Source organism: Zunongwangia sp. L-65 (assembly GCF_056859415.1).
In genome coordinates this window covers 1-57,671 of the sequence record NZ_JBSXOK010000040.1, presented here as the reverse complement: position 1 = coordinate 57,671, position 57,671 = coordinate 1, and the positions used below count along the sequence as shown (strand labels likewise).

48 protein-coding genes and 2 riboswitches (1 of these 50 running past the window's edge) are annotated in these 57,671 nt (G+C 36.5%); of the genes, 26 read left to right on the top strand and 22 right to left on the bottom strand.

Features of this window, described 5'->3' with window-relative positions; genetic code table 11:
- A protein-coding gene (locus AC13DP_RS04150) for an electron transfer flavoprotein subunit alpha/FixB family protein (RefSeq protein ID WP_013073054.1) crosses the window boundary here: on the bottom strand, window positions 1-113 show its beginning. The gene continues 856 nt to the left of window position 1, outside the view; the window shows 113 of its 969 coding nt (coding positions 1-113); the start codon lies at window positions 111-113; its stop codon lies off the left edge, out of view.
- A gap of 60 nt (window positions 114-173) precedes the next feature.
- A complete protein-coding gene (locus AC13DP_RS04145; protein ID WP_013073053.1) occupies window positions 174-920 on the bottom strand; it encodes an electron transfer flavoprotein subunit beta/FixA family protein in 747 nt (248 codons plus the stop codon).
- Window positions 921-1,231: 311 nt separating this feature from the next.
- Here AC13DP_RS04145 and AC13DP_RS04140 point away from each other — a divergent pair, with 311 nt between their 5' ends.
- The 6 genes from AC13DP_RS04140 to AC13DP_RS04115 all read left to right on the top strand — a co-directional run bounded on the left by AC13DP_RS04140 (window position 1,232) and on the right by AC13DP_RS04115 (window position 9,809).
- Window positions 1,232-2,209 (top strand): pyruvate dehydrogenase complex E1 component subunit beta, encoded by a 978-nt coding sequence (locus tag AC13DP_RS04140; protein WP_013073052.1) that lies wholly within the window; start codon window positions 1,232-1,234, stop codon window positions 2,207-2,209.
- A 64-nt stretch (window positions 2,210-2,273) separates the two neighbouring features.
- Window positions 2,274-4,760: a DUF5686 and carboxypeptidase-like regulatory domain-containing protein gene (locus tag AC13DP_RS04135; RefSeq protein ID WP_013073051.1), complete on the top strand. Its 2,487-nt coding sequence runs from the start codon at window positions 2,274-2,276 to the stop codon at window positions 4,758-4,760.
- A 68-nt stretch (window positions 4,761-4,828) separates the two neighbouring features.
- The gene (locus AC13DP_RS04130) at window positions 4,829-5,341 is read left to right on the top strand and encodes an inorganic diphosphatase (RefSeq protein WP_013073050.1); all 513 of its coding nucleotides are present in this window, start codon (window positions 4,829-4,831) and stop codon (window positions 5,339-5,341) included.
- Between the two features lie 183 nt (window positions 5,342-5,524).
- On the top strand, window positions 5,525-6,301 hold the full coding sequence (gene ku / locus AC13DP_RS04125; protein WP_041579048.1) for a non-homologous end joining protein Ku: 777 nt from the start codon (window positions 5,525-5,527) through the stop codon (window positions 6,299-6,301).
- Window positions 6,302-6,303: 2 nt separating this feature from the next.
- Complete coding sequence (gene ligD, locus AC13DP_RS04120; protein WP_272956831.1) at window positions 6,304-8,739, top strand: DNA ligase D; 2,436 nt, start codon at window positions 6,304-6,306, stop codon at window positions 8,737-8,739.
- A gap of 32 nt (window positions 8,740-8,771) precedes the next feature.
- The gene (locus tag AC13DP_RS04115) at window positions 8,772-9,809 is read left to right on the top strand and encodes an App1 family protein (protein WP_013073047.1); all 1,038 of its coding nucleotides are present in this window, start codon (window positions 8,772-8,774) and stop codon (window positions 9,807-9,809) included.
- Window positions 9,810-9,871: 62 nt separating this feature from the next.
- Here the strand turns inward: AC13DP_RS04115 and AC13DP_RS04110 are convergent, their stop codons facing one another.
- The 3 genes from AC13DP_RS04110 to AC13DP_RS04100 all read right to left on the bottom strand — a co-directional run bounded on the left by AC13DP_RS04110 (window position 9,872) and on the right by AC13DP_RS04100 (window position 12,454).
- Window positions 9,872-10,564, bottom strand: coding sequence for a sterol desaturase family protein (locus AC13DP_RS04110; protein WP_228251575.1), 693 nt, complete (start codon window positions 10,562-10,564; stop codon window positions 9,872-9,874).
- Between the two features lie 10 nt (window positions 10,565-10,574).
- Window positions 10,575-11,189, bottom strand: a complete 615-nt coding sequence (locus AC13DP_RS04105; protein ID WP_041580086.1) for a deoxynucleoside kinase — start codon at window positions 11,187-11,189, stop codon at window positions 10,575-10,577.
- Window positions 11,190-11,530: 341 nt separating this feature from the next.
- Window positions 11,531-12,454, bottom strand: a complete 924-nt coding sequence (locus AC13DP_RS04100; protein WP_228251574.1) for an AraC family transcriptional regulator — start codon at window positions 12,452-12,454, stop codon at window positions 11,531-11,533.
- 113 nt (window positions 12,455-12,567) lie between these two features.
- On the opposite strand from AC13DP_RS04100, the gene AC13DP_RS04095 reads away from it, so the two are divergent.
- Window positions 12,568-14,067, top strand: a complete 1,500-nt coding sequence (locus tag AC13DP_RS04095; protein ID WP_013073043.1) for an aldehyde dehydrogenase family protein — start codon at window positions 12,568-12,570, stop codon at window positions 14,065-14,067.
- A gap of 3 nt (window positions 14,068-14,070) precedes the next feature.
- Complete coding sequence (locus AC13DP_RS04090) at window positions 14,071-14,433, top strand: DUF779 domain-containing protein (RefSeq protein ID WP_013073042.1); 363 nt, start codon at window positions 14,071-14,073, stop codon at window positions 14,431-14,433.
- 183 nt (window positions 14,434-14,616) lie between these two features.
- Here AC13DP_RS04090 and AC13DP_RS04085 read toward each other — a convergent pair whose 3' ends face one another.
- From AC13DP_RS04085 to AC13DP_RS04075, 3 genes are read right to left on the bottom strand one after another with little or no spacing between them, the layout of a single operon-like run.
- On the bottom strand, window positions 14,617-14,997 hold the full coding sequence (locus AC13DP_RS04085) for a DUF6122 family protein (RefSeq protein WP_083759790.1): 381 nt from the start codon (window positions 14,995-14,997) through the stop codon (window positions 14,617-14,619).
- Window positions 14,998-15,005: 8 nt separating this feature from the next.
- Window positions 15,006-15,329: a DUF202 domain-containing protein gene (locus AC13DP_RS04080; RefSeq protein ID WP_013073040.1), complete on the bottom strand. Its 324-nt coding sequence runs from the start codon at window positions 15,327-15,329 to the stop codon at window positions 15,006-15,008.
- Between the two features lie 18 nt (window positions 15,330-15,347).
- The gene (locus AC13DP_RS04075) at window positions 15,348-17,138 is read right to left on the bottom strand and encodes an SLC13 family permease (RefSeq protein ID WP_013073039.1); all 1,791 of its coding nucleotides are present in this window, start codon (window positions 17,136-17,138) and stop codon (window positions 15,348-15,350) included.
- A 308-nt stretch (window positions 17,139-17,446) separates the two neighbouring features.
- Between AC13DP_RS04075 and AC13DP_RS04070 the strand changes: the two genes are divergently transcribed.
- Entirely contained in the window at window positions 17,447-17,965 is a 519-nt protein-coding gene (locus tag AC13DP_RS04070; protein ID WP_013073038.1) for a DinB family protein, read from the top strand.
- 58 nt (window positions 17,966-18,023) lie between these two features.
- Here AC13DP_RS04070 and AC13DP_RS04065 read toward each other — a convergent pair whose 3' ends face one another.
- From AC13DP_RS04065 to metK, 8 genes are all read right to left on the bottom strand, one after another.
- A complete protein-coding gene (locus AC13DP_RS04065; RefSeq protein ID WP_013073037.1) occupies window positions 18,024-18,662 on the bottom strand; it encodes a hypothetical protein in 639 nt (212 codons plus the stop codon).
- A 103-nt stretch (window positions 18,663-18,765) separates the two neighbouring features.
- Window positions 18,766-19,710 carry a pyridoxal-phosphate dependent enzyme gene (locus AC13DP_RS04060; RefSeq protein WP_013073036.1) on the bottom strand — a complete coding sequence of 315 codons (945 nt, stop codon included), beginning with the start codon at window positions 19,708-19,710 and terminating at the stop codon, window positions 18,766-18,768.
- Window positions 19,711-19,782: 72 nt separating this feature from the next.
- Window positions 19,783-20,226, bottom strand: a complete 444-nt coding sequence (locus AC13DP_RS04055) for a universal stress protein (RefSeq protein ID WP_228251570.1) — start codon at window positions 20,224-20,226, stop codon at window positions 19,783-19,785.
- Window positions 20,227-20,237: 11 nt separating this feature from the next.
- Window positions 20,238-21,167, bottom strand: a complete 930-nt coding sequence (locus tag AC13DP_RS04050; RefSeq protein WP_013073034.1) for a 2-hydroxyacid dehydrogenase — start codon at window positions 21,165-21,167, stop codon at window positions 20,238-20,240.
- Window positions 21,168-21,217: 50 nt separating this feature from the next.
- Complete coding sequence (locus AC13DP_RS04045) at window positions 21,218-22,582, bottom strand: acyl-CoA dehydrogenase family protein (RefSeq protein WP_228251569.1); 1,365 nt, start codon at window positions 22,580-22,582, stop codon at window positions 21,218-21,220.
- Between the two features lie 179 nt (window positions 22,583-22,761).
- Window positions 22,762-25,344 (bottom strand): DUF3857 domain-containing protein, encoded by a 2,583-nt coding sequence (locus AC13DP_RS04040; protein WP_483067350.1) that lies wholly within the window; start codon window positions 25,342-25,344, stop codon window positions 22,762-22,764.
- Between the two features lie 343 nt (window positions 25,345-25,687).
- Window positions 25,688-26,041 (bottom strand): hypothetical protein, encoded by a 354-nt coding sequence (locus AC13DP_RS04035; protein ID WP_483067349.1) that lies wholly within the window; start codon window positions 26,039-26,041, stop codon window positions 25,688-25,690.
- A 161-nt stretch (window positions 26,042-26,202) separates the two neighbouring features.
- A complete protein-coding gene (gene metK / locus AC13DP_RS04030) occupies window positions 26,203-27,459 on the bottom strand; it encodes a methionine adenosyltransferase (protein ID WP_483067348.1) in 1,257 nt (418 codons plus the stop codon).
- Between the two features lie 697 nt (window positions 27,460-28,156).
- Between metK and AC13DP_RS04025 the strand changes: the two genes are divergently transcribed.
- The 15 genes from AC13DP_RS04025 to AC13DP_RS03955 all read left to right on the top strand — a co-directional run bounded on the left by AC13DP_RS04025 (window position 28,157) and on the right by AC13DP_RS03955 (window position 48,309).
- The gene (locus AC13DP_RS04025; RefSeq protein WP_483067347.1) at window positions 28,157-29,434 is read left to right on the top strand and encodes an O-acetylhomoserine aminocarboxypropyltransferase/cysteine synthase family protein; all 1,278 of its coding nucleotides are present in this window, start codon (window positions 28,157-28,159) and stop codon (window positions 29,432-29,434) included.
- Between the two features lie 76 nt (window positions 29,435-29,510).
- The gene (locus AC13DP_RS04020; RefSeq protein WP_483067346.1) at window positions 29,511-30,677 is read left to right on the top strand and encodes a trans-sulfuration enzyme family protein; all 1,167 of its coding nucleotides are present in this window, start codon (window positions 29,511-29,513) and stop codon (window positions 30,675-30,677) included.
- Window positions 30,678-30,794: 117 nt separating this feature from the next.
- The gene (locus AC13DP_RS04015; protein WP_483067345.1) at window positions 30,795-31,202 is read left to right on the top strand and encodes an RrF2 family transcriptional regulator; all 408 of its coding nucleotides are present in this window, start codon (window positions 30,795-30,797) and stop codon (window positions 31,200-31,202) included.
- A 163-nt stretch (window positions 31,203-31,365) separates the two neighbouring features.
- On the top strand, window positions 31,366-31,995 hold the full coding sequence (locus AC13DP_RS04010) for a phosphoadenosine phosphosulfate reductase domain-containing protein (RefSeq protein WP_483067344.1): 630 nt from the start codon (window positions 31,366-31,368) through the stop codon (window positions 31,993-31,995).
- Between the two features lie 214 nt (window positions 31,996-32,209).
- On the top strand, window positions 32,210-34,303 hold the full coding sequence (locus tag AC13DP_RS04005) for a HEPN domain-containing protein (RefSeq protein ID WP_483067343.1): 2,094 nt from the start codon (window positions 32,210-32,212) through the stop codon (window positions 34,301-34,303).
- Entirely contained in the window at window positions 34,296-35,093 is a 798-nt protein-coding gene (cobA, locus tag AC13DP_RS04000; RefSeq protein WP_483067342.1) for a uroporphyrinogen-III C-methyltransferase, read from the top strand. Before AC13DP_RS04005 ends, cobA begins: the two co-directional genes overlap by 8 nt.
- Before the next feature lie 391 nt (window positions 35,094-35,484).
- On the top strand, window positions 35,485-36,078 hold the full coding sequence (locus AC13DP_RS03995) for a precorrin-2 dehydrogenase/sirohydrochlorin ferrochelatase family protein (RefSeq protein ID WP_483067341.1): 594 nt from the start codon (window positions 35,485-35,487) through the stop codon (window positions 36,076-36,078).
- Entirely contained in the window at window positions 36,071-37,132 is a 1,062-nt protein-coding gene (locus AC13DP_RS03990; RefSeq protein ID WP_483067340.1) for an NAD(P)/FAD-dependent oxidoreductase, read from the top strand. Before AC13DP_RS03995 ends, AC13DP_RS03990 begins: the two co-directional genes overlap by 8 nt.
- A 236-nt stretch (window positions 37,133-37,368) precedes the next feature.
- Window positions 37,369-37,791, top strand: a complete 423-nt coding sequence (locus tag AC13DP_RS03985) for an OsmC family protein (protein WP_483067339.1) — start codon at window positions 37,369-37,371, stop codon at window positions 37,789-37,791.
- Window positions 37,792-38,243: 452 nt separating this feature from the next.
- Window positions 38,244-38,362, top strand: a riboswitch (SAM riboswitch).
- A 49-nt stretch (window positions 38,363-38,411) separates the two neighbouring features.
- The gene (locus AC13DP_RS03980) at window positions 38,412-39,431 is read left to right on the top strand and encodes a homocysteine S-methyltransferase family protein (protein ID WP_483067338.1); all 1,020 of its coding nucleotides are present in this window, start codon (window positions 38,412-38,414) and stop codon (window positions 39,429-39,431) included.
- A gap of 1 nt (window position 39,432) precedes the next feature.
- Entirely contained in the window at window positions 39,433-42,153 is a 2,721-nt protein-coding gene (metH, locus tag AC13DP_RS03975) for a methionine synthase (RefSeq protein ID WP_483067337.1), read from the top strand.
- Window positions 42,154-42,200: 47 nt separating this feature from the next.
- Window positions 42,201-43,157, top strand: coding sequence for a methylenetetrahydrofolate reductase [NAD(P)H] (gene metF, locus AC13DP_RS03970; RefSeq protein WP_013073018.1), 957 nt, complete (start codon window positions 42,201-42,203; stop codon window positions 43,155-43,157).
- 91 nt (window positions 43,158-43,248) lie between these two features.
- The gene (locus AC13DP_RS03965) at window positions 43,249-43,527 is read left to right on the top strand and encodes a hypothetical protein (RefSeq protein ID WP_228251562.1); all 279 of its coding nucleotides are present in this window, start codon (window positions 43,249-43,251) and stop codon (window positions 43,525-43,527) included.
- A 183-nt stretch (window positions 43,528-43,710) separates the two neighbouring features.
- Window positions 43,711-43,812, top strand: a riboswitch (SAM riboswitch).
- 123 nt (window positions 43,813-43,935) lie between these two features.
- Entirely contained in the window at window positions 43,936-47,322 is a 3,387-nt protein-coding gene (gene thrA, locus AC13DP_RS03960; RefSeq protein WP_483067336.1) for a bifunctional aspartate kinase/homoserine dehydrogenase I, read from the top strand.
- 111 nt (window positions 47,323-47,433) lie between these two features.
- Window positions 47,434-48,309 (top strand): retropepsin-like aspartic protease, encoded by an 876-nt coding sequence (locus AC13DP_RS03955; RefSeq protein ID WP_013073016.1) that lies wholly within the window; start codon window positions 47,434-47,436, stop codon window positions 48,307-48,309.
- Between the two features lie 2 nt (window positions 48,310-48,311).
- Here the strand turns inward: AC13DP_RS03955 and AC13DP_RS03950 are convergent, their stop codons facing one another.
- Both AC13DP_RS03950 and gldA read right to left on the bottom strand, forming a co-directional pair.
- The gene (locus tag AC13DP_RS03950; RefSeq protein ID WP_148211763.1) at window positions 48,312-48,767 is read right to left on the bottom strand and encodes a hypothetical protein; all 456 of its coding nucleotides are present in this window, start codon (window positions 48,765-48,767) and stop codon (window positions 48,312-48,314) included.
- Between the two features lie 10 nt (window positions 48,768-48,777).
- Window positions 48,778-49,680, bottom strand: a complete 903-nt coding sequence (gldA, locus tag AC13DP_RS03945) for a gliding motility-associated ABC transporter ATP-binding subunit GldA (RefSeq protein WP_013073014.1) — start codon at window positions 49,678-49,680, stop codon at window positions 48,778-48,780.
- A 437-nt stretch (window positions 49,681-50,117) separates the two neighbouring features.
- Here gldA and typA point away from each other — a divergent pair, with 437 nt between their 5' ends.
- Both typA and AC13DP_RS03935 read left to right on the top strand, forming a co-directional pair.
- Window positions 50,118-51,920, top strand: coding sequence for a translational GTPase TypA (gene typA, locus AC13DP_RS03940; RefSeq protein ID WP_013073013.1), 1,803 nt, complete (start codon window positions 50,118-50,120; stop codon window positions 51,918-51,920).
- Between the two features lie 330 nt (window positions 51,921-52,250).
- Complete coding sequence (locus AC13DP_RS03935; protein ID WP_228251559.1) at window positions 52,251-52,946, top strand: outer membrane beta-barrel protein; 696 nt, start codon at window positions 52,251-52,253, stop codon at window positions 52,944-52,946.
- Between the two features lie 815 nt (window positions 52,947-53,761).
- On the opposite strand, the gene rplT is transcribed toward AC13DP_RS03935, so the two are convergent.
- The 4 genes from rplT to thrS all read right to left on the bottom strand — a co-directional run bounded on the left by rplT (window position 53,762) and on the right by thrS (window position 56,982).
- Window positions 53,762-54,106 (bottom strand): 50S ribosomal protein L20, encoded by a 345-nt coding sequence (gene rplT / locus AC13DP_RS03930; protein ID WP_013073011.1) that lies wholly within the window; start codon window positions 54,104-54,106, stop codon window positions 53,762-53,764.
- A gap of 114 nt (window positions 54,107-54,220) precedes the next feature.
- Window positions 54,221-54,418 carry a 50S ribosomal protein L35 gene (gene rpmI, locus AC13DP_RS03925; RefSeq protein WP_041579045.1) on the bottom strand — a complete coding sequence of 66 codons (198 nt, stop codon included), beginning with the start codon at window positions 54,416-54,418 and terminating at the stop codon, window positions 54,221-54,223.
- Between the two features lie 37 nt (window positions 54,419-54,455).
- The gene (gene infC, locus AC13DP_RS03920) at window positions 54,456-55,013 is read right to left on the bottom strand and encodes a translation initiation factor IF-3 (RefSeq protein ID WP_083759789.1); all 558 of its coding nucleotides are present in this window, start codon (window positions 55,011-55,013) and stop codon (window positions 54,456-54,458) included.
- A gap of 22 nt (window positions 55,014-55,035) precedes the next feature.
- Window positions 55,036-56,982 carry a threonine--tRNA ligase gene (gene thrS / locus AC13DP_RS03915; protein ID WP_013073008.1) on the bottom strand — a complete coding sequence of 649 codons (1,947 nt, stop codon included), beginning with the start codon at window positions 56,980-56,982 and terminating at the stop codon, window positions 55,036-55,038.
- Window positions 56,983-57,671 lie beyond the last annotated feature (689 nt).

Sequence of the window (57,671 nt, the reverse complement as noted above, 5' to 3'; positions counted from 1 at the left end):
GCGGTAAGACTGGTGCCCATCGCATCTGCAATAGCCTTGGCGTAGGATGCTGCTTCCAGAGCACCTTTTTTAAATTTTCCGTCTTCTGACTCTGTATATACTAAAACTGACATTTTTTTAAATTTTTTAGATTAAAAACCTTGATTGAAAATCGATATTAACCGACTTAAAGTTTAGATCACCTTAGCTTCGTTATGTAGTAAATCAATTAATTGATCCAGGTTTTCAGGGTCTACTAATTTTACTTCACCTTTTGGTGCCGGTTTTTCAAATTTTACTGCTTTAGTAGCAACTTCAGCCCCGCTGGGTTCTACAACATTTAGTGGTTTTTTACGAGCCTGCATGATCCCTCTCATATTTGGGATCTTAAGATCGCTCTCTTCCACTAATCCTTTTTGTCCACCTATTACCAAAGGTAAACTGGCGGTTAAGGTTTCTTTACCGCCATCGATTTCCCGGATGGCAGTAGCTTTATCGCCTTCAATTTCTAGTCCAATACAGGTATTTATAAAATTAGCTTTAAGCATACCGGCCAATATTCCGGGAACCATTCCTCCATTATAGTCTATAGATTCTCTACCGCATATAATAAGATCATAGTTTCCTTCGCTGGCAACTTTGGCTAATTCCTTAGCTACCTGAAAACCGTCCGTAGGTGCCGTATTAATACGTATTGCAGTATCTGCGCCAATAGCGAGTGCTTTACGTAACGTAGGTTCGGTTTCTGCTCCCCCTACATTGATAATATCTACACTGGCGCCCTGCTTTTCTTTAAACCACATAGCACGCGTTAAACCAAACTCATCATTAGGATTTATAACAAATTGAACCCCGTTGGTGTCAAATTTACGATCGCCATCGGTAAAGTTAATTTTTGAGGTTGTATCAGGTACATGACTAATACACACTAATATTTTCATATTTAAAGTTCTTTTTCTATTAAACGATATAGCTACGAAGTTACATAAATAAATTATAAAATACTATGCATGCATAGTAAAAAAATCATAAAAAATGACTTGAGATTTAATTTAACCTCAAAATATTCTGGTTTTGTCACAGTTTTAATAATAAAATACTTGATTTTTTAATGATATGACCGTTGTGTTAAGGTGCGAAATCAGCAAGTTGTGCATCGTCGTAAATTTTTAATGGTTTATGTGGTAAAAACTTTATCGAATTACTATTTTTGTTGTCCTATAAGTTATAAAAATTAATATCAAGAACTATAATGAAGACAATTCAATTTAGGGAAGCCGTTCAACAGGCTATGAGCGAAGAAATGCGCAAAGATGAGTCCATTTATTTGATGGGTGAAGAAGTAGCCGAATATAACGGTGCATATAAAGCTTCTAAAGGAATGTTGGACGAGTTTGGACCAGAAAGGGTAATAGATACTCCAATCTCTGAGCTTGGATTCTCAGGAATCGGTATTGGTAGTGCTATGAATGGAAACCGTCCTATTATAGAGTTCATGACCTTTAACTTTTCCCTTGTTGGAATCGATCAAATTATAAACAACGCAGCCAAAATTCGCCAAATGAGTGGTGGACAATTTAACTGTCCTATCGTATTTAGAGGACCAACAGCTTCTGCTGGTCAGCTTGGTGCCACGCACTCACAGGCATTTGAAAGCTGGTATGCAAACTGTCCAGGTTTAAAAGTAATCGTACCGTCGAATCCTTACGATGCAAAAGGGCTATTAAAAGCTGCAATTAGAGATGACGATCCAGTGATCTTTATGGAAAGTGAGCAAATGTATGGTGATAAGGGTGAAGTCCCAGAAGAGGAATATGTAATCGAAATCGGTAAAGCCGATATTAAGCGTGAAGGTACAGACGTAACTATTGTTTCTTTTGGTAAAATCATCAAAGAAGCCTATAAAGCTGCGGATGAATTGGAAAAAGAAGGGATTTCTGCGGAAGTTATCGATCTTCGTACCATCCGTCCTATGGATCACGCAACGATTATAGAATCTGTTAAGAAAACCAATCGTTTGGTTATTCTTGAAGAAGCCTGGCCATTCGGAAATATTTCTACAGAAATTACTTACCAGGTACAAGAGCAAGCATTTGATTTTCTTGATGCGCCAATTATCAAAATAAATACGGCAGATACACCTGCACCTTATTCTCCTGTTCTTCTTAAAGAGTGGTTGCCTAATAGTGAAGATGTTGTTAAAGCTGTAAAAAAGGTGATGTACAAGTAAAAGAGATAACCTATATTTGACCCCTCTTCCCGTTTAAGGTTGAGGGGTTTTTTTGTATGTCTTTATGAAAAATATTCTTTTATCTACCCTAATTATTTTTAGCTGCTTTCAGGTTTTTTCACAAACCCAGATTAGCGGTATCGTTGTAGATGAGAGTGGTGTAGGGATTCCTTTTGCCAATGTGATTTTTACCGATTCTAAGGAAGGAACTACAACAGATGGGGATGGTAACTTTTCACTGTCTTCATCCAGAGATTATACGTCGGTTACTTTTTCATTTTTAGGTTATCAAACAAAGGATGTAAGTCTTAAGAATAAGGATGTAAATAATTTAAAGGTTACGCTCTACGCTTCATCTGAGTCGCTTTCAGAAGTGAAAATATACAAGGGCAAGACCTCGAAAAAGAATAATCCCGCTATAGATATCCTAAGGAAGATTTGGGCCAACAGACGGGATAATGGGGTAAAGAAATTCGATCAATACGCTTACCGCAGGTATGAGAAACTGGAATTCGATCTTAATACCATTGATAGCGCGCTAATTAAGAGCCGGATATTTAACGGAATGGAGTTTATTTTTGAAGATTTGGATACTAACCGAATTACCGGTAAAACTTATTTACCTATTTTTTTAAACGAATCTGTTAGTAGAGTGTACGGGGATAATACCACCGGGCAGGAGCTTACCGAATTAAAAGGAAATAAAAATTCTGGTTTTAGTGATAACCAGGTATTAATTTCAACGGTACGTGATATTTATGATGAGATCGATGTGTATGATAATTATCTGCGATTTTTTGATAAAAACTTTGTTAGTCCTCTTTCTAAAACCGGTATTAATGTTTACAATTATGTGTTAGCTGATACCGCTTATGTAGATGGTAAATATTGTTATAATATTTTTTATTACCCCAGAAGGGAAAATGAACTTACGTTTAGCGGTGATTTTTGGGTTAATGATACCACCTGGGCCATAAAAGATATTAATTTAGAAATGTCTAAGGGAGCTAACCTTAACTGGGTGAAAGGAGTTTATATAGAGCAGGAATTCGATGTTTTAAACGATTCTGTTTTCTTATTAAAAAGAGATTTTTTTCAGGCAGATTTCGCTTTACGGGATAAGGAAGATTCACGTGGCGTCTACGGAAAAAGAACGGTGCTTTATGACCAATATGAGTTTGATAAAGAGCGTCCATCATCTTTTTATAATAAACAGGTAAACAGGTTTAGGGAAGAAGTTTATAATCGCGAAGATGATTTTTGGCAGGAAAACAGGCTTGAAGAATTAAATGGTGATGAACGCGGCGTATACGATATGCTGGATACGCTCAAAACCGTAAAACAATTTAAGCGCTTATATAATGTGTCTACTGCACTTGCCACCGGCTATCTGGATTTTGATGGCTGGGATTACGGACCTATATTTTCTTCCGTCGGATTTAATGATGTAGAAGGGATACGATTAAGAGGCGGTGGGCGCACCTATTTTTCGCAACATGATAAATGGCGTATTGAAGGTTATGGCGCCTACGGTTTTAAGGATAATAAGTTTAAATATGGAATTCAGGGTAAAATATTACTGGATCCAGAGAACCGTTTAATAATTTCAGCCGGGAATAGACGAGATGTAGAGCAATTAGGAACCAATCTAACCAATACCACCGATGTTTTAGGACGAAGTTTAGCCTCTTCAGCATTAATTAGTACAAGTGGCAATAATAGTCTAAGTTCGATTAATCTTTCTGTGTTAGCAGTGGAAATTGAACCGGTTAATAATTTAACTTTTAGGGTGAGTGGTTCTTATCGTGAAATTGAAGCAGCCTCTGAAGGTTTTAGTCTTGATTTTTATACTGATGAAACCAGAACCCAGGTGTCTTCTGAACTAAAACAAACCGAAATTTCTAATCTTCTTATGTATACCCCCGGTAGAAAAACAGCCGGCTATGGTGTAGAGCGGGAAGAGGTGGAAGACGATCATGCCACTATTTTTCTAAATTATACACTAGGTGTTAAGAATATTTTTCAAAGTGATTTTGATTATAAAAAGCTTCAGCTTTTTTATAATCAACCCTTAATGATCGGAGGTTTCGGAAGGGCCAATGTAAGTTTTGAAGCTGGTAAAACTTACGGGGAAGTACCATTGGCCTTATTAAGCGTTGTACCGGGGAACCAGACTTATTTCCAGCTTTATAACACCTTCTCACAATTGGATTATTATGAATTTGTGACCGATACTTATGTAGCCGCTCATTTTGAACATAATTTTAACGGTCGTTTATTCTCACGGCTTCCACTCTTAAGGGATTTAAATTTGCGTGAAATTGTTGGGATAAAAGGAGTTTGGGGAGAAATCTCAGATGATAATGTTCGCTTAAATGCTTCGGATATTCCATTGGTAGCGCCTAATGACGAACCTTACTGGGAGTATAGCTTAGGAATAGGGAATATTTTTAAGATATTAAGAATCGATGCTCATTTTCGGGGAAATTATTTAGAGAATCCCGATGCACGAAAATTTGGAGTGACTATAAATTTTGGTTTTCACTTCTAAATCAGCAGTGTTAAGAATAGAATTCACTATATTTGATAATCTATTAAAGTTCAACAAAAACAAATAAAATGTCAGAAACTTTTGATGTACTAATTGAAATTCCGAAGGGAAGTAGAAATAAATACGAATACGATTTTCAGTTAAAAAAAGTACGTTACGACAGGATGATTTTTTCTTCAATGATGTATCCTGCAGATTATGGTTTTATTCCAGAAACTTTAGCTTTAGACGATGATCCATTAGATGTTCTTGTGCTTGTAAGTGAGCCTACTTTTCCTGGTATCGTTATGGAAGTAAAACCTATTGGTGTATTCCATATGGCAGATGAAAAAGGACCAGATGAGAAAATTATTTGTGTACCCGTTTCAGATCCTATCTGGAATAGACTTAATGATCTTAAGGAATTAAATGGTCACTTGATTAAAGAGATCGAACATTTCTTTAAAGTATATAAAGATCTGGAAAAGAAAAAAGTTGATGTTGGTGATTGGGGTGATGCTGCAGAAGCAAAACAAATCATCAAAGAATGTATTAAGCGATATGAGAGCTACGAAGGGGATCAAAATCGTCTTAAATTATAATACATTTTAAAATAATTTAGTCCTAATGAGGCAGCGAAGCAATAACGGTAGTTATTGCTTTTTTATTTTTATATGTTTTTTAGCATATAAGGATTCGAAATTTCCCCAGTGCATTTATTTTAACGTCTTTACAACGTAGGTACGCTCATATTTCCTTTAATTTTAAAAGAAAGCAGAGAAAATATGAGATCTATTTGGAATGGTTCAATAAGTTTTGGGTTGGTGTCGATCCCTGTAAAATTATATTCGGGTTCTGAAGATCGAAAGCTCGATCTCGATATGTTAGACCGTCGTGATCATGGCAGGATTCGATATAAGCGTGTAAACGAAGATACCGGCAAAGAAGTAGAGTGGAAGGATATCGTAAAAGGATTTAAAAAAGATGAAGGGTATGTGGTCTTGGAAAAAGAAGATTTTGAAAAGGCCAATATGAAGAAAAGCAAAACCATCGATATCGAAGAATTTATCGAAGAAAAAGAAGTTGCAGATGTCTTATTTAAAAAACCTTACTTTTTAGAACCGGAAAAGGAAGGCGGTAAATCGTATAATTTGCTTCGTAATGCTTTAAAGAAAACCAAAAAGCTGGGAGTAGCTACTTTTGTGATGCGCCAAAAGGAACATCTTAGCCTGGTAGGAGTTTATAATGATGCATTGGTACTGCATGTTATTAGATTTGCGAATGAGATTAGAAATCCAAAAGAGCTAAAATTACCAAAAACCAAAGTACAAAAGAAAGAAGTAGATATGGCGATTTCGCTTATCGATCAATATACTACAAGCTTTAGTTTAGATAAATTTAAAGATGTTTATAACGAGCAATTACAAAAGATAATCGATTCTAAGGCTGCCGGCGAAACTCCAGAGACAGAGGATTATGATAGCAAACCAACACCGGCAAAAGATTTAATGGCGCAATTAAAAGCCAGTTTAGATAAAAAGAAAAAGAATAAAGCCAGCTGATTGTGAGTTTAGACGAGTATCAAAAGAAACGAAATTTTAGTCATACTCCTGAACCTACGGCTGAAGAAAATAGCGAAAACTTACATCGATTTGTAATTCAGCGACACCAGGCCAGGCGTTTACATTACGATTTGCGGCTTGAAATTGGTGGCACCCTTAAAAGTTGGGCGGTTCCTAAAGGTCCATCAATGAACCCTGCTGATAAACGACTTGCCGTACATACGGAAGATCACCCTATTACATATTTAAAATTTGAAGGAGAAATTCCCAAAGGTAATTATGGCGCTGGCCAGATGGATATTTGGGACGAAGGTCAATTTTCCAGTGCACTAAGCGATAAAAATCTGCTTCAGCAATATCAAAACGGAGATTTGAAACTTCAATTTTTAGGAAAAAAACTTAAAGGCGAATTTGCACTTGTAAATACCAAGCAGGGCAAAGACAACCATTGGTTGCTAATTAAAAAGAAGGATGAATTTGCAACAGATCTTATATATGATGCGGAAGCTTATGCTGTAAAAACTGCTGTAGCACATAAAAAGGGAAAAGCGCCCAAAGTACGAAAACTAAAACCTGAAGATACTGTAAAACCAATGTTAGCCTCAACAGCAAAAGAAATTTTTAATCATCCCGATTGGATTTATGAGTTAAAATGGGACGGTTATCGATTAATGGCACATGTAGATGATGGTAAAGTTCGTATTTATTCCCGAAACGGAATAAATTATAATTCCAAATTCCCAAAACTGGTAAAGGATTTAGAGCAGATTGATCACCAGGTGATTTTGGATGGCGAAGTGGTGATCGTGGATAAAAATGGTCTTCCGGATTTTCAGGCACTACAAAATTACCATAGCAAAACTCCCGGAACCTTAAGATTCTATGTTTTTGATATGCTTTTTTTAAATGGGCATAGTATGCTAGAGCTGCCCCTTAAAGACCGAAAAAGTCTTATCCCAGAAGTTTTGGAAGGTTTAGACCATACTTTTTATTGCGATCATATAGAAGGTATGGGGATGACTTTTTATAAAAAAGCTATTGATAGTGGCATGGAAGGAGTGATCGCCAAAAAAAATGATTCTACCTATGCACCGGGATATCGTACCGAAAGCTGGCTAAAAATTAAAGCGGTAGAAAGTGAAGAAGCTATAATTTGCGGATATACCGATTCTAAAGGAGCTGTTTTTGGATCACTAATTTTAGGGATGTATAAAGAGGGAGAACTTACCTATGTAGGCAACTGCGGAAGTGGTTTTTCTAACGATCAGCAAAAAGAACTGCTAGGAAAAATGGAAAGTCTTGCTATGGAATCGTCCCCTTTTGCCAAAAAAATAAACCTGAAAGGCAAAACTCCAAACTGGATACATCCTGAACTGATTTGTGAAGTGAAGTTTTCTGAATGGACCAAAGCTGGGGCGTTGCGACATCCGGTTTTTAAAGGTTTGCGTAACGATAAGACCGCTCTAGAAGTACAGTCAGAAGTCCAAATTAAAACTCCTGAACCTCCTGAAGTTTCGGGGCAAGCGACTTCAAATTCAGGGAATCTTGATATAGACGGGATTTCAGTACCCTTTACCAATCTGGGTAAAATGTACTGGCCAAAAGAAAAAATAAGAAAATATGATCTTATAGAGTATTACCTTCAGGTTTCAGACACAATGCTTCCATATCTACTAGATCGTCCGCAAAATTTACATCGTCATCCTAACGGAATTCAGCAAAAAGGTTTTTATCAGAAGGATAACGAAAGTTTACCAGATTGGATCCATACAACTACTATTTACTCAGAATCTACGAATAAGAAGATCGAGTATATGCTGTGCCAAAATGAAGCCAATTTATTATATATGGTAAATTTGGGGTGTATAGAAATTAATCCCTGGCACTCTAAAATTCAGGATTTGGATCGGCCAGACTATGGAGTGATTGATTTGGATCCTTCAACTCATAATACTTTTGAGGAGGTTATTGAAACTGCCCAGGTGGTTAAAGAGGTGCTGGATTTAGCAAAAATTGAAGGGTATTGTAAAACTTCAGGATCACGTGGTCTGCATATTTATATTCCGTTTGCTGGTACATATTCTTATAAAGAAGGCCGAGATTTTATAAAATTACTCTGCTATTTTGTACAGGATAGATTGCCTGAACTTACTAGTATGGAACGGGCGGTAAAAGCCCGAAAAGGAAAAATTTACCTCGATTATTTACAAAATCGCCGGGGACAAACCATTGCAGCACCATATGCTGTTAGACCTCGAAAAGGAGCAACAGTATCAACACCTTTAAAATGGGATGAGGTGAAAAGCGGTTTAAAAATTACTGATTTTAATATTTTTAATGTTCCTCATCGACTTTCAGAAGAAGGGGATCTTTTCAGTAGTCTGCTTTCCAAACCCATCGATATGGAAAAAGCAATCGGAAATCTAAATGCCGAATAAAATTAGTAAACTTATAGAACGAAATTACTTGAATGTTTAAACGAATAAAGAAAATATTGGGGCGCTATAAAAACCTGGATCAGGTGCTTATAACTCCTTATCGAAGTTATGGTACTTATTCCAGATTGTTTGTGAAAGGGCGGGTTTTGGATAATGCCCCACTTAAAATCCACCAGGATCAAAACAAATGGAAAACTTTTGTAAATACTTATAAGCAATTTGATAGTTTTGAGATTCCTGATGCTGAAGTGGAACTGGAAATTCCCGGTAAAATAAACCTTAAAACCACTACCAACGACGAAGGTTATTTTCTATTTAATCAAACTTTAGAGAATAATATTGGAGAAGTGGCAGATGATCAGGGGTGGGTGGATTATCATTTGTATTATAAGGAAGAATTAGAGCCAAAAACCGAGCTTCTAGGTAATCCTTTTAAGGGACGATTTTTAATTCCTTCTGTAGATGCAGAATATGGTGTGATTAGCGATATTGATGATACGATTTTACATACGGGGGTCACTTCATTTTTAAAATGGCGCCTGCTTAAAAATTCGTTACTTACCAATGCTTATAAAAGGATGCCTCTAAAAGGTGCGCCAAATTTATATAAGCTTTTGCATAAAGGTAAGGCAGAGGGTAACCGTAATCCTGTATTTTACTTAAGTAACAGTCCCTGGAATATGTATGAGTATTTAAAGCTGTTTTTGGATTATAATGGGTTCCCCAAGGGGCCTATATTGCTTCGGGATATGCGGCATCCCTTTGAAAACAGCATCAAGCCTGAAAAGCCTCATAAACAGCGAGAGATTTTTAATATTCTTAAAACCTATCCCGATTTAAAATTTATTCTGATTGGTGATAGCGGCGAGCATGATGCAACCATTTATACAGATATTGCAGCGCAACATTCCGATAGAATATTAGCCATTTATCTACGAAGCGTGAATCATAAAAAGCAGATGGAACGTGTACATAGTATTATCGATAATTTTGAAAGTACTCCCGTATTAATGGTTCATAATTCGACTGAAGCAATTGCTCATGCCCGGGAAAACGGATTTATTGTTTAAAACAAAAGCCAGATGATTTTATCATCTGGCTTTATTATTTTTAAGATCTAAATAAAAAAGATCTAATGTGCATGCGCTTTTCCCATATTCTCATCGTCTATACTTTTTCCTACCGCAGTTCTGTCGCTGGCGGGTGTTTGTCTTGGCATTGTTCTAAAAATATGATCCCAAAATGGTGAGGATACGCCAAAAGCCCGGTCTGGTTCACGATAATGATGAATACTATGATGATGCCACAAAATTTTTAAAAAGTTGTTAGGCACTTTAAAAGCATGTACCGAATAGTGTACGGCAAGATAACCTGCGTACCCCACTAAAAATCCCGCTAAAAATCCAAATACATAATCGCCCAAAATTGCTCTGTAAATTATAAATAGAACAGAAGCTACGATTAAACTTAGTACAGGTGGCATAGCCAGTCTCGATTTATCTTTTGGATAATCATGGTGAACACCATGCATGGTATACGATATTTTTTGCCTTCTTGGTGTAGTGGCCGGGATATGATATAAATAGCGATGTGCTAGATATTCAATTAAAGTGAAAAATAATAATCCGCCGGCAAACCATGCTAATATTTCAGGTGTTCTAAAGCCTTTTTCAAAAATACCGTAGTAGATAAGTGCTACCGATGTAACAAAGAAAATAATTAACGGTACAGAAATGTGCGTATGCGTTAATTTTTCTAACATAGGGTTTTCAAAAAGCTTTGGGGAGCCTTTATGTTTAGGTCGCTTAAGTTTAGTAGATTCCATAATCTAAAATTTAAAATAATCCGTTTATTTCTCCGTCAATTTTATTAATAATGTCGCCAAGATCTTCCGGGTTGTCTACAAAGTTAATATTATCTACATCAACGATTAACAAATTTCCCTTGTCATAATCGTGAACCCAGGCCTCATAGCGCTCATTAAGCCGACTTAAATAGTCGATAGAAATTGAGTTTTCATAATCTCTTCCTCTTTTTTGTATTTGGGCAACTAAATTAGGGATACTGCTCCTTAAATAAATAAGCAAATCCGGTCCCTTTACTACACTTTCCATAAGTTCGAACAAAGAGCGATAATTTTCAAAATCCCTATTGGTCATCAAACCCATAGCATGTAAGTTAGGAGCAAAAATATAAGCATCCTCATAAATAGTACGATCCTGAATGATCTTTTTACCACTTTCCCTAATCTGCAATATTTGTCTAAATCTACTGTTTAAAAAATAGATTTGCAGATTAAAAGACCAACGTTCCATCTTATTGTAGAAATCTTCAAGATAAGGATTTTCCAGAACGTCTTCGTAATGGGGTTCCCATTTGTAATGTTTGGCGAGTAATCTTGTTAGCGTGGTTTTACCGGCTCCAATATTCCCTGCAATCGCTACATGCATAATATTTATTCTTCGCTTAGTTTGTGTGGATAAAATTTTAGGGTGTAAAGATACAAGATTTACTTCATCATACTTTTTACAAAGTCCACTAATTCTTACAAAATACAATAATCCAACAATTTAAATTCCTTTTATCGAAATTTAAATTATTGATGTCTAAGGTATAGAAACTTAAGTATCTAATATAAAAATGCGATAATTTTAAGTTTTTTTTAAACTTTATCCGGTAAATCCAGGTTAAATGCTTTGCCCAATTCCCGTTTCCTTGCTATCGGGATATTGATAGCTCTAGAGAATAATAATTTTCTAATATAATACCTAGTGGGCCGTCCTGAGGTAGTTTAAGAGACATACTTGTTAGCTCTTACATTTTTTCGATATTGATTGGGGGTGATGCTTTCCAGCTTTTTGAACTGGCGGTTAAAATAGCTTACATTGTTAAATCCAGCCTGAAATGCAATATCGGCCAGCTTATCTGTAGTTTGCTGAATTAACTTCTTCGCGAATTTTATACGCTCGGTATTTAAATAATCAATTGGGCTTTCACCCAGTGTATTTCTAAAGGTCTTGTAGAAATTTGAGCTGCTCATACAGGCTTTTGCCGCGAGTTGATCTACCGAGATGTTTTTGGATAAATTTTCACGCATATATTTCACGATAAAAGCCATGCGATTATTATCAAAAAGCGAAGAATCATCCAGTAACATTAATTTCGCTTTGGTTTGAAGTAGCCTAATCACCAGTTCTTTTACCATAAGATCCAATAAAACATCTTTGGCTTTTTCATCACTTAAAAAGGTCTTAAAAATGCGATCCAAAACATATTGGACCTGTATGTTATTTTCAAGATGAGCAGAATTTCCCTGAAGATCATAGTTGTCATTTTCAAACTCTATTCTGGTGTTTTCATTAAAATAACGCACGGTTTCCTGAATTTTATCAGGATGAATTCCCAGGGCTAAACACCGGGTAGGAGCCGTTGTGGTTGCTAAAGGGAAATCGATAATCATTTTTTCGTTGGAAGGCAACACAACACTTTCGCCAGGAAAGAAATCGAATGGATTACGGTGCTTTAAGTGCATAATCTTTTTTCCAGAAAGCATACTGGCAATAATAGGATACGAAAATTGCAAGTCGACTTTCTTTGCGATTTGCTGCGTTTCAAAAACATTAAGTTCTGCATAATCAGCACTGTAGATCGTCCGGTTTTCAATGAAAGTTTGTAGCTTTCTTGAACTTTCGTATTTTAAAAGATTATAATTCAAACTTGTTATAATTGTTAAATTGATAGTAATGTAGTAATTAAAAATAGGAAAGTTCAATTTTTAAAGCAAATAATTATGGAGTTTTAAGTTTAAATATTAAAAGCATAGTTATTATGAGTTATTCTAAACCAAAATTCCAGGAAAAATATGGCAATTACATTAACGGAGCATTTATAGCACCTGTCGATGGAGAGTATTTTGATAATCATTCTCCAGTAGATAATTCGCTTATTGCAAAGTTCCCAAGGTCTAAAGATGCAGATGTTAAAAATGCGATTGCAGCTGCTAATGCTGCTAAAGAAGAATGGGGAAATACCTCAGTTGCGGAGCGCTCGGCGATTCTTCAGAAAATAGCCGATATTTTAGAAGAGCACCTTGAATATTTTGCCCAGATCGAAACTTCGGATAACGGGAAAGCGATTCGTGAAACCTTAAATGCCGATCTGCCTTTGGCTGTAGATCATTTTAGATATTTTGCTTCAGTAATTAGGGCTGAGGAAGGTAGTGCTTCAGAATTAAATAAAAATACACTCTCATTAATTATTCAGGAACCTTTAGGAGTAGTTGCTCAAATTATACCTTGGAACTTCCCATTATTAATGATGGCCTGGAAGGTGGCTCCTGCCTTAGCAGCAGGAAACTGTATCGTTTTAAAACCGGCAGAACAAACTCCAGTTTCAGCAACAATATTTGCCGAAAAAGTAGGGCACTTATTGCCTAAAGGGGTATTTAATGTGATTCATGGTTTTGGGCCGGAAGCCGGTAAACCTTTAGCTTCCAGTCCCAACGTAGATAAAGTAGCCTTTACGGGAGAAACCACTACCGGGCAGTTAATTATGCAATATGCTTCTAAAAACCTGCATCCGGTAACGATGGAACTTGGAGGGAAATCACCTAATGTTTTTTTTAATAGCATTATGGATCACGATGATGAGTTTTTAGATAAGTGTATTGAAGGTGCCGTATTATTTGCTCTAAATCAGGGAGAGGTATGTACCTGTCCTTCCAGATTATTAATTCAGGAGGATATTTATGAAGCCTTCATCGAAAAGGTTATTGCCAGAACTGAAGCTATAAAAATGGGTGATCCATTTAGTCCCGATACCATGATGGGAGCCCAGGCCTCGAATGATCAGTATGAGAAAATTTTATCCTATATAAATATAGGTAAAGAGGAAGGTGCCGAAGTTTTAACGGGAGGAGAAGCTGCAAAACTGGATGGCGATTTGGGGAACGGATTTTATATAAAACCCACAATTTTAAAGGGACATAATAAAATGCGGGTTTTCCAGGAAGAGATTTTTGGTCCGGTAGTTTCGGTTTGTACTTTTAAAGACGAAGCAGAAGCTTTAGAAATTGCCAACGATACCCTTTACGGATTAGGCGCCGGAGTCTGGACGCGGGATGCGCACCAATTATATCAAATCCCGCGGGCGATAAAAGCAGGTCGTGTTTGGGTGAATTGCTATCATGATTATCCTGCACACGCACCATTTGGCGGCTATAAAAAATCTGGTTTTGGTCGCGAAAATCATTTAATGATGCTTAATCATTATCGTCAGGCTAAGAATATGCTTATTTCTTACGATAAGAATAAACTGGGATTCTTTTAAAATATGAATTATAAACGAGTAGATATCACCAAACAGGCTGCAGTGTTGTTAGAAAAACTTAAAGCAGCGCACGGCAAGGTGATTTTTCATCAAAGCGGGGGGTGTTGTGATGGTTCATCACCAATGCTGCTACCCAAAGAAGATTTTTATCTGGATGATAATGATATTTATTTGGGGGAAGTAGGGGAGGTACCTTTTTACATGAGTCATGATCAATTCGCATATTGGAAACATACGCATCTTACTGTAGATGTAACACCAGGTAGAGGTGCGAGCTTTTCTCTAGAAATACCCAAAGGAAAAAGGTTTATCATAAAATCACGTATGCTGACCAAAGAAGAACAGGAATACTTCAATCCTTCCTAACAAGTAAAGGATAAAAATAATGCAGTCAAAGAGAACATTTTGACTAAAAATAGACTTTAAAATGGCCAAATTCGATAACCGGCATATAATTTTATAAAAAGGGAAATTAGATTTAAAGTTGCTTAGTTTTATCTTCTATTGAAGATGCAGAGGTCGTTTTTTCTTAAAAACGGCTTTTGTTTTTTACATGCTATTTGAAATGAGTTGTTTTAAAGCTGAATTTTCATAACAGTCTCCGCATTTGGAGAATGTCCATAAACAATCTATAAAATCGGTTAGCATGTGAAAGCATAAGCCTATAAAAATCAGTTTAAAAATTCCTTTTTTTAAAAAAACAGCTCCTAAAATATAACAGATAATTGCAATTTGGGAGTGGAGGGGATGAAAACCAATTCCGCAGCGATTAGGGTCAAAAAAAGGACTGGCAAAGATATGATCTATATCCACCAGCATGGTGACAGCCAATATAATCCAATTTTGTTTCCAGGTTTTTTTATCAAAAAAATAAGCGATGATTCCTATCGCTAAAAAATGCATGGAGTAATGAAAAATAGACTGTAGCAAAACAGATGTTAAGATTCGTTATTTTCAGATGTTGTTTCGGGACGTAAAAGTCGGGTTAGTTTTCTATTTAGGTGAATGTACCGTATGATCCCTACCGACAAAAATATAATACTTACTGAAAATGCACCGTATCCCAACCAATGTAATTCGGGATATTCTTTAATTTGGAGGAGCGCAAGCCCACCTATAAGTAAGTATAGTGAAGCTCTGATGTACGCGAGTAGCGTCCGTTCGTTTGCAAGTTTTGTCCTTTCTAAAGCAAGATGTTCCCTGATAAGTTTCTCATCAATGATTCTTGTTTTAAAAGGATTACTCAGTTTTACTCTTCTCATAATTAAAAGCTTCAAAAATTAAACTTCAAAAGGGAAGAACACCGGGATAATAAACGATGCTGCAATCCAAATAATAAAATTTAATGGTGTTCCAAACTTTAAAAAATCATTAAACTTATAGTTTCCAGCACCATAGACCATAGTGTTTGTTGGATAGCTAACCGGTGTCATAAAAGTTAATGAACAGGCAAACATCACTCCAATTAAAAATGGTTTTTCGCTTAACTGTAAAGCGCCGGCAAGGCTTATAACAATAGGAGCCATTAATGCGGCTGCGGCTTTACTGCTTAGTATGTTTGTAGATAGAAAGGTAATAAGAAAAACCAAACTTAATATAATGCTAGGGTTAAGATCGCCAATTTGCTCGAAGATAAACTGCGATATCAATTCAGATCCTCCGGTTTTTTCTAAAGCTTTTCCCATAGAGAGTACCCCGGCCATCATAAAAATAACTTTCCATTCTATAGCATCGTAAGCTTCTTTTGGTTTTAAAATAGAGGTCGTAACTAATAATAAACTACCAACCATTGCACTAATTAAGATAGAGGTTAGATTTAGTGCGGCAGATAAAACTACCCCAAGGGTGATCAATAAAGCCGGGATCGCTTTTTTATAATTTATTTTTTTAGCCTGGTAATTAGATAACACCACCATTAATTTTCTGGAGGTTAAGGCCTGAATATCTTTTTGTGCGGCATATAGCAATAGCATATCACCTTCTTTTAAAACCACGTTTGAAAAATCTTGTGTGATAATTTCTTTACGGTGCCTAAGGGCTAATACCGATGCGTAGTAAATATTTCTGAAATTTAGTTGTCGCAAAGAACGCTCGGCTAAGGGAGAACCATAAGGGATCATTACTTCATAGATCGTTTTTTCGTCCTTATTGTCTTTTTTATTTTCGGACTCCAGAAGATTTGTTTTATCACCTATTAAGGTATACCCACCCTTATCCATCAATTGTGAAAGGTGTTGCGGATCGATCAAAATTTTCATGGAATCTTCAGCGCGTAATATCGTATCTCCATTGATTTCATACATACGATGATGGTTTCTTTTAATCGACAGGATTTGAGCGCCATACTGGCTTACCAGTTTCGATTGTACGATAGCATGGTCTACATCTGTGCTGTCTTTGCCTAAAACAACTTCTGCTAAATAATTTTGAGCTTCTTTGGTAAGACCACTTTCATGAGCTCCCGCACGTTTAGGTAATAACCAGGGACCTACCATAATAAGGTAGGTTAAACCAATGGCAAGTAAACATAAAGCAGGTAGTGTAAACTCGAACATATTAAAGGGCTCCAATCCACTTTTTTTAGCAATTCCGCTTACCAAAATATTTGTTGAGGTGCCTATTAAAGTACAGGTGCCGCCAAATAATGCCGAAAAAGAAATAGGAATTAATAACCTAGAGGGGTTTATGCCGGTTTCTCTACAAACCAGTAAGGCCATTGGTATTAATATAGCTACTACAGCGGTATCGTTTATAAATGCTGAAAATAAGGCAGCAGAAAAACAAAAGATCATGAGGGCAAAAACGTAATTTATCTTTGCTATCCTGATGATCTTATCACTAAAGCTATCGATGATCCCGCTTTTAAAAATAGCAGCGCTCACCACAAACATGCAGCCCAGCGTAATAGTAGCAGGGTGGTTAAACCCGGAAAAACCTTCTTCAGGACTAAGAACTCCGCTTACAATAAAAAGCGCCATGATAAGAATAGAGGTGGTATCGATCGAGAAATAATCCTTTATAAAAAGAAAAATCCCAATAAAAATTATCGCCGCTGTAATGTAAAGTTCCATGGTTATAAGTAAGGCTGAGTTTAATCTATTAAATAACGTATATTTTTTAGCACATTAATTTTAAAGAAATCATAAACTATTTGATGTTGTAACATAGTTAACGTGATAATGCTCTGTTCTCATCAAGATAGCGGGATCGGGATGCCTGGAAAAAAATAATTAATAGTTGATGATTGTGGCCTGAGGTCGTTTATTTACAGTCTTCTGCTATTTTGGTCAAGTTTAAATTTTGTTGAAAATAGGTTTATTAATCAAAATAGATATAGTAAATTTTATGGAGAAATAAACTTATCCCATTTTTAAGAGTTATGATGAACAACAAGAAACCTGAAGTCTGGTTAAGAGGGGAGCTGCCGGGTATTTCGACATTACTACAACCGGCCGCACATGCGCTATTACAGTCTAAAGAGGAGGTGTTTAAATATACGGAGGGTTTTCCCGAGTTTTTACTTTGGAAGCGACCGGCTGGAAGAGCCAGTGTTGGATTTCATTTACAACATATCACCGGAGTTTTAGATCGAATGTTAACTTATGCGGAAGAACAGCAACTTTCTGAAAAACAGTTTGAATATCTTAGGAATGAAGGTGCAGAAATTCCAGAAATTAAAATTGATCATTTGACTCAGGCTTTTACTGAAAAAGTAGCGCAGGCCATAGACATATTTAAGAACACCGCTGAAGAAAAGCTTACACAAAAACGAACAGTTGGAAGAAAGCAATTACCCTCTAGTCTTATTGGGCTATACTTTCACGCCGCAGAACATAGCCAAAGACATATCGGACAAATGTTGGTCACGATAAGTGTGTTGAGAAATCAAAATAATTAAAAAGGGCTGTCTAAAAAGTCATTTTTAGACAGCCCGCACTTAGTATATTGTAAGATAACTATCTCATATCAGGGTTATCTCGAAGTTCTTTAGCTCGAGAAGATGGTATAAATACCTGAACACCAAAATTTAATCCTAAAGCATTTTGATAAGTTGTATTTCCCCCGCCTACTAAACCATTATATTTTAAATTGGTTTCTAAGGCTACATTATTTGTAATAAAATAAGAATATCCCGGGCCAACACCGAAGGCAAAACCATTAGTAGTAGCACCACCAGCCACATTTACTCCTGCTATACCTGCATTGGCTTCTATAAAAAATCGTCCATGTTTTAAAAGATTATCGACTCCTTTTTCACCCGGACTTAAATAATAACGGGATAGCGCCTGAAAACCGTAAACGGTGGTTTCAGTAGAGCCACTGCTTTCTGGAGATTTAGTAAAACCAATATTTGCTACTGCACCTAACATAAAGTTATCTCGCACAAAGTACCCTACTTTTGGACTCAATCCCAAATTATATCCGGCACCATCGTTTAACCCAAAGTTTAACCCAAGGATACTGTTATTTCCCGGGTTGATGAGTCCGCTACCAAAGTCACTTCCAATCATAAAGTTACCTTCTTGGATTTGTGCGTTTGAAACAGTAACGCAGCCTAATAAGACCATTACGCTTAAAATTAATATTTTTTTCATTTGAATTTTTATTTTAAGCTAAATTAGGTAAGAGTAAATGTTGAAAATTATTATTTGGTTCAAGTATAGTATTACTTTAAACAAGCTGTTAAATTATCCTCGCTTATAGCTGGATTTGATTAAAATCTACATTTCCGCCAGAAATGATTACACCAATTTGCTTGTTTTTAAATTTAGCGGGTTCTTTTAAAACGGCTGCTAAAGCTACAGCACTGGATGGTTCTACTATAATTTTCATGCGTTCCCATATTAATTTTAGCGCATTTTTGATCTCCTCTTCCGTCACTCTAATGATTTCTTCCACGTGTTTTTGAATGATCGGGAAGTTCTGGTCGCCAAGCTGCGTTTTTAATCCATCTGCGATGGTATTTGTACTCTGGTTAGTTTCAATTGTCCCTGAAATTAGCGAGCGATAGGCATCATCTACTTCAAAAGGTTCAGCGCCTATGGTTTTTGCACTTTTAGCAAATAAATTTACAGCCAGTGCAGTACCGCCTATAAGTCCGCCACCACCAATAGGGGTAATCACGAGATCAAGATGAGGTTGCTTTTGAAGCAATTCTAAAGCAGCTGTTCCCTGTCCTAAAATCACTTCGATATCATTAGAAGGATGTACAAATGTAGCCCCTTTTTCCTCAACGATTTTTTGAGCGGTTTCCTCACGGTTTTTTAAAGTCGGTGGGCATTCAATGATTATTCCGCCGTAAGTTTTAACAGCATCTTTTTTAACTTGTGGAGCGCTAGAGGGCATCACAATATAGGCTGTAATTCCTAAGCTTTTAGCGGCCAAAGATAATGCCTGAGCGAAATTTCCTGAAGAATGCGTAACTACTCCCTTTTTCTGATCTTCCTGGCTAAGCTGTAAAATAGCATTGGTGGCACCACGCATTTTAAAAGCACCCATTTTTTGAAAATTCTCGCATTTAAAATAGATGGAGCAATCAGCAATTTCATTAATTAAGCGTGAAGTTAAAATTGGGGTTTCGTGAATGTAGGGAGAGATACGCTCGTGTACTTGTAATAATCTTTCTTTGGTGAAAACTTCCATAAAAATAACTGCTGAAATTGGTTCGAAAAATAACCAATTTCAGCAGTAGTAAAAAATCTTTTAGATGAATTATCACTCTTCAATAGGAACCGTAAACACTGGGATTTTTGATTGCTTTAGAATTTCCATAGCGACACTTTCTGCAAAAAGATTATAAAAGAATCCGTGCTTGTGGGTGCCAACAATCAACATATCCGTGTTCAGTTTTTTGGCTTCTTCTAAAATAGTTTCAACGGTAGAGCCTTGAATTAGAAGTGCTTCAGAATCTATATTATTTTGGATAAATGAATCGCAAAGCTGTTGTAGCATTCGATGTTCCTGTCTAAACTCTTCAGCTTTGGTATCGCGAATATATTGTGGCCCAACTTCATAGCCCACAAAATCGGGATCTGCTTCAGCTACATGAACCAGCCATACTTTTGCTTCGAATTTTTCAGCAAAATGTTCAGCATAGGTGAGCATTTCGCCAACGGCTTCATTAAAATCTACAGCCACTAGGATATTTTTGATGAGCATAGTTTAAGTAATTAATAACCACGATCCTGTTCTACCAGGTTTTTAAGTTCTTCGCCATCCTGAAAACGTTCGTAATTTTCTACAATTTGAGGGATAACAGATTCAGCTTCGGTTAAACTTGCGGTATGTGGAGTAATGGTGATTCTTTCATGTTCCCAAAAAGCATGGTCTTCTGGTAAAGGCTCTTCTTTAAAAACATCTAAAGCAGCACCGGCAAGATGCCCACTATCGATCATTTCTATAAGATCGTTTTCTTCTAAATGTTCCCCACGACCAACATTGATCACATAAGCTCCTTTTGGAAGTTTTTCAAACAATTCTTTATTTAAAATTCCGCTGGTTGCATCGGTTAACGGTAAAAGGCATATCAAAATTTCAGAGGCTTGTAAAAAATCTTCCAGACTATTATCACCGTAATACGAGGTGATGTCTTCACAATCTTTTTCTGTACGGGACCAACCTGAGACTTTAAAGTTATTTTTGGCTAAAAGCTGAGCTGTGGCAGTACCAATAACGCCCATTCCCATTATTCCAACTTTCATATCACTATTGCGACAATATTTTAGCACATTCCAGTTACTATCTTTTTCCTGATGTTTATAGGCCGAAAGGTGTCGGGTATGATTTAGTACCAGGGCCAGAACAAACTCGCTTAAATCACTGGTTAATTGTTTATCTACCACTCTTGTGATTTTCACATCTTCCGGAAATTCAGGGTCTGAAGTGATATGATCCACACCGGCTCCCATGGAGGCTACAACTTTTAAATTCGGATAGTTTTTGAATAGTCCGCGTGGATGCTTCCATGTAATGGCGAATTCTACTTCTTCATTATCATGATCTTCAGGATAAACATAAACATTCATTCCCGGATGTTGACTTTTAAGGGTTTCTACCCAGTGGGATACATCTCTCCCGGGAGCTACAACTAATACTGACATTTAATTCTAATTTTTTACCCTATCTAGGGTTTTGATTTTTAATTTGATTGTTAGCTAACAAAAGCACTATAGCCTGTAATGGCTCTACCCACTATTAATGAGTTTATTTCCTTGGTTCCCTCGTAACTATAAATAGCCTCGGCGTCGGCTACAAAACGAGCAACATCGTGTTCTAGTAAAATTCCGTTACCACCCATGACCTCACGAGCCCGGCTTACCACATCACGCATCCTCATACTGCAATACACTTTGGCTAAAGAGGCATGTTCATCTGTTAGCATATCCTGGTCCTGCATTTCTGAAAGTCTAAAACATAAGGTTTGCATAGCGGTAAGGTTAGAAACCATTTCTACTAAATGATTTTGTATTAACTGGTAGGATGCAATTGGTCGCCCAAATTGTTCTCTTTTGCGGGTATACTTTAAAGCACTTTCATAGGCACCACGAGCACAGCCCACTGCCTGCCAGGCCACACCGGCACGCGTCATTCTCAATACATTTGCGGTATCTTTAAACGAGTTGGCATTTTGTAATCGATCACTCTCTGCAACTTTACAATCGGTAAGCGTGATAATGGCATTTTGTACGATACGAAGCGCCATTTTATCTTCCATTTTTTCAGCTCTAAAGCCTGGATTGTCTTTTTCTACCAAAAATCCTTTCACCTGGTTGCTGTCTTCATCACGTGCCCAAATAATAATCACATCGGCGAAAGTGGCATTACCAATCCATTTTTTTTGTCCGTTTAAAATCCAGTTTTCACCATCAAACTTACAGGTGGTTTCTAAGCCACCGGCCACACCAGAGCCTACGTTAGGTTCGGTTAATCCAAAAGCCCCAATTTTCTCTAGTTTTTGCATCTGCGGAAGCCATTTTTGCTTTTGTTCTTCGCTACCGCATAAATAAATAGAGCCCATAGCCAAGCCACTGTGAACACCAAAGAAAGTTGAGGTAGAAACATCTACCCTGGCAATTTCCTGAGCAATAATCCCTTCCATTAAAAATGGAAGATTAGGGCAACCATAGCCTTCGTAAGGAATACCGGCGATATTGAGTTTTTTGAATTTTTCGATGATCTCGAATGGGAATTTGGCACGATTCCAGTGATCATTGATTAAAGGCCTAATCTCATCTTCCATAAGATTACGTACTTTCATCTGCAATTCACGCTGTTCTTTGGTAAGTTTGTAATCCAGATTGTAAAAATCGCCATCTATAGGAGGGAGGTCACTTTGCGATTTGTGACGCTTTGTTTTTAACATTTTCATGAGTCCGGCAAGTTGGCGCTCATCTAATTTACCTAAAGTCTTCATGGCTTCAGATAAATCAATTTGTTGGTTGATTTTTGCCAGTTGATCCATATCAACCGACTTTAACAGGTTTACCGTGTTTCTAACTTTTTTGAAAAAGGACATGGGATTGCTTTTGTTATCATTCTAAATTTAAGGATTAAAAAGCCCCGCTGCTGTTAAAGGTTTCCGAAGAAAAGGATAAAATCGAAAAGGAGATGATAGGAATATTTTAAACTAAAAAATCCCCTGAAGCTATTTGGGGGATTTTGGTCGTTTTGGGTTTGTATTTTAAATAGTTAACCCTAATCTTTAATTAGATCCATGTTTTCAATTTCATTTGCTGCTGTGTTGTGCTTTTTATAAGTATTTACAAAAGTATCCTTAACTCGTTCAGAATATATAAAATAAGGAATCCATATCAAGCAGCTGATTAATGATTTTAGTACTTCACCGTAGATGTCTGTAGTCGCGGTTATAGACTGTATAGATGGAATAGTTGATGCCGCCAGAGCATCTATACTTAAGCCTATAAGATTAAAGGCATAAAAGGCAATTATCAGTCTTGGAGCGATTGATCTTCTTTTAAAGAAAATGATCAATATTAAAATATTAAAAGCAATCGAAGCAGCGTTGAAAATAACTTCAAAAAATACAAGTAATACTAAAGCTTCATTCCCGGTGGACCAAAGTGAAAAATAATTAGAGGTGAAATAATCATTGCTGATCATAGGAAAGAAGCTAAGTATTGGAGAAATACAAAGCCCTATTGCTATTAAAACTAACCAACCCCCAATGGGACGATGATCATCTGGATGTGCTTTTGACGGAATATCGTAGTTGGTATAAATTAAACGACATAGAAATCCCACACCGGTAAATACCACTAAAAATAAAATAACTGCAAACCAGGAAATATCAGAATCACCCGTAGCGGCTAAACTTTGAGCCATTCCTGTATTATAGGTAAGGTAATACGATATATTTTCCGAGGCTTTTTCGTGTGCTTTTAGAAATTCTGAATAATCTTCAGCAGGTACATGATCACTTAAAGCTTTGTATTTATGGATAAGGTCAATCCTGGCATTCGAATATTTGGTTGTGTAGGTATATTCAAAATAAGGATTGTCTGATTTATAATAGTCGGGTTTAATGCTCCATTTTTCAGGGGTTAAAATGACGATATTATAATCGATATTAGTGCTTTCGTTAATATAATAAGGAGATTTACGTTTTGCAGTTTTCTGCGGAAACATAAAATTATCGATTGCCAATGCGTAGTATTCTGAATAGATCTGCTCGGGATCCTCTGGCATTGCTGCCCAGTGATTAGGGATTACATATTCTTCGTAGACCGTAAAGGTATTCTTTTGGTTACGGTCATCTTTAAAATACATATCTTGAGCTACTTCGATATCATTATAAGCAAGACTATAAAAATCAAGATAGCTTTTTTGAATACTGCTTAAACCGTTCGCATTAAATTCGGCCCTGGTATTATCTGCTTTAGAACCCGTATAAACCGTTTCTACTTTAAGTCGTGTTGACCCTCCAATAGAATCGATAATAAAGGTTTCAGTGATATTGGCTTTTCCGTAATCAGTTTTTTCGAATTTAGTAAGTGCTGTAGTGTTATCATCTAAAATAAGTCCGTACCCATAATCTGGTGTGAAGATTTCTTCAGCATCAATGCCCTGATTGCTTATCGTGGGATCAATAAAATAATCCTTATTGAATCTTTTATACTGCACAATGCAATGATCAAAAGAATTTGGAGATGGTAAATCTTTGTTTATAGTACTTCCTAAAGAAGAATTTACCAGAATTGGGTGCGCATCGATTTGATAGGTCTTTAAAAGTTCACTCAGCAAAAAGGATTTGTCTTTACAATCACCATATCTGCGGTTAAATATATCTTTAGGATTACTGGATTTATGGGAGCTTAAGCCATTTTCGAAACCTAAATACCTTATTTTATCCTGAACAAACCTAACTAACGGAACAATGGGATCATCGAAAATGGTATCGGCTTCCACAATTTCTTTGGCCTTTGCGTGTAACCAGTTTCTATCTGCAGCTGATATTTGATAATACTGATTATAATTTTTAGCCACATCATTCCAGGATTGAAACTGGGAGATCTGGTAAGATTGCGATGCATCATACCAAACTGGTACGTTTGCATCGTAAAGAGTGGTTTCTGGATTTTCGTTTTTTACTACATATTCTATATGGTTTGCATGCGCTGTAATTTCGGGTTTAGTATTTCCGTTAAAAAATCTGATCTCTAGGGGTTCTGTCTTAGGAACAATATATCTTCCGTAGATATATACCACGGGAAGCGAATATTCCAAATACTCTTCTGTAGAAAACTTTCCATGATGAACAGGGTTAAATCCCTGGCGCGTATAGCTATATTCAATGATGTCGCCTACTCTTACGTCTGTTAGATTAAAAAGAGCAGAAAGGGAGCCATCATATAAATGCCGCTCTAAATTGGTTTCACGCTGTACGGTTTTAATTTGGTTTAAATCTAACTGGTCAATGACTTTTCCTTCACGGTAAATATTGATTTTGTGTATAAACAAGCTTTGAAAATCAGGATCAAATTCAATAGTGAAATCGCTCATTTCCTGCACACCTTCACTATTAAGAACTTTAAAAGCCATGTGACGATAGGCCTTTTGCTCAATTAAATTGTATTGTGAATCGACAAGCAGATAAAGAAAAGGAGCATTATCGAGTTCTTTTTTTTCTGAAGAGAGTTTAGCCTCTATGGGAGTAACCCAGTCTGGTGTTTTTGATTGAAAGACCTGATTACTTTGTGCTGAAACAGCACATAGCCAAATACACGTGATAAACGTGCAGATTGATTGTAAGCGCTTCATAAAAATGTTAATAATCTCTCAAATAAACGTTAATATTTTTAATAAAAAAAGTAGGTGTAATAAAAAATCCCCTTATGACGAGGGGATTTTGCTAGTTTATTACTGTTAATCTAATTTTATATGGGCTACGGCTTATTTTAGTAACTACTTATTTAGGATACTCTAAATTTATGAGAAAACTTGCACCTTTTCTTTCAAATAGATTATTATCGCTAGGTTGTGTATAATTGGCAATTTGTTCCCCCAATCTTTCGTAGAAAGCGAAGGAAAGCGGGTGACTGGAATTTACATAAATCCTTTTGTATTCTAATTCCGAATAATATGGAATTATTATTTCTTTTAATCAGTTTTTGCCATATCCCTTACCTTTTTCGGTAATGTGAAAGTATTTGATTTGAAGAGCCGTTTTTTCCTCAATAATCCTATATCGTCCTTCGTTATCTGCGATATTACCACGCACAATAAATGCGCAACCTATCAAATGATCGTTTTTAAATAGTAAATGTGAATCGATGCTAAGCTTATCGTTTTTCTTTAAATTTTCGAAAAGGCGGCACGCATGAAAAAACTCGTTATAATCATCCCAGTCTTCGTCTAGTTTATACTTTACATAGGCTAAAATTGGAGAAAAATAAAATGCTTTAATATCATTTGATAGGTAATATTTTAAATTTTTATTGATTCCAAGTAATTTCATAAGCTATTCAAATCTATAAATTAGCAGTATGTCCATGAGGAGTGGACCAGAAAATCTTTTACAATTTCAGAGCTTCCCGGTGACTAATTATCGGTATCGTGGTATCCTCTGGTATCCTCTATTGGAGGTGCCAATAAGCTTTTGGATTTTAGGTATAATACCTATAATCCAAAAGCATCTTTTACCTTATCTACATAGTCTAATTTTTCCCATGTAAATAGTTCAACTTCTTTCTTAATTTCTCCGTTATAAGGACTTTTAAAGATCTTGGTTACCTTTTTAGGTTCTTTACCCATGTGGCCATAAGCAGCTGTTTCACGGTAAATAGGATTTCTTAGGTTTAAGCGCTCTTCAATAGCAAAAGGACGCATATCAAAAATTTCACCTACTTTTTTAGCAATCTCGCCATTGCTCATTTTAACTTTAGAAGTTCCATAAGTATCTACAGAGATCGAGGTTGGTTCTACCACCCCAATAGCATAAGAAACCTGAACCAGAACTTCGTCTGCAACACCGGCGGCCACCAGATTTTTGGCAATATGTCTTGAAGCATATGCTGCAGAGCGGTCTACTTTACTTGGATCTTTTCCAGAAAAAGCCCCACCACCGTGAGCACCCTTACCACCATAAGTATCTACAATAATCTTTCTACCAGTCAGCCCGGCATCACCGTGCGGCCCGCCAATAACAAATTTTCCAGTAGGATTTATATGGTATTTAATATCGTTATTGAATAATTTCTGAACATATTCAGGGAGCTGTGCAATGACACGTGGCATTAAAATCTCAATAATATCTTTCTTGATTTTAGCCAGCATTTCTTCATCATCTTCCATAAACTGGTCATGCTGTGTGGAAAGTACGATGGCTACGATGCGCTGGGGAATATTGTCATCACTATATTCGATAGTTACCTGGCTTTTCGCGTCTGGGCGTAAATAAGGAATTTCGTTTCCTTCGCGTCTTAGCTCAGCAAGTTCGTACACCATTTTGTGAGAAATATCTAAAGCCAAAGGCATAAAGTTAGCGGTCTCTGTAGTAGCATAACCAAACATCATTCCCTGGTCGCCAGCCCCCTGTTCTTCTTTGGTAGCACGGTCTACACCCTGATTAATATCTGGTGATTGCTCGTGGATTAAAGAAATCACACCACAAGAATCCCCGCTAAATTGATAAGCACCTTTTGTGTATCCAATGTCATTGATTACGTCACGGGCGATTTGTTGTACGTCCAGATACGTGTTAGAGCGAACTTCGCCGGCTAATACTACCTGTCCTGTTGTTACTAAAGTTTCGCAGGCTACTTTTGATTCTTCATCAAAAGCCAGAAAATTATCCAATAAAGTATCACTAATCTGATCTGCAATCTTATCTGGGTGTCCTTCAGAAACACTTTCTGAAGTAAATAAGTAAGCCATAAATCTACGCTTTATATTATAAAAAGAAGGGATAAATTTGACGTAAAGGCAGACTATAAAAGTATTACTGCTTTAGCATTTTAACCAAATTATTTTCTTTGGCATACTTCTAAAATGATTAGAAGTATTAGGGTTGCAATCAGTCAAATCTTTCCCTGTTATTAATCTGGCTACAAATGTATAAAAATTGTTTTTACTCCAACTTTCTTTAACTTCTTTTTAGTTTGAAATCTGGGAATGGATTTTTTATTAAAATAATTAGTTTGTTTAAATTCATAGCATATCGCTTGTTTTACTGAGGTTTCGGTATCATATTAAGCCTGTTTTTAGTTAATTCTTAGCTCACTACATATTAATATTTAAATTTTTTACTCAAAAAATTTTGGTTTTGAATTATTTTCGCATTTATCTTTGTATCACGAAAACATGAGAGAAATGATTTTAAACAATATGATGCGCTTTATGATGTGGAGAATTTCCGCAGCGCGCGCTATTGCTTAAAATTAAAACTATAATTTGCAAAATGAGCCGCTGTATTTTACAGCGGCTTTTTTTTGCCATAAATTTTAATACTGCAAATGATGACAAATAAAAGCATGATTTGCTATTGCCCAAACAGGAAAGGTTAATCGAATAAGATCTCCCGGGCAATAGCCTGATAAAGGGAGATCGCTTATGAATCTTAAAGAATAAAAAAATGAGTTTAAATAAATTTGCTACAAACGCTTTACATGCAGGTCACGATGTCGCCAATAACGCAGGAACAAGGGCAGTACCTATCTATCAAACTACATCTTATGTCTTTAAAGACTCAGATGAGGCAGCCGGGAGATTTTCCTTGGCGCAACCGGGCTACATTTATACACGATTAAATAATCCTACTAACGATATTTTAGAACAACGGCTAGCTGCTTTAGAAGGAGGGATTGGCGCAGTAGTCACCGCATCTGGAACAGCTGCTATTAATACTACTCTGTTAACGCTATTAAAAGCAGGCGATCATATTGTAGCTTCCAGCAGTTTGTATGGAGGTACCTATAACCTGCTAAGTGTTACTTTACCAAGATTCGGAATTACCACCACTTTTGTAGATCCATCAAAACCAGAGAATTTTGGAGAAGCGGTTAAGGAAAATACCAGAGCTATTTTTGCAGAGTCTCTTGGAAACCCCAAATTAGATGTTTTAGACTTAAAAAATATCGCTAAACAGGCGAAAGCGCATAAGATTCCATTTATTGTAGATAATACGGTCGCTACACCTTACTTGTTAAAGCCAATTGAATTTGGTGCCAATATCGTCATAGAATCCTTAACCAAATATATTAGTGGTAACGGAACCTCTTTAGGAGGTGCTATAATCGATGCAGGGACTTTTGACTGGTCGAGTGGAAATTTCCCTGAATTTACGGAACCTTCACCAGGATATCATGGCCTGGTATATCACGAAGCTTTAGGCAATGCGGCTTTTATTGCTAAGGTGAGGGTAGAAGGATTGCGTGATCACGGTGCAGCCTTGAGTCCGTTTAATGCTTTTCAGATCATACAGGGGCTGGAAACTTTAAAAATAAGGATTAAACAGCATAGCGAAAACGCTTTGGCATTGGCGCAGTGGCTGCAGCAACAAGAAGTGGTAACCTGGGTAAATTATCCGGGATTAAGTGATAGTCCCTATTACGAGCTGGCGAAAGAGTACTTGCCAGAAGGACAGAGTGGTATCGTTACTTTTGGTGTGAAAGGAGGATATGATGCAGCTAAGATTATAGCAGACGAAACAAAATTATTTTCTTTACTGGCCAATATTGGTGATACCAAATCTTTAATTATCCATCCTGCCAGTACCACCCATCAGCAACTTGATGACGAAGCTCAAAAATCGACCGGTGTTTCTAAAGATTTAATACGTTTGTCTGTAGGTCTGGAAGATATCGAGGATTTAAAAGAAGATCTTAAATTGGTATTTTCAAAAATAAAATGAGAATAATATATTGAGTACTTTTGGATAGTTACTCAATAGAATTACTAGTAATTAAAAGATATAAAACCCTTACAGTATGTCTACTCCACATTTCGAAACCGAAGCTATACGTACGCAGATAGAACGTTCACAGTTTTTAGAACATTCGTCCCCGTTGTACCTAACCTCAAGTTATATCTTTGAAGATGCCGAAGATATGCGTGCTTCCTTTTCCGAAGAAAAAGAACGGAATATTTATAGCAGGTTCTCGAATCCTAATACTTCAGAATTTGTCGAAAAAATAGCCAAAATGGAGGGAGCAGAAGCTGGATTTGCTTTTGCTACCGGAATGAGTGCCGTGTTTTCTTCACTTGCAGCTTTATTAAATGCCGGCGATCATATAATTTCAGCACGATCGGTTTTTGGGAGTACTCATTCTTTGTTTACTAAATTTTTTCCGAAGTGGAATATCTCGCATAGCTATTTTAAAGTTAATGAAGTAGACAAAATTGAAAGCTTAATTAAACCTGAAACCAAAATTATTTTTGCTGAAACACCAACAAATCCTGGTGTAGATATTATCGATTTAGAACTTTTAGGTAAGATTGCTAAAAAGCATAACTTGATTTTGGTGATCGATAACTGTTTTGCCACACCTTATATTCAGAACCCTATTAAATATGGTGCAGATTTGGTGATCCACTCGGCTACAAAAATGATAGATGGCCAGGGAAGGGTTTTAGGCGGAGTTACGGTTGGAAATGCCGATCTTATTCGGGAGATCTATTTGTTCTCCAGAAATACCGGTCCCGCACTAAGTCCGTTTAACGCCTGGGTACTTTCAAAGAGTTTGGAAACTTTAGCCGTGCGTTTAGAAAAACATTCTGAAAATGCACTAAAATTAGCCGAATTTTTAGAAAGCCATCCCAATGTTCAGCATGTTAAATATCCATTCCTAAAATCGCATCCGCAATATGAGATTGCAAAAAAACAAATGCGTTTAGGAGGAAATATTATTTCTTTTGAAATTAAAGGAGGGATCGATGCCGGTAGAAAATTTGTAAATTCAGTAAAAATGTGTTCCAGAAGTGCAAATTTAGGGGATACTAGAAGTATTGTAACGCATCCGGCAAGTACCACTCATAGTAAATTAAGCGAAGAAGATAGATTAGAAGTAGGAATAACCGATGGACTAATAAGGACCTCGGTTGGTTTAGAACATATCGATGATATTATTGAAGATATTAAACAAGCTTTATCCTAAATGCTGTGAGTTAAGATAGAGCTTTGCGACTATCCAATTATACGTTCTTTAAAATTGAATGAATTTTGAAAAAGTGTATGGCGAAGTTGAAAAATTAAAATTATTTATCTTCGCCGTATGCTTTCAAAGAAAACAAAATACGGAATTAAGGCCTTAACTTTTATAGCAAGGCAGCCAGAAGGAAATCCTGTGCAAACTTCAGAAATTGCCAAGAGTGAAAATATCTCGCTCAAATTTTTGGAAAGTATTCTATTAATACTCAGGAAATCTGGCTTTTTAGGTTCAAAAAAAGGAAAAGGCGGAGGTTATTATCTAATTAAAGAACCACAAGATATTAAAATGACCGCAGTCATTAGAGTATTAGAAGGTCCTATAGCAATGGTGCCCTGTGTAAGTCTTAATTATTACGAAAAGTGTGAAGACTGCCCAGAGGAGCAAACCTGCTCTGTTCATAAATTAATGATCCAGGTTCGTGATAGCACCTTAAATGTACTTGGCGAAAATACCCTGGCCGATCTGGCTTAATGGTATTTTGTGATGTAAAATGTTAAAAATCAAAAAATAATCAACAAATTGTTGGTGTATAAGAAAATGAAGATTACTTTTGTTTTAATAACCTACTAAATCTATAGGATAATAGGTTGATAAGAATTAAAAGAAAAAAGTGGACTTCAGGAAAGATAAGATTATGAAAAGGTATACAGATAAAGAACTAAAAATCCTTAATCAGCAATTAAAAGGTATAAGCCCTGAAGAAATTATCCAGTGGGTAATTTTAAACAGTAAGCGCCCCGTAGTAACAACTAATTTTAGACCTTACGAGGTAGCTATTTTACATGCTGTTTCTAAAATTAAATCTGATGTTCAGGTAGTTTGGTGTGATACCGGCTATAATACTCCGCAAACCTATCAGCATGCTAAAGAGGTGATTGATATTCTGGATCTAAATGTTAAAATTTATATACCCAAGCAAACTGCTGCCTATCGTGATGCGATGTTTGGTGGAATTCCGCAGGTAGATAGTTCAGATCACGATGAATTTACCCGTCAGGTAAAATTAGAACCTTTTCAAAGAGCGATGAGAGAGCAGCAGCCGGATATCTGGTTTACCAATCTCCGTAAAGGGCAAACTGCTTTCCGTGATAGTATCGATATTCTTAGCTACAGTAAGGATGGTCTTTTAAAAGTAAGTCCTTTTTATCATTGGAGTGATGAAAAACTGGATCTTTATTTAGAAGAGTATAATCTTCCTAATGAGCATAAATATTTTGATCCGACAAAAGTATTGTCCAATAGAGAATGTGGACTACACGCGTAATAAAAGTGATATTTAATTTAAATATTAAAGATGAAAATTATTGTAAATACAAAAGTGATGTGGTGTAAATCGATGTGTTTGCGTAGCATAATATGCACTTAAAAGTCATCATTGTATTTAGTTATATATAAAGTCCTTTTAAGTGTAAACTGAAAAGGACTTTTTTGTTTCCTTCTGTTTTAAACAGATTCCTCTCAATTAAAATAAATTATCCATGCAAAGTTTTAGAACCGAAATTGAAAATCCTGTTGTCGAAAAAGACATCATCGATTTAGAAAAGAAAATTCGACTGTTTCGCGAAGGCAAAGCAGACGAAGAGAAATTCCGAAGCCTGCGCCTTGCGCGTGGAGTTTACGGCCAAAGGCAGGCTGGTGTACAAATGGTTCGTATAAAACTGCCTTTTGGAAAAATAACTTCAGAGCAATTACATCGTATTGCTGATGTGTCTGATGAATATTCTACCGGAAGATTGCATATCACTACCCGTCAGGATATCCAGATTCATTATGTAAGCTTAGATCGTACGCCCGAACTTTGGGCGCAGCTTGAAAAGGATGATATAACGCTAAGAGAGGCTTGTGGAAATACGGTAAGAAATATTACGGCGTCGCCAACAGCCGGGATTGATATTGATGAACCTTTTGATGTTTCCCCTTATGCCGATGCTGCTTTTCGATTTTTTCTACGGAACCCAATTTGCCAGGAAATGGGACGGAAGTTTAAAATTGCATTTTCTGCAACAGATGAGGATACGGCCTTAAGCTATATCCATGATCTTGGGTTTATTCCGAAGTTAAAAAACGGAAAACGAGGCTTTAAAGTAATGTTGGGTGGCGGACTGGGTTCACAACCGCGCCATGCCGATAAATTATATGATTTTATTGAAGCTGAAAAAATTATTCCGCTTATAGAATCGGTTCTTCGAGTATTTGATCGTCACGGGGAACGGGCAAAACGGTTAAAAGCGAGAATGAAGTTTTTAATCAAGGATATAGGCTTAGAAGCTTTCTTAGAATTAGTTGATGAACAGAAAAAAGCTTTATCTCAAGAAAAAGTAGAATTTCATATCGATAAATTCGAGGCTGCTCCACCGCTTCAGGATATTGAGGTTCCTTCAATAAAAATTGAAGCTGAAAAGGATTACAAGGTTTGGCGAAATACCAATGTTGTTCCGCAGAAACAGGAAGGACTATTTGCTATTGGAATACGTGTACCTTTAGGTGATTTTTATACCGGAGGAGCCAGACAATTAGCCGATTTGATTAAGAGATACGCGGGAAACGAAATTCGCCTAAGCTTACGTCAGGATATTTTAGTTCGTCATGTACGGGAAGAACTATTACCCTTTTTCTATACTGAATTAAAGAAATTGGGGTATGCAGAAACCGGTTACGATAAAACGATAGATATTACCGCTTGCCCGGGTACGGATACTTGTAATTTAGGAATTGCCAGTAGTACCGGGATTGCAGATGTTTTGGAAGATGTTTTAAAAGAAGAATATCCGCAGTTTATTAATGGGAAGGATATTACTATAAAAATAAGTGGTTGTATGAATGCCTGCGGGCAGCATAATATGGCTGAAATCGGTTTTCAGGGAATGTCGATTAAATCGGGGAAAGCCGTAGCACCTGCATTACAGGTATTACTTGGTGGCGGTGTTTTAGGAAATGGGGAAGGCCGCTTTGCCGATAAAGTGGTAAAAGTTCCCAGTAAACGCGGTCCGGAAGCCTTAAGAGTTTTATTGAATGATTTTGATGCGAATGCAAGAAGTGATGAAAAATTTATCCAATATTATGATCGACAAGGAAAAACTTATTTCTATGATTTATTAAAAGACTTGGCAGATACCTCAGATCTTAGCGAAAATGATTTTATCGATTGGGGGCATGAAAAACCTTATATCAAAGCGGTTGGAGTAGGAGAATGTGCCGGTGTGGTGATCGATCTTATTGCCACCTTACTTTTTGAAAGTGAAGAGAAGATTGACAATGCGCAAAGCGCTTTAGATCGTAAAGCATGGTCAGACTCTATTTACCATTCCTATACTTCAATCGTAAATTCGGCAAAAGCATTGTTGTTAGCCGACGATGTAAAAACCAATACCCAAGCCGGAATAATAGCGCAATTTGACGAGCTATTTGTAGAAACCGGTAAAATTGAACTTTCAACTTCTTTTAAAGAGTTCACGTATCAATTAAATGAACATGAACCTGGCGAAGAATTTGCTCAGAAATATATCGAAGATGCGCGTTTATTCTTAAAAAGGGTAGATGCTTATAGAACAAAGGAGGTGCAAGATGTATAATCTTCCAAAACTAAGTGTAGTGGGCGCAGGTCCCGGTGATCCAGAACTTATCACATTAAAAGCACTAAATACGCTAAAATCGGCGAAAGTGGTGCTTTACGACGCGCTTATTAATCGTGAGTTACTGGAATACGCGCCGCAAGCCGAGCATATTTACGTTGGAAAACGTAAAAATAAGCATCGTTATTCTCAGGACGAGATCAATGATCTTATTGTGAACTATGCCAATGAACGTGGGCACGTAGTGCGACTTAAAGGTGGTGATCCTTTTATCTTCGGAAGAGGTTCTGAAGAGATTAATTACGCCAAAAGCAAAGGTTTGGATACCGCAGTGGTTTCAGGAATCACTTCGTCCATCGCCGTGCCGGCCAATGTGGGGATTCCACTCACACAACGTGGAACAGCGGAAAGTTTTTGGGTGATTACCGGAACAACTTCCGCGAGAAAATTATCCAGTGACGTTTACCTGGCAGCACAATCTACAGCGACGGTAGTTATTTTGATGGGAATGAGTAAGCTTGCTGAAATTGTAAAGATTTTCAGTGAATTTGGAAAAGAAGATATGCCGGTAGGGATCATTCAGAATGGGACTACGGTCAATGAACAATCAGGCTTTGGAACCATAAAAACCATAGAAAAAGTAGTGGCTGAAAAGAAATTAACCGCACCCTCAATTATCGTTATTGGCGAGGTGGTGAAAGAAAGTCATCAATTGCCTAAAGAACTAAAAGAAGCAAGTGGATTTTCAGCTTCAGCATATTCAAAATTTTTGAAAATCGGAGCAGCGTAATTAGAAGTTAGAAGTTAGAAGTTGGAGTTTAGAAAATAGACCAGAGAGAAGAGACTAAAGAACCAAGAAACATAAATTATTTTGAATGCAATGTTGAATGGTTAATTATAAAAGTAATGAATATTTCAAATTGAGTGAACGTTTAGATTTTTAAAAAAAGCTGAAAGCTGACTTCTGAAAGTTTAAAATTATCAACTATGAATGATTTTAAGCTGTAATCAGATTATAAAATCAATAAAATAGAACCTAGGTCATATTCTATGAAATTTTAAATCATGAATATTGAATTTTTTTAAAAAGTGCAGTGAACAGTCAATTATAAACTTTAGACTTTTTTCAAATTTCCGCTGAGGGCTAATTGCTGAAAGCTTTGAGCTAATAGCTAAAAAATATGCAAGCAAGAAACGAATTATATCCTGTTTTTTTAAAAGTAAACAACTTAAACATCCTTGTTGTAGGTGGAGGCAACGTTGGGCATGAGAAACTTCATTTTTTACTGAAGTCGAGCCCAAATGCCAATGTTGAGGTTGTGGCCAAATGGTTCGCGCCAGAAACGGAAGCCCTCGCTAAAAAACACGGAGTCAAATTGATTAAAAGCAGGTATAAAAGAAAATTTCTTAAAAAACGTCACATCGTAGTAGCCGCAACAAACGATGCTAGACTTAATAAGCGAGTACATAGGCATGCGAAAAAGCGGTATTTGCTTGCAAATATTGCCGATACGCCCGAGTTATGTGATTTTTATATGGGCGGAATTGTAAATAAAGGCAACGTGAAAATAGCGATTTCTACCAATGGAAAATCGCCAACAACGGCCAAACGTTTACGTCAGTTTTTTGAAGAAGTAATTCCGGAAGATGTTAATCGAATGGTCGAAAATCTTAATGAATATCGAAAAACCATCAAAGGTGATTTTGAAGCCAAGGTGGAACAATTAAATACAATAACCGAATCTTTAATCGTAAAGAAAGATAAAAATGATTAAAACAGATATCCTAATTATAGGAGCAGGCCCCACAGGATTATTTACCGTTTTTGAAGCGGGATTGTTAAAATTAAAAACACATTTAATCGACGCTTTACCGCAGCCAGGTGGTCAATGTTCAGAAATTTATCCCAAAAAACCGATTTATGATATTCCGGCGTTCCCGGAAATTAACGCAGGCGATTTGGTGAATAATCTAATGGAACAAATTAAACCTTTTGAACCTGGATTTACGTTAGGGGAGCGTGCAGAAACTTTAGAAAAGTTAGACGACGGTACTTTTATCGTAACCACCAATAAAGGAACAAAGCATCACGCTCCAGTGGTAGCCATTGCAGGAGGTTTGGGTTCTTTTGAACCACGTAAGCCACCTATTCAGAATATTGCCGATTACGAAGATAAAGGCGTAGAATATTTTATTAAAGATCCAGAAATCTATCGTGGAAAAAAAGTAGTGATTGCCGGTGGTGGAGATTCTGCTTTAGATTGGGCCATTTATTTAGCCGATGTTGCTGAAGAAGTAGCCCTGGTACACCGAAGAAAAGAGTTTAGGGGCGCTTTAGATTCTGTAGAAAAGGTGTCTGAATTATCGAAACTTGGTAAAATTGAAATGATAACCAATGCTGAGGTCGTTGGCCTAAATGGAGAAGATGATTTAGAGCAGGTAGTGATTCGCCATAAAGATGAAGCACGAGGTGAAGAATTTAGAGATGTAGATCATTTTATTCCGTTATTCGGATTATCACCAAAATTAGGGCCCATTGGAAACTGGGGATTAGAGATCGAAAAGAATGCGATTAAAGTGGACAATTCTTACGATTATGCCACTAATATTCCGGGAGTCTACGCCATTGGAGATGTAAATACCTATAAAGGAAAATTAAAACTGATCTTATCTGGTTTCCACGAAGCAGCGATTATGTGCCAGAGTGCCTATCAGAGAATTTTCCCAGATAAAAAATACGTACTTAAATATACTACAGTTGGTGGGGTAGAAGGCTTCGATGGCTCTAAAAAAGAAGCCAAGAAAGAAGTAGTGCAGAGTATAGGGTAGAAGAAGTTAGATTTTAGATCGCTTCGCTGTTATAAATTAGACAATTTGGTGATGTGTTAATGTGATATTAATGTCATTTCGACCGAAGCGTAGCGTAGCGGAGAAATCTAAATCCTATGTTATAAAAAACGTCATTTCATAAATCAGGAATGACGTTTTTTATAATACTTTCAAAGTAGCAAAGGTTACAAAAGAATCATAACACGTTTCGTATATTTGAATCAAAATTAAAATAGATGAAAATCTTTCTAAAAAGGCTTAATGATGCCTATCACTTTGAGACCAAAAATGAACGTGGTGATATTGTTCATTTAGATAATAAATCTGAAGAAAATCCACAGGGAGGAAGCCCAATGGATCTTTTACTTCGTGGAATTGCTGGTTGTAGCAGTATCGATGTCGTGATGATCTTAAAAAAACAGAAAATAGAATTAGAAGATCTTCAGGTAGAAGTTGATGGTTTTAGAGAAGAGGGCGCTATACCCAATGTTTTCAAGAAAATACACCTAAACTTTATGCTGAAGGGCGATCTTGCTCCTCAAAAAGCATTAAGAGCAGTAGAACTTTCTATGGATAAATACTGTTCTGTAGCAAAAATGTTAGAAAAAGCAGTGGAAATATCCTACGAAGTAAACGTAAATGGAGAAGTGGTAAAGTAATTATTAGTTCCTTTTATTAATATTACAAAGACTATCGTCATTTCGTGATTGACACGAAATCTCATGAATAGTATAAAAACAGATGAGATCCTGAATCGAGTTCAGGATGACTTATACTGAATTAAAAATCGATTTCTTATTTTGAATCTTTTTTGTGGCCTATCGAAAATTGCTTGTAAAATTGAAAGTGAGGGAAGCGTGAAAAATTTTAGGCTGTTTGAGCGAAGCGAGTTTCTAAAATTTAGCTTCCGAACATACAATTTCAAGCAAGATTCGTAAGCCTAGATTTTTTTGGTTCGTTTTTTCATCAATGGAAAAAATGAACAGAATTATTTTAAGGAAATAATTGATTAATTTTTTAATAAAGAAGAAGTAAACTAAGATTTTTACTCATTCTCTTGTCATTATAATAGATCGCCGTATATTAGCGGGCTCAGTTCATAAATTTATTAGCGTTATCAAGAAAGGTTGAGGGATTAGACCCTGTGAAGCCTTAGCAACCCTCCTTATCTAAACGATATTGGGAGAAGGTGCTACCTTCTACTACGTATTTTACGTAGATAGATAACAAACAGACTTTCCTTTATCTTCTTTTTTGATAGCCAATAGAATAGCATAACATGTCGAAATTAGAAGAATTATTAGCTGAAAAAATATTAATACTTGATGGTGCGATGGGAACCATGCTTCAGGAATATAAATTTTCTGAAGAAGATTTCCGTGGAGATCGTTTTAAAGACTGGCCGGTTTCTGTACAGGGAAACAACGACCTGCTTTCAATTACGCAGCCTGAAGCTATTGCTACAATACATAAAAAATACTTTCAGGCGGGTGCCGATATTGTAGAAACCAATACTTTTTCTGGTACTACTATAGCTATGGCAGATTATCAAATGGAAGAACTGGTTGAGGAATTAAATTACGAATCGGCCAGAATCGCTAAACAAGTAGCTACTGAATTAACCGAAGCAAATCCCGATCAACCTAAATTTGTTGCCGGTGCAATGGGGCCTACCAACAAAACCGCGAGTATGTCTCCAGATGTAAATGATCCGGGATTTCGTGCCATTTCGTTCGATGAACTTCGAATCGCTTACAAACAACAAGCAAGAGCTTTGATAAGAGGCGGAGTAGATATTCTTCTGGTAGAAACTGTTTTTGATACCTTAAATGCAAAAGCAGCACTTTTTGCAATCGACGAACTTAAAGAAGAATTAGACCTGGATATTCCGGTGATGGTAAGCGGTACAATTACCGATGCTTCTGGTAGAACCTTATCCGGGCAAACAGCCGAAGCTTTCTTAATTTCAGTATCACATATTCCACTTATGAGTATTGGTTTTAATTGTGCGCTGGGAGCAAAACAGTTAACGCCGCATTTAGAGGTGTTAAGCTATAAAACGCAATACGGAGTGTCAGCCTATCCTAATGCGGGGCTGCCAAATGCCTTTGGTGAGTATGACGAATCTCCTGAAGAAATGTCGAAGCAAACTCGCGAATATTTAGATAAAAGTCTGGTGAATATCCTTGGCGGTTGTTGCGGTACAACACCAGCTCATATAAAAGCAATTGCTGATATTGCAAAAGAATACAAACCACGACCGATAAAAAGTCTTCAACATAAAAAAGCTTCGGCCTAAGATGGAAGGATTACACAGTAATTTAGCAAATAATACTTCAGGGAAAACCGATTATCGACCCTTGCAATTGTCGGGTCTGGAACCTTTAATTATTACGCCAGACAGCAATTTTGTAAACGTAGGGGAGCGTACCAATGTAGCCGGTTCTAAGCGATTTTTACGATTAATCAAAGAAGAAAAGTTCGATGAAGCTTTAGACGTTGCTAGAGATCAGGTGGATGGCGGTGCGCAGATTATTGATATTAATATGGACGACGGACTTATCGATGGTAAAGAGGCCATGGTAAAGTTCCTAAATCTTATCGTAGCAGAGCCTGATATCGCTCGTGTGCCTATTATGATCGATAGTTCCAAATGGGAAATTATCGAAGCTGGTTTGCAAGTGGTACAGGGAAAATGTGTAGTGAATTCGATTTCCTTAAAAGAAGGCGAAGCCCAATTTATAGAGCATGCACGAAAAATAAAGCGTTACGGTGCGGCAGTTATTGTCATGGCTTTTGATGAAGTTGGGCAGGCCGATAATTATGAACGCCGAATAGAAATTGCAAAGCGCTCTTATGATGTTCTGGTAGATAAAGTGAAATTTCCGCCAGAAGATATCATTTTCGATTTAAATATTTTTCCTGTCGGAACAGGTATGGATGAGCATCGTAGGAATGCGATAGACTTTATTGAAGCAACTGCATGGGTTAAAGAAAACTTACCATACTGTAGTGTGAGTGGTGGGGTTAGTAATGTATCTTTTTCTTTCCGCGGGAATAATCCGGTGCGTGAAGCTATGCATTCTGTGTTTTTATACTACGCGATTAAAGCCGGAATGAATATGGGAATTGTAAACCCGGCTTTGTTGGAGGTTTACGATCAAATTCCTAAAGACTTATTAGAGCATGTAGAAGATGTAATTTTAGATCGTCGTGACGATGCAACCGAGCGTTTATTGGATTTTGCTGAAACCGTAAAAGGAACCGCAAAAACCAGTAAAGTCGATTTAAGTTGGCGAGAGGGCAGTATTCAAGACCGAATAACCCATGCGTTGGTAAAAGGAGTAGATGCCTATATTGTTGAGGACGTAGAAGCAGCCAGACTAGAAGCAGAGCGGCCTATCGATGTAATTGAAGGCTCGTTAATGATCGGGATGAATGTGGTTGGAGATCTCTTCGGAAGTGGTAAAATGTTTCTTCCGCAGGTGGTAAAATCGGCACGAGTAATGAAAAAAGCCGTAGCCTACCTATTGCCTTTTATTGAAAATGATAAAACCAGTAAACGTGAGCCTGCCGGAAAAGTTTTGATGGCTACCGTAAAAGGAGATGTTCATGATATCGGGAAAAACATTGTAAGTGTAGTTTTAGGGTGTAATAATTACGAAATTATTGATTTGGGCGTAATGGTTCCGCCAGAGAAAATTATTGATGCCGCAAAAGCTAACAATGTAGATGCTATAGGTTTAAGCGGATTAATCACCCCTTCTTTAGATGAAATGGTTTTTTTAGCTAAAGAAATGCAACGCCAAAATTTTAATGTGCCTTTACTTATTGGTGGGGCTACAACGTCTAAAGCACATACGGCGGTAAAAATCGATCCGCAATATATGCACGCTGTGGCACATGTTAACGATGCTTCACGAGCAGTTACGGTTGTTGGTGATTTGTTGAATAAAAAGACAAGGGAAACCTATAAAGAAAACCTTAAGGCAGAATACGAGGTTTTCCGAAACAATTTTGGAAAACGTAGTAAAGTAAAAAGTTTTCTGTCTATTGAAGAAGCTCGAGAAAACAATTATAAAATAGATTGGAAAACAACCAATATCACGAAACCAAATCGTTTAGGAATTCAGATTCTTGAAGATTTCGATTTAAATGAATTAGTAGATTATATCGATTGGAGTCCGTTTTTTAGAAGTTGGGATCTTCATGGCCGTTACCCTAAGATTTTAGAAGATGAAGTAGTCGGGGAACAGGCAAAATCATTATTTGCAGATGCTAAGGTGTTGCTGAAGCGTATTTTAGATGAAAAATTATTAAAAGCAAAAGCGATTTTTGGACTTTTTGAAGCTAATACCATAAACAGTGATGATATTGAAGTGTATTATAATCAAGATTCCGAAGAAAAAACAGCAATTTTCAGAACACTAAGGCAGCAATTAAAAAAGCATGCTGGGAAGCCCAATTTTGCACTTTCAGATTATATAGCACCTAAAGAAAGTGGAATAAAAGATTATATAGGTTGCTTTTGTGTTTCTACCGGATTTGGTACGCAGGAACTAGCGGCAGAATTCGAGAAAAATCACGATGATTATAATTCAATTATGATCAAAGCACTGGCCGACCGTTTTGCGGAAGCTTTTGCTGAATACTTGCACAAAAAAATCAGGAAAGAAGATTGGGGGTATGCTTCCCAAGAAAATCTAAGTAACGAAGAACTTATTAAAGAAAATTATAAAGGTATTCGTCCGGCACCTGGATATCCGGCCTGTCCAGATCATTTAGAGAAATTAACCATTTGGGATATTTTAAAGGTTGAAGAGCGCATTGGCGTAAAACTAACTGAAAGTTTAGCCATGTGGCCCGCAGCTAGCGTAAGTGGTTATTATTTTGCAAATCCTGAAGCGAGGTATTTTGGACTAGGAAAGATAAAAGAAGATCAGGTTAAAGATTTTGCCGAACGTAAAGGCATTGATTATAAAAAGGCCGAAAAATGGCTTAACCCAAATATTGCAGATTAAAAATGAGCTGACGGCTAACAGCTATCAGCGATTAGCAGCTTAAGACAATGAAAGTAACCGAGCATATAGAAAACGCAAAAGGAAAAACTCTTTTTTCATTTGAAATTGTTCCTCCACAAAAGGGAAAAAATATTCAGGAATTATACGATAATATCGATCCTTTAATGGAATTTAATCCGCCATTTATAGATGTAACGACTTCTAGAGAAGAGCATATCTACATTAAGCGGGAAGATGGATTGCTAGAACGTAAAATTACCAGAATGCGTCCCGGTACAGTTGGTATTTGTGCGGCAATAAAGCAAAAGTACGATGTAGATACTATTCCGCATGTGCTTTGCGGTGGGTTTACAAAAGAAGAAACCGAATATGTGTTAGTAGATTGTCATTATTTAGGAATCGAAAATGTGATGGCATTACGAGGTGATGCGATGAAACATCAGCGTTATTTTGAACCTACAACTGGTGGACACTGTTATGCCAATGAGCTTGTAGGTCAAATTAAAGACCTATCCAAAGGAAAATATTTAAATGAAGTTATTGATTCTGATAATCATGCCGATTTTTGTGTTGGGGTGGCCGGTTATCCTGAGAAGCATTTAGAATCACCTTCTTTAGAAACCGATCTTAAAAAATTAAAAGCAAAGGTAGATGCCGGCGCCGATTATGTGGTGACTCAAATGTTTTTTAATAATCAGGCGTATTTTGAGTTTGTAGAGAAAGCAAAGCAAATGGGCATAAATGTACCTATAATCCCTGGCATTAAACCTATTGCTGTAAAGAAGCATTTACAATTGCTACCGCATGTATTTAGCATTGATCTGCCACAAGACCTAATTGATAATGTAGAGGCTTGTAAGAATAATAAAGAAGTCAGAGAAGTGGGAATCGAATGGGCGATTCAACAAACAAAAGAATTGAAAGAAGCGGGAGTACCGGTACTACATTTCTATTCGATGGGAAAAAGCTCGAATATTAAAAAGATTGCTGAAGCGGTATTTTAGTATTTAGACCGCTAAAGCTGTTAGTAGTTAGAATTTAGATCGCTGCGCTTTTAGATTTGGAGAATCAAGAGTCAGGACTTAATTATTTTGAGTGCTGAAGGTTGAATTGAAAAATAGCTTTTTCAAAGCAATCAAAAAGAAAGAAACTAAGAATCAGTATTATCCAAAAGTTTTAATTAAATCTAATATCGTCCTACTTTTTGTTATTGTAGTAAAAACAATGAAGAATTGCGCGGCTGGTAGTGGAGTTCTGCCTAGCGGAGCGGTTGCAGAACGCATGTGTAATTTTTCAGCAGTTTTTCAAGATATCAAAAATAAGACTAGACTTTTTGTTTCTTTTTATGGCAATGATAAAAAGAAAGTATATTGAATTCTTTTTAGTCTTGAATTTTGCTAACAGGCAAGTGAAGCATAGCCGAACGGCGAAATCTTTCCGCTGATAGCTCAAGGCTGAAAGCTAAAATTCTCACTACTAAATACTAATTGAAAAAAATGTTGGTTGATCGTAAATTATTACCGTAATTTGTGGTTACAAAGTTCAGAAACTTACTGATTGTTATCAAGAAAGGCTGAGGGAATAGACCCGCAGAAGCCTTAGCAACCCTTTGCAAACAAAGAAGGTGCTACGTTCTACCGATTTTCGGATAGATAACAGAATGATTCTTCACCGAATTAATCGCAAAAACTTTTCTTGATCGTAACAAAGCGCACTCCTATCACAAGGATGTATGCTGATGTCAGTCTGTTTTAAGCTTTAAAAGTTTAAAAAATAGAAAAGTTGAAACAAGATCTATTACAATTACAGCTTAAAGATTTTACCACATTAAGTGGCAGTACACAAGACATTATCCTGTCGTATCATATATTTGGTCAGCCGTTACATTCGGCACCTATTGTGATGATTAATCATGCGCTTACAGGGAATTCTGAGGTTGCCGGTGAAACCGGTTGGTGGAAAGATGTGGTTGGTAAAGAAAAATGTATAGATACCGATAAATATACCATCCTGGCATTTAATGTTCCGGGAAATGGTTATGACGGTATTTTAATCGAGAACTATAAAGACTTTGTCGCAAGAGATATTGCCAGAATATTTCTTTTAGGTTTAGATTCATTAAAAATCGATCATCTTTTTGCCTTAGTTGGTGGTTCTTTGGGTGGCGGAATTGCATGGGAAATGGCGGCGCTTAGTCCAGAAATTACCGATAATTTAATCACGGTGGCCACAGATTGGAAATCGACTGACTGGCTTATCGCCAATTGCCAGATTCAGGAATTGTTTTTAAATAATTCTAAAAATCCGGTGCATGATGCGCGCATGCATGCGATGCTGTGTTACCGAACCCCGGAGTCGTTTAAATCCCGTTTTAAAAGAACCACAAATGAGGAACTTCAGGTTTTTAATGTAGAAAGCTGGTTGCTACATCACGGCGCGAAACTTCAGGAACGTTTTCAGGTGGGAGCGTACAAATTAATGAATCAACTTTTAAAAACGATAGATGTTTCCCGTGGCCGTCCAGAATTGGACAAAGTATTGGAGAGTATTAAAGCCAATATTTTTATTATAGGAGTAGACTCAGATCTCTTTTTTACAGCAGAAGAAAACAGGGAAACTTACAAACAGCTAGCGCAAAGCAGCAATAAAGTGACGTATGGCGAAATTCATTCATTACACGGTCATGATGCATTTTTAATCGAATTTAAACAACTGGAGAATATAATTGCAGGCATTTTTCAAAAAGCAAATAAAATGAAAGTAGTAAAGTTTGGCGGAAAATCTCTAGCCAACGGAGAAGGTATCAATAGGGTTTTAGAAATTATAGAAGAAAAGATTCAAAATGAAGAGCGTATTGCGGTGGTGGTTTCAGCACGAGGAAAAACCACAGATCAGCTTGAAAATTTACTGGAGAAAGCATCAGAGAACGAAGATTTTGCTTCAGCTTTCGAGAAGTTTAAAGCCTATCAGATTTCCGAATATGATTTTGTAGATTTTTCCGAAGAATTTAAAAGTATCGAGAAGCTACTTGAAGGTGTTCGTTTGCTTGGTGATTATAGCCCTAAAATTAAGGATCAGTTACTTTCTCAGGGAGAACTAATGTCGGCTAAATTGATTACTGAAATTTTAAAAAAACGTGGTTATAGAGCCAATTTTACCGATAGCCGCCAGTTGATAAAAACCGATGATATTTTTGGAAATGCTCAGCCTTTAGAGGCGCTTTCTAAAGAAAATGTCGTAAAGCATTTTGAAGAATTCAATGGTAAAACGGTGAATATCGTGACTGGTTTTATTGGGTCGAATGCTAAAAATGAAACCACCACTTTGGGGAGGAATGGCAGTAATTATACGGCTTCTTTAATCGCGAATTACCTGGATGCCGAAGAGTTACAAAATTATACGCATGTAGATGGAATTTATACAGCAAATCCAGATTTAGTGCCAAGTGCACAACGCATCGAACAGCTGTCTTATAACGAAGCGAATGAGCTTGCGAATTTTGGAGCGACGATTTTACATGCAAAAACAATAATTCCGTTAATCGAAAAGAATATTCCGCTTCGTATCCTGAATACCTTTAATAATGATAATCAGGGCACTTTGATCACGGCAAAACCAAATAAAGAAGGAATGAAATCCCTTTCGGTTTTGGAGCATACAGCCTTGCTAAATCTAGAAGGTCGTGGTCTACTCGGGAAATCTGGTGTGGATGCAAGGATTTTCCGAGCGCTTGGGGATGCACAAATAAGTGTAAGTATTATTTCCCAGGGTTCTTCGGAAAGAGGGATTGGTTTGGTGGTTGATGCTGAAAATGCCATACGGGCCGTAAAAGCTTTAGAACGAGAATTTGAAAGTGATTTTTATTCTAAAGACGTCAACAAAATTTCAGTAGTCGATGATGTTTCGGTGATCTCAATCGTTGGTCAGGATCTAAGTACTTTCCATAAACCATACGATGCCTTAATCAGGAACCAGATCGTGCCGTTGCTTTTCAATAATACGGTAACGGGGAAAAACGTGAGTTTGGTGGTGAAAAAATCTCAGCTTAACAAAGCCTTAAACGTAATTCACGGAGAGATCTTTGAGATTTGTAAAAAGATTAATATCGCGATTTTTGGTCACGGAACGGTTGGGGGCACTCTAATAAGTCAGATTTTAGATTCGGCTGCTTCAATCGAGGAGCGTAAAAAGGTAAAACTGAATATTTTTGCTGTTTCGAATTCCAGAAAATTATTGCTTCATGCTACCGGAATTGGTTCAGAATGGAAAACGCAACTGGAAGAGGCGCAGCAAGAAGCTTCAATTGATGAAGTAATTAAATACGCGAAATTATTCCACCTGGAAAACCTGATTGCGGTAGATAATACGGCCAGTAAGGAGTTTGTTCAGCATTATAATAAACTGGTAGATCATGGTTTTGATTTGGTCTCTTCCAATAAGATTGCAAATACTTTAGATTTTGATTTTTATGCAGCACTGCGCGAAAACTTAGAGAAAAATCAGAAACAATATCTATATGAAACCAATGTTGGTGCAGGTTTACCTTTAATTGATACCATAAGAATTTTACATCTTTCCGGAGAGAATATTACCAGGATTCGTGGTGTTTTTTCAGGAACTCTAAGTTATTTATTCAATACTTTTTCTGCGGAAGATCGATCCTTTAGTAGTGTGTTGAAAGAAGCCATCGACAAAGGATTTACTGAGCCGGATCCTCGGGAAGATTTAAACGGAAATGATGTTGGTCGAAAATTATTGATTTTGGCCAGGGAACTTGACCTTCATAATGAGTTTACTGATGTGAAAATAAATAATCTGGTGCCGGAAGATTTACGTGGTGGTGATGCAAAAACATTTGTAGCGAAATTGGAAGAATTAGATGAGACTTATCAGAAAATAAAAGAAGAGCAAAAACCTAATCATGTTTTACGATATATAGGTGATTTGTCGGGAGATTTGCAGCAGGATAAAGGAGAGTTAGAAGTAAAACTGGTTTCTGTGCCTGATGAAAGTAGTTTAGGGCAGGTAAAAGGAGCCGATTCTATTTTTGAAATTTATACCGAATCCTATGGCGATCGCCCAATCGTGATTCAGGGAGCTGGCGCGGGTGCTGCCGTAACTGCTCGTGGTGTATTTGGTGATATTTTAAAACTTTCAGAAAAGAAATAGTAGGCTTTAATTGCTGAAAATTGAAATGCCAAAAGCCTCATATTCCATAAAATATGAGGCTTTTTTTGTAACAAATCTTCTTTTAATTCGTGGAATAATAAAGAGGAAGTTATGAAGAAAGGATTTTTACTAGTTACATTTTTATTGTTTTCAACTGTTTTTTACGCACAGCATTATACCAAAGAAAAGATTGAAATTCCGTTTAAACTGAGTCCTAATGGGCATATTATGATCAAGGCAAGTGTAAATGGCGTTCCCGGTAATTTTGTTTTCGATACTGGGGCGGGTATGAATTTGCTCACCAAAGATTTTGCCGATAAAATCGATAGTCTTGAAAAAACAACTCATTTTTATACCGGTCATCGCGCCACCGGTGAAGCGATAACTTCAGATTTATATCAATCTGAGGTACTAAAAATAGCAAACTTCAGCATAGAAGATGAGCAATTTGCAGTGTATGATATCGATTTTCCGTTAGATGGATTAATTTCTTTAACCCCACTTCAGCACAAAGCTTTTACGGTCAATTTTGAAGAAAATAAACTGGTTATTGAATCTGAAGAATCACTTCGGCGAAGGAAAGAGAATATAAAGTTCGAAATGCCATTGGAAATTAATAATGACAGAAATGTAAAAGTGAGTGTTGGAACAATTGTACAACTGGATTCTTTAGAATTACACGTTGGTTTAGATAGCGGTGCCGGTTTTGATGTTTATCGTTTTAATTCCAGATATATGGAAGCCCTTGGGATTGATTCTACACAGGTAGAATCTAAATATATCCCGAGTTCTTTTAAGCCCGAACAAGGAAATCAGTATTATTTTGCGGAAGTATCCAGGCTTAGTGATTTAAAAGTAAATGCTGAGCAGATTGGTTTTCGAGCAACATTTATCGACGGACTAATCTACGAAGGGATTATGGGAATTAACTGGATTGGTGAAATAATTACTTTTGATATCCCAGCCAAACGTATACTGGTCAATTAAGTTTAGTTTTTAATATAGGTTAAGGTGTTTCCCCTTTCTAAATAGATTAATGAAATAATAGTATCGTTCCACTCATTAACGATATATTGAAGGGCGGAGGAGTCGTTCTTTAAGGTTAAAAATGGACCTTTTTTTAGAAGTGTACCGTCTTTATATAAAGTATCGGAAAAGTTCATTTGATAATGATCTGAAGCTTTAGTTGTGTTACCTGTATAAAACATGATGAGCGAATCTTTTTTAACTTCAATACCAGCTAGAGAATCCTGACTACTATAATAGGTTGTAGAATGTTGTGACGGTAAAGTAGATTTTAAAGTGTCTCTCTTAACTTTTTGAATAGGTGTAGAAACATTATCTACTGTAGTTTCTGATTTTTTTGAAGCGTTTTGCTGATTCTGGTTATTGCAGCTAACCGATATCATCAAAAGGGAAATCAAGTAGAAAAAGTGTTTTGTCATCAGTAAAATATTAATGTCTTTTTTGAGTAAGTTCAGTAAACAAACTCTCCAGATTTTTGGTTTTTTGATTCAGTTGAAGTGTTTTTAGTCCGTTATCATGTGCAAAATCAAAAACTGTTGAACGCATATCTTCAGCGGTTTCAAATGTGAGTTCATACACAAAACCAGCGGGATTTTTTACATCTTTTAAGTGCGGAAGCTGTTGTAGGGCGATCATTTCAATACGATAATCAAATTCTACTTCGATTATTTGCTCCTGGCCTTTTCTAAGATCGACTAATTTCTGGTTGGTGATAATTTCACCATGATTAATGATAATTACTCGATCACAGATGGCTTCAACTTCCTGCATAATGTGGGTAGATAGAAAAATGGTTTTGTCTTTAGCAATATTTTTGATCAGGCTACGAATTTCGACAAGTTGGTTGGGATCAAGACCAGTGGTAGGTTCATCTAAAATAAGCACCTGAGGGTTGTGCAATAATGCGGCCGCCAGACCCACACGCTGGCGATATCCTTTAGAAAGCTGATCAATTTTTTTATTGGCTTCGGGAGTGAGATTGGTTAATTTAATCACCTCTTCTATACGCTCTTTTTCGGTACCGTAGATTTTAGCATTAAAAGCTAAATATTCGCGTACATACATTTCAGCATATAAAGGATTGTGTTCCGGCAGGTAGCCAATACTTTTTTGTAAATCGTTTAATTGGGTTTCGATGTCATATCCATTTACGCTGGCCGTACCTTTAGAAGGTTTTAAATAACCGGTTAGGATTTTCATAAGTGTCGATTTTCCGGCGCCATTGGGGCCAAGAAAACCCACGATTTCTCCTTTATTAACAGAAAATGAAACCTGATTTAGGGCTTTTTGATCCCCATAAAATTTTGATATGTTTTCTACTGAAATGGACATAGCAGGAGCTTTAGGTCAAAAGTAAGCATAAAATTAGCGCACTAAAAAGTACTTTGGGGTATTATTTATTTCATATTGAAAACTTAGTTTCTAACTTTATTCCATGGCTATTTTTCCTATCATCCTTCTCCCGCAAATACTGGACTAAGATAACGGCAAATGATTATGAGATATAGAAGGTTTGATTTCTAGTAATTTAAATTCTATTCTAATGCTCACCGTGTGATTTTCGTTAAAGGACGGGAAAACTTTAGACTACTTATTTACTTCCGTTGTTAAGAGGTAAATAGCCCGGATTTAGAGCTAATTGAAATTTAAAAGCTTATCTGGTGTGTAAGTGTTTGTGAAACAAAATGTTACTTTTAAATTATTTTTTTAAATAATATTTATTTGGCGAAAAATAGCTGTATATTTGCGCCCTTTAAAAACAGGCTTTTATGGCAGCTATTAAAAATATTGCAATTATTGCGCACGTAGACCACGGTAAAACTACCCTGGTTGATAAGATCATGTACCATTGTCGTTTATTTCGAGAAAACGAGAATACAGGTGATCTTATTTTGGATAATAACGATCTTGAAAGAGAGCGTGGTATTACCATCACTTCTAAAAATGTATCTGTAGTTTATAAAGATACAAAGATTAACATTATCGATACTCCTGGTCACGCCGATTTTGGTGGAGAGGTAGAGCGTGTGCTAAATATGGCAGATGGTGTTTTACTTTTGGTAGATGCTTTTGAGGGGCCTATGCCGCAAACTCGCTTTGTGTTACAAAAAGCAATTGATCTTGGTCTTAAGCCTTGTGTTGTTATAAACAAAGTTGATAAAGAAAACTGTACGCCAGATGAAGTGCACGAAAAAGTTTTTGACTTAATGTTTGAACTTGGAGCTGAAGAATGGCAGTTAGATTTTCCAACGGTGTATGGTTCTGCCAAGAACAACTGGATGAGTGAAGATTGGAAAAACCAAACTGAAAATATCGAGCCATTACTGGATATGGTGATCGAGCATATTCCTTCTCCAAAAGTAGATAAAGAAGGAACACCACAAATGCTTATTACTTCTTTAGATTTCTCTTCATTTACAGGAAGAATTGCAATTGGTCGTTTACAACGAGGTATTTTAAAAGAAGGGATGAATGTTTCTTTGGTTAAAAGAGACGGCTCTATTAAGAAAACAAAAATAAAAGAGCTTCATACTTTTGAAGGCCTGGGTAGGCGTAAGATAGAGACTGTAGAAGCTGGTGATATTTGTGCGGTAGTTGGATTAGATGGTTTTGAAATTGGGGATACTATTGCTGATTTTGAAAATCCTGAAGGTCTTAAAACTATAGCTATCGATGAGCCTACAATGAGTATGCTTTTCACTATTAACGATTCTCCTTTCTTTGGTAAAGATGGTAAATTTGTAACCTCGAGACATATTAAAGAAAGACTAACTAAAGAATTAGAGAAAAATCTTGCATTGCGGGTTAATGAAACAGATAGTGCAGATAAATTCTTAGTGTATGGTCGTGGGGTATTGCATTTATCGGTACTTATCGAGACAATGCGTCGTGAAGGCTACGAACTACAAATAGGACAGCCACAGGTAATCATTAAGGAAATTGATGGTGTAAAATGTGAGCCGGTGGAAGAACTAACGATCGACCTTCCAGAGAATGTATCTGGTAAAGCGGTAGAAATGGTAACGCTTCGTAAAGGAGAAATGTTATCTATGGAGGCTAAAGGAGAGCGTATGGTTTGTGAATTTATTATTCCTTCTCGTGGAATTATAGGTTTACGTAACCAGTTATTAACTGCGACTGCCGGAGAAGCGATTATGGCACACCGCTTTAAAGAATACCAACCCTTAAAAGGTGGAATTCCAGAGCGTTTAAATGGTTCTTTAGTTTCTATGGAAAAAGGTACTGCAATTCCTTATTCTATTGATAAACTTCAAGACCGCGGGAAGTTTTTTGTGGATCCGGGAGAAGATATTTATGAAGGTCAGGTGATTGGTGAAAATTCACGCCAGGATGATATGGTGGTAAATATTACCAAAACCAAAAAGCTTTCTAACGTACGTTCCTCAGGAGCTGATGAAAAAGCGAAGATCGTTCCTGCAATTAAGTTCTCTTTGGAAGAAGCTTTAGAATATATTCAAAAAGATGAGTATGTAGAAGTTACTCCAAATCACTTACGTCTAAGAAAAATTTATCTGACAGAAAACGACAGAAAAAGAAATAAGATTATTTAATTGATCTTTTATACTGAAACAAGAACCTCACAGTTACCCGCTGTGAGGTTTTTTTATGATTTGAAGTGGGTGGTGATATGAGATTAGTGTTTTGTTTGAATAGCGGAAAATGATATAATGTGATCTAATTATTTTTTGACTTACCTCCATTTTTTATTTTTAATTTACTGATGTGTTTTTTGCATTTAATTGAGTTATTTTTATTTATTATATTCATAATCAATAGATTGTATTGGATGTTTCTTTTTAGGTAATTTTTAAAAAAATTAATGAGTTTATTTCAGAATTAATATATTTACCTCATTAACTCTTCACTAAACTTATTAGTTAATGAAAAACATTATTACTCTTTTTATTTTTATTTTATTTATTAGTCACAGTGCTTTTTCACAGGATTTTAGGATCGGCCTTAAAGGAGGTGTTAATATTGGTCATGGTGGTGAAATTAAAGGCTTAACTTCAGGAGCAAATTATACGGGAGATACTTATTTTTCGAATCCAAGTGAAGGGTTTCATGGCGGGATTTTTGGTCAGTATAATTTAGGGAAATACTTCTTAAGAATTGAAGGTCTGTATAACACAGTGGTGACAGAATTTCCTTTTGATGCCAGGCCTGCAGAGTATAAGATGAATAAAATTAATGTTCCTCTTTTATTTGGATATCATGTTTGGGGGCCTATCGATGCTTATATAGGGCCTGCTTATAATAGTATGGTTGGAGATGCTACATTAGAAGGTATGGAAACTCAGGGAGGTGTGGTAGATATTGCGAGTAGTTATCTATCTGCGAATATTGGTTTAAAAGCACATTTTGGTCGGTTTGAACTGGATGCGCGTTATGAGTATAACTTTAGTTCTAATGAGCCTTATACCATCGATATGATTGAGAGTGCTTATAGAATTAATCTTGCCTCTTTTGAAAACAGAAGGATTCATCAATTCATGGTTAGTCTTGCAGTAGGTCTTTTTGATTCCAATTATAGACCAAAGCGATCAAGAAGCAGAAGAGGTTGTTATTTTAGATAGCGCGACCACTACTTTTCTTTCTGAATAATTGAGCCTTAATTTTTTGAACCAGGTAGTAATCATTAGAATTAGCTATGTTTGGAAGTGTTTGCCGGTTGAAGACTTTCTGCAATTAGCTAAATATATTTGACGTTATAAAAGAAGCTCCTAAAGGGAGCTTTTATTTTTTAAGTAAGATTCTAAAAAAAGCAGTAGCATTATAATGGAAACATTTATAATTCACCAATTAAAACAAATTCCGCTACTGCTTTTTATCACCTAACCACTAATTTTCATCTTTTGTATAGGGTGAAAATAATAAGCTTTGAGCTGCTTTAATTTTTTTTTAGATAATGTGTCGTTTTAGGGTAGTTGAGAGGAATGAATGTAAAGATCAATGGTCACTGTAACCAATTTTTAGAAATAATGATAGGGAAAGGATATGCTTGCTTGCAATTACCGTATGCTATATTTCAGCAAATTCTTTTCGCTTACTTTTGAGCTTCATGTTAGTGGGTAAGGCTAAAGGATATCTTATTTCGGGTATGATTTTGGGAATTTTTTAAAGCAGTAGACGTATTTTCTAGTGTGTAGGTTGTTGGCCTTTATGTCTCCCAGGTTTCTTTTGATTATTTTAAGTATATGTAGCATCTGGAAACTTGGATAAAATCAAATGATCAATTTTGTGCATATGCTTTGTTTCTTTTACAAAAGAGATCACAATTTAACTATCGGGACATTACTAGGAGTTTTAATTTTTATGATAGTTTTTAGCAAAAAAAAACCGGCTTCTTTTGAAACCGGTTTTTTTATAAGAGAGTAATAATTGTTTTTATTTATTTTACTTTATCAACAATTGCTTTAAACGCCTCTGGGTGGTTCATTGCTAAATCAGCTAAAACCTTACGGTTTAATCCAATTTCATTAGCTTTTACTTTACCCATAAATTGCGAATAAGACATTCCTTGTTGACGAGCAGCAGCATTAATACGCATAATCCATAATGAACGGAAATTACGTTTTTTAGCTTTGCGATCTCTATAAGAGTAAAGCATAGCTTTTTCAACTGCATTTTTTGCTACTGTCCAAACGTTTTTACGTCTTCCAAAGTAGCCTTTTGCTTGCTTAAGAACCTTTTTTCTTCTAGCTCTTTTTGCAACAGAATTTACTGATCTTGGCATAATTTTAAAATTTTGTAGCAGGCGATCTTAAATCGATACTTTTAAATTAGAGGATAAACTCTAATTTGCCCAACTCCAGGGTTTATAAATGATTTAAACCGTTAAACTTTCAGATTACTTTAAACGTAATTGAAGTTTAACATTATTGGTATCAGCATCAGATACTAATGTACTGTGCGTCAACGCAAGCTTACGTTTTTTAGACTTCTTTGTTAAGATGTGACTTTTAAACGCGTGCTTTCTTTTAATTTTTCCAGTACCTGTAAGCTTAAAACGCTTTTTAGCGCTGGATTTTGTTTTCATTTTAGGCATGCTATCCTTTTTTTATAATTAAAACTCTCTTAATTTATTATTTCTTTTTATTGGTTGTAGGTGCCATGAACATTGTCATTCGTTTACCTTCAAGTTTAGGCATCTGTTCCACCTTTCCAAACTCTTCTAGATCTGTGGCCAGACGTAGTAAAAGTATTTCTCCTTTATCCTTAAATACAATAGAACGACCTTTAAAGAATACAAATGCTTTTAATTTAGCCCCGTCTTTAAGAAACTTTTCAGCATTTCTTTTTTTAAATTCGTAGTCGTGATCATCTGTATTAGGGCCAAAACGAATTTCCTTAACGACAACTTTACTAGCTTTAGCCTTCATGGCTTTTTCACGTTTCTTTTGTTCGTAAAGGAACTTCTTATAGTCCATTGCCTTTACAACTGGTGGTTTGGCATCTGGAGAAATTTCCACTAAATCAAGTCCAAGATCTTCAGCGATGGCTAAAGCCTTCTCGATAGGATATACATCCATTTCAACATTATCACCTACTAAACGAACTTCTTTAGCCCGAATTTTTTGGTTAATTCTGTGTTGATCTTCTTTACGAGTTGTTCTTTGTTGTCTCGATTTTTTTCTTCGTATTGCTATGGCTTCAATATTTTAGTTAAACTTCAAACGCTTTAAGCGTCCTCTCGATTTCATTTTTAATTATTTGAGCGAATTCTTCAACTGGCATAGTGCCAATATCCCCCTCGCCGTGTTTTCGTACAGAAACCGTACCATCTTTTGCTTCTTGTTCTCCAACAATAAGCATATAAGGGAACTTTTGCACTTCGGCTTCCCTTATTTTTTTACCAATGGTTTCGTTTCGGTTATCAAGTACGGCGCGAATTTCGTGATTTTCTAATAAACTTAAAACTTTTTGGCTATATTTTTCGTATTTCTCGCTGAGTGAGAGAATGATAGCCTGCTCAGGCATTAACCATAGCGGAAAGTTCCCTGCGGTGTGCTCTAAAAGAATAGCGATAAATCTTTCCATACTTCCAAATGGCGCTCGGTGAATCATTACCGGGCGATGAGACTCATTGTCACTTCCTTTGTATGTCAGGTCAAAACGCTCTGGTAAGTTGTAATCTACCTGAATGGTGCCAAGTTGCCAGCTTCTGCCTAAAGCATCCTTTACCATGAAGTCTAACTTGGGACCGTAAAAAGCAGCTTCACCAGTCTCGATAACGTAGTTTAGACCTTTCTCTTTAGCCGCATTGATAATTGCGTTTTCCGCTTTTTCCCATACATCATCACTTCCAATATATTTTTCTTTGTTTTCAGGGTCTCGTAGAGAAACCTGGGCTGTGAAGTTTTCAAAACCTAAACTGTCGAATACATATAATGTAAGATCAATAACTTTTTTAAACTCTTCATCCAATTGCTCTGGAGTACAAAAAATATGAGCATCATCCTGAGTAAATCCACGTACCCGGGTTAAACCATGTAGCTCTCCACTTTGCTCATAACGATATACGGTGCCAAACTCCGCAAATCTTTTAGGAAGATCGCGATAACTCCATGATTGGGAATTATACATTTCACAATGGTGAGGGCAATTCATCGGTTTTAGTAAAAACTCTTCACCTTCATGTGGTGTTTTAATAGGTTGGAAGCTGTCTTCACCATATTTAGCGTAATGGCCAGAAGTTACATATAGCTCTTTATGACCTATATGTGGGCTAACGACCATTTCGTAGCCAGCTTTTTTCTGGGCTTTTTTTAGAAAATTTTCCAGGCGTTCTCTTAAAGCAGCTCCTTTAGGTAACCATAAAGGTAACCCCTGTCCAACCTTTTGTGAAAAAGTAAATAACTCTAATTCCTTACCTAGTTTTCTATGATCTCTTTTTTTAGCTTCTTCCAGAAGTTCTAAATATTCTTTTAATTCCTTTTGCTTGGGAAAACTTGTACCATACACACGGGTAAGTTGTGGATTTTTTTCGTCACCTCTCCAATAAGCCCCGGCAACGTTCATTAGTTTTACTGCTTTTATAATTCCGGTGTTTGGAATATGGCCTCCACGACATAAATCGGTAAATGTGTCATGATCACAAAAAGTAATAGTGCCGTCCTCGAGATTTTCGATTAATTCCACTTTAAAAGGATTATTAATTTTCTTGTAATAATCCAAAGCTTCTTTTTTGGTAACCTCGCGCATTTTAAAATCATGTTTGCCACGAGCAATTTCTAACATGCGATTTTCGATTTTAGAGAAATCGCTTTCAGAAATTTTTTGTTCCCCAAAATCAACATCATAGTAAAAACCATTCTCAATGGCTGGTCCGATGGTTAATTTAGCTCCAGGATATAAATCCTGAATAGCTTGTGCCATAACGTGAGAGGTAGAATGCCAAAAAGCCTTCTTCCCTTCATCATCGTTCCAGGTGTATAGGGTAAGATTACCATCTGTTGTTAAAGGAGTAGAGGTTTCTACAATGGTGTCATTATATTTTGCTGAAATCACATTTCTCGCAAGCCCGGCACTTATACTTTGTGCCACATCCATAGGAGTAGAGCCTTGTTCAAGTTCCTTAATACTGCCATCCGGCAATGTTACCTTTATCATGTCTATATATTATAGTCGTTATTATAGTTGGCAAAGATAAGAGGTTGTAGTTGTTTGCGCAATACAAGTATTTAGTATTTTATGGACGTTTCACTATTATATAGTGATCGGGCTATTCACTATATCTTGGTGCTTTTATATTATAGGTGGTCACAACTATACAGAAAGTGTAAGTAGAATATCAAAATCTATTAATATTTGAGGACAGTTGCACCAAGGATGCCGTTGCTATCCCTAACGCAATTTTTATTTCATTTTAAATAGCTGAAAATTAACAGAGTATAATTAGGTATTAAATTAATTTTAAAATTTGTTGATTTTTATGTTGCTGAATCGAAATTAGGATATATATTTGCACCCGCTTAGCCGCTGAGCTGGTATTTTGGAGGCGGATGTTCATTGAGAGGTATACTGAAAAAAGGTTCTAAAAAAAACTTAAAAAAGTTTTGCAGGAAAGAAATAAAAGGCTGTATATTTGCAGCCGCTTAACGCCGGAGTAGATAGGGTGTTGTGGCGGATGTTCATTGGGATAGCGTGATATTTTAGACTGAAAAAAAACTTAAAAAAAGTTTTGGTGGTTAAAGAAAAAGAGTTGTATATTTGCAGCCGCTTTAACGGCGAGGTTCTTTGGAAGGGTTGAGGGTTTAAAATTAAGAAAAAATAAATTTTAATTTTTTCTTGTGAGTTTA

What these genes read in the sequence shown, in the direction of transcription:
- AC13DP_RS04145 (WP_013073053.1), bottom strand. Translation starts at nt 920, where the DNA reads ATGAAAATATTAGTGTGTATTAGTCATGTACCTGATACAACCTCAAAA.
- AC13DP_RS04140 (WP_013073052.1), top strand. Translation starts at nt 1,232, where the DNA reads ATGAAGACAATTCAATTTAGGGAAGCCGTTCAACAGGCTATGAGCGAA.
- AC13DP_RS04135 (WP_013073051.1), top strand. Translation starts at nt 2,274, where the DNA reads ATGAAAAATATTCTTTTATCTACCCTAATTATTTTTAGCTGCTTTCAG.
- AC13DP_RS04130 (WP_013073050.1), top strand. Translation starts at nt 4,829, where the DNA reads ATGTCAGAAACTTTTGATGTACTAATTGAAATTCCGAAGGGAAGTAGA.
- ku (WP_041579048.1), top strand. Translation starts at nt 5,525, where the DNA reads ATGAGATCTATTTGGAATGGTTCAATAAGTTTTGGGTTGGTGTCGATC.
- AC13DP_RS04115 (WP_013073047.1), top strand. Translation starts at nt 8,772, where the DNA reads ATGTTTAAACGAATAAAGAAAATATTGGGGCGCTATAAAAACCTGGAT.
- AC13DP_RS04110 (WP_228251575.1), bottom strand. Translation starts at nt 10,564, where the DNA reads ATGGAATCTACTAAACTTAAGCGACCTAAACATAAAGGCTCCCCAAAG.
- AC13DP_RS04105 (WP_041580086.1), bottom strand. Translation starts at nt 11,189, where the DNA reads ATGCATGTAGCGATTGCAGGGAATATTGGAGCCGGTAAAACCACGCTA.
- AC13DP_RS04095 (WP_013073043.1), top strand. Translation starts at nt 12,568, where the DNA reads ATGAGTTATTCTAAACCAAAATTCCAGGAAAAATATGGCAATTACATT.
- AC13DP_RS04090 (WP_013073042.1), top strand. Translation starts at nt 14,071, where the DNA reads ATGAATTATAAACGAGTAGATATCACCAAACAGGCTGCAGTGTTGTTA.
- AC13DP_RS04080 (WP_013073040.1), bottom strand. Translation starts at nt 15,329, where the DNA reads ATGAGAAGAGTAAAACTGAGTAATCCTTTTAAAACAAGAATCATTGAT.
- AC13DP_RS04075 (WP_013073039.1), bottom strand. Translation starts at nt 17,138, where the DNA reads ATGGAACTTTACATTACAGCGGCGATAATTTTTATTGGGATTTTTCTT.
- AC13DP_RS04070 (WP_013073038.1), top strand. Translation starts at nt 17,447, where the DNA reads ATGATGAACAACAAGAAACCTGAAGTCTGGTTAAGAGGGGAGCTGCCG.
- AC13DP_RS04065 (WP_013073037.1), bottom strand. Translation starts at nt 18,662, where the DNA reads ATGAAAAAAATATTAATTTTAAGCGTAATGGTCTTATTAGGCTGCGTT.
- AC13DP_RS04060 (WP_013073036.1), bottom strand. Translation starts at nt 19,710, where the DNA reads ATGGAAGTTTTCACCAAAGAAAGATTATTACAAGTACACGAGCGTATC.
- AC13DP_RS04055 (WP_228251570.1), bottom strand. Translation starts at nt 20,226, where the DNA reads ATGCTCATCAAAAATATCCTAGTGGCTGTAGATTTTAATGAAGCCGTT.
- AC13DP_RS04050 (WP_013073034.1), bottom strand. Translation starts at nt 21,167, where the DNA reads ATGTCAGTATTAGTTGTAGCTCCCGGGAGAGATGTATCCCACTGGGTA.
- AC13DP_RS04045 (WP_228251569.1), bottom strand. Translation starts at nt 22,582, where the DNA reads ATGTCCTTTTTCAAAAAAGTTAGAAACACGGTAAACCTGTTAAAGTCG.
- AC13DP_RS04040 (WP_483067350.1), bottom strand. Translation starts at nt 25,344, where the DNA reads ATGAAGCGCTTACAATCAATCTGCACGTTTATCACGTGTATTTGGCTA.
- AC13DP_RS04035 (WP_483067349.1), bottom strand. Translation starts at nt 26,041, where the DNA reads ATGAAATTACTTGGAATCAATAAAAATTTAAAATATTACCTATCAAAT.
- metK (WP_483067348.1), bottom strand. Translation starts at nt 27,459, where the DNA reads ATGGCTTACTTATTTACTTCAGAAAGTGTTTCTGAAGGACACCCAGAT.
- AC13DP_RS04025 (WP_483067347.1), top strand. Translation starts at nt 28,157, where the DNA reads ATGAGTTTAAATAAATTTGCTACAAACGCTTTACATGCAGGTCACGAT.
- AC13DP_RS04020 (WP_483067346.1), top strand. Translation starts at nt 29,511, where the DNA reads ATGTCTACTCCACATTTCGAAACCGAAGCTATACGTACGCAGATAGAA.
- AC13DP_RS04015 (WP_483067345.1), top strand. Translation starts at nt 30,795, where the DNA reads ATGCTTTCAAAGAAAACAAAATACGGAATTAAGGCCTTAACTTTTATA.
- AC13DP_RS04010 (WP_483067344.1), top strand. Translation starts at nt 31,366, where the DNA reads ATGAAAAGGTATACAGATAAAGAACTAAAAATCCTTAATCAGCAATTA.
- AC13DP_RS04005 (WP_483067343.1), top strand. Translation starts at nt 32,210, where the DNA reads ATGCAAAGTTTTAGAACCGAAATTGAAAATCCTGTTGTCGAAAAAGAC.
- cobA (WP_483067342.1), top strand. Translation starts at nt 34,296, where the DNA reads ATGTATAATCTTCCAAAACTAAGTGTAGTGGGCGCAGGTCCCGGTGAT.
- AC13DP_RS03995 (WP_483067341.1), top strand. Translation starts at nt 35,485, where the DNA reads ATGCAAGCAAGAAACGAATTATATCCTGTTTTTTTAAAAGTAAACAAC.
- AC13DP_RS03990 (WP_483067340.1), top strand. Translation starts at nt 36,071, where the DNA reads ATGATTAAAACAGATATCCTAATTATAGGAGCAGGCCCCACAGGATTA.
- AC13DP_RS03985 (WP_483067339.1), top strand. Translation starts at nt 37,369, where the DNA reads ATGAAAATCTTTCTAAAAAGGCTTAATGATGCCTATCACTTTGAGACC.
- AC13DP_RS03980 (WP_483067338.1), top strand. Translation starts at nt 38,412, where the DNA reads ATGTCGAAATTAGAAGAATTATTAGCTGAAAAAATATTAATACTTGAT.
- metH (WP_483067337.1), top strand. Translation starts at nt 39,433, where the DNA reads ATGGAAGGATTACACAGTAATTTAGCAAATAATACTTCAGGGAAAACC.
- metF (WP_013073018.1), top strand. Translation starts at nt 42,201, where the DNA reads ATGAAAGTAACCGAGCATATAGAAAACGCAAAAGGAAAAACTCTTTTT.
- AC13DP_RS03955 (WP_013073016.1), top strand. Translation starts at nt 47,434, where the DNA reads ATGAAGAAAGGATTTTTACTAGTTACATTTTTATTGTTTTCAACTGTT.
- AC13DP_RS03950 (WP_148211763.1), bottom strand. Translation starts at nt 48,767, where the DNA reads ATGACAAAACACTTTTTCTACTTGATTTCCCTTTTGATGATATCGGTT.
- gldA (WP_013073014.1), bottom strand. Translation starts at nt 49,680, where the DNA reads ATGTCCATTTCAGTAGAAAACATATCAAAATTTTATGGGGATCAAAAA.
- typA (WP_013073013.1), top strand. Translation starts at nt 50,118, where the DNA reads ATGGCAGCTATTAAAAATATTGCAATTATTGCGCACGTAGACCACGGT.
- AC13DP_RS03935 (WP_228251559.1), top strand. Translation starts at nt 52,251, where the DNA reads ATGAAAAACATTATTACTCTTTTTATTTTTATTTTATTTATTAGTCAC.
- rplT (WP_013073011.1), bottom strand. Translation starts at nt 54,106, where the DNA reads ATGCCAAGATCAGTAAATTCTGTTGCAAAAAGAGCTAGAAGAAAAAAG.
- rpmI (WP_041579045.1), bottom strand. Translation starts at nt 54,418, where the DNA reads ATGCCTAAAATGAAAACAAAATCCAGCGCTAAAAAGCGTTTTAAGCTT.
- thrS (WP_013073008.1), bottom strand. Translation starts at nt 56,982, where the DNA reads ATGATAAAGGTAACATTGCCGGATGGCAGTATTAAGGAACTTGAACAA.